This is a genomic window from Streptomyces sp. 3N207 (assembly GCF_052246355.1).
In the GTDB taxonomy this organism is placed as follows: domain Bacteria; phylum Actinomycetota; class Actinomycetes; order Streptomycetales; family Streptomycetaceae; genus Streptomyces.
The window spans coordinates 1-57406 of sequence record NZ_JBQQBV010000020.1 but is presented as its reverse complement, the minus strand read 5'-3'; the positions used below and the strand labels follow the sequence as shown (position 1 = coordinate 57406).

50 protein-coding genes (1 of these 50 cut by a window edge) are annotated in these 57406 nt (G+C 70.7%); 25 read left to right on the top strand and 25 right to left on the bottom strand.

Going from position 1 to position 57406, the window contains the following annotated elements:
• Window positions 1–226 carry the 5' portion of a GDP-mannose 4,6-dehydratase gene (gene gmd, locus ACTWP9_RS27125; protein ID WP_443248904.1) on the bottom strand. 791 nt of this gene lie to the left of the window's left edge, so the window shows 226 of its 1017 coding nt (coding positions 1–226); the start codon lies at window positions 224–226; its stop codon lies off the left edge, out of view.
• 134 nt (window positions 227–360) lie between these two features.
• Here gmd and ACTWP9_RS27120 point away from each other — a divergent pair, with 134 nt between their 5' ends.
• Entirely contained in the window at window positions 361–1347 is a 987-nt protein-coding gene (locus ACTWP9_RS27120) for a GDP-L-fucose synthase family protein (protein ID WP_443248903.1), read from the top strand.
• Window positions 1348–1445: 98 nt separating this feature from the next.
• On the opposite strand, the gene ACTWP9_RS27115 is transcribed toward ACTWP9_RS27120, so the two are convergent.
• On the bottom strand, window positions 1446–2978 hold the full coding sequence (locus ACTWP9_RS27115) for a sugar transferase (RefSeq protein WP_443248902.1): 1533 nt from the start codon (window positions 2976–2978) through the stop codon (window positions 1446–1448).
• Between the two features lie 305 nt (window positions 2979–3283).
• On the opposite strand from ACTWP9_RS27115, the gene ACTWP9_RS27110 reads away from it, so the two are divergent.
• Together ACTWP9_RS27110 and ACTWP9_RS27105 are read left to right on the top strand one after the other, a co-directional pair.
• Window positions 3284–4057 (top strand): SDR family NAD(P)-dependent oxidoreductase, encoded by a 774-nt coding sequence (locus ACTWP9_RS27110; RefSeq protein WP_443248901.1) that lies wholly within the window; start codon window positions 3284–3286, stop codon window positions 4055–4057.
• A 74-nt stretch (window positions 4058–4131) separates the two neighbouring features.
• Window positions 4132–4494, top strand: a complete 363-nt coding sequence (locus tag ACTWP9_RS27105) for a MerR family transcriptional regulator (RefSeq protein WP_443248900.1) — start codon at window positions 4132–4134, stop codon at window positions 4492–4494.
• Between the two features lie 155 nt (window positions 4495–4649).
• On the opposite strand, the gene ACTWP9_RS27100 is transcribed toward ACTWP9_RS27105, so the two are convergent.
• A complete protein-coding gene (locus ACTWP9_RS27100) occupies window positions 4650–5843 on the bottom strand; it encodes an RtcB family protein (protein WP_443248899.1) in 1194 nt (397 codons plus the stop codon).
• Window positions 5844–6057: 214 nt separating this feature from the next.
• On the opposite strand from ACTWP9_RS27100, the gene ACTWP9_RS27095 reads away from it, so the two are divergent.
• The 3 genes from ACTWP9_RS27095 to ACTWP9_RS27085 are packed head-to-tail and all read left to right on the top strand — an operon-like array spanning window position 6058 to window position 9224.
• Entirely contained in the window at window positions 6058–6507 is a 450-nt protein-coding gene (locus ACTWP9_RS27095) for a hypothetical protein (RefSeq protein WP_443248898.1), read from the top strand.
• A gap of 27 nt (window positions 6508–6534) precedes the next feature.
• Entirely contained in the window at window positions 6535–8685 is a 2151-nt protein-coding gene (locus ACTWP9_RS27090; RefSeq protein WP_443248897.1) for a hypothetical protein, read from the top strand.
• Entirely contained in the window at window positions 8682–9224 is a 543-nt protein-coding gene (locus ACTWP9_RS27085; RefSeq protein ID WP_443248896.1) for a hypothetical protein, read from the top strand. The genes ACTWP9_RS27090 and ACTWP9_RS27085 overlap by 4 nt, the downstream gene beginning before the upstream one ends.
• Before the next feature lie 35 nt (window positions 9225–9259).
• Here the strand turns inward: ACTWP9_RS27085 and ACTWP9_RS27080 are convergent, their stop codons facing one another.
• On the bottom strand, window positions 9260–9958 hold the full coding sequence (locus ACTWP9_RS27080) for a biliverdin-producing heme oxygenase (protein ID WP_443248895.1): 699 nt from the start codon (window positions 9956–9958) through the stop codon (window positions 9260–9262).
• 146 nt (window positions 9959–10104) lie between these two features.
• On the bottom strand, window positions 10105–10962 hold the full coding sequence (gene map / locus ACTWP9_RS27075; RefSeq protein ID WP_443248894.1) for a type I methionyl aminopeptidase: 858 nt from the start codon (window positions 10960–10962) through the stop codon (window positions 10105–10107).
• 107 nt (window positions 10963–11069) lie between these two features.
• Here map and ACTWP9_RS27070 point away from each other — a divergent pair, with 107 nt between their 5' ends.
• Window positions 11070–11315 carry a hypothetical protein gene (locus ACTWP9_RS27070; RefSeq protein WP_443248893.1) on the top strand — a complete coding sequence of 82 codons (246 nt, stop codon included), beginning with the start codon at window positions 11070–11072 and terminating at the stop codon, window positions 11313–11315.
• Between the two features lie 13 nt (window positions 11316–11328).
• Here the strand turns inward: ACTWP9_RS27070 and ACTWP9_RS27065 are convergent, their stop codons facing one another.
• The 11 genes from ACTWP9_RS27065 to ACTWP9_RS27015 all read right to left on the bottom strand — a co-directional run bounded on the left by ACTWP9_RS27065 (window position 11329) and on the right by ACTWP9_RS27015 (window position 26859).
• Window positions 11329–12621 (bottom strand): MFS transporter, encoded by a 1293-nt coding sequence (locus ACTWP9_RS27065; protein WP_443248892.1) that lies wholly within the window; start codon window positions 12619–12621, stop codon window positions 11329–11331.
• Between the two features lie 64 nt (window positions 12622–12685).
• Window positions 12686–14593, bottom strand: coding sequence for a DUF2264 domain-containing protein (locus ACTWP9_RS27060; RefSeq protein ID WP_443248975.1), 1908 nt, complete (start codon window positions 14591–14593; stop codon window positions 12686–12688).
• An 8-nt stretch (window positions 14594–14601) separates the two neighbouring features.
• On the bottom strand, window positions 14602–15612 hold the full coding sequence (locus ACTWP9_RS27055; RefSeq protein WP_443248891.1) for a hydroxyacid dehydrogenase: 1011 nt from the start codon (window positions 15610–15612) through the stop codon (window positions 14602–14604).
• Window positions 15613–15659: 47 nt separating this feature from the next.
• Complete coding sequence (locus ACTWP9_RS27050) at window positions 15660–16532, bottom strand: carbohydrate ABC transporter permease (RefSeq protein ID WP_443248890.1); 873 nt, start codon at window positions 16530–16532, stop codon at window positions 15660–15662.
• Window positions 16529–17575 (bottom strand): carbohydrate ABC transporter permease, encoded by a 1047-nt coding sequence (locus tag ACTWP9_RS27045; RefSeq protein WP_443248889.1) that lies wholly within the window; start codon window positions 17573–17575, stop codon window positions 16529–16531. The genes ACTWP9_RS27050 and ACTWP9_RS27045 overlap by 4 nt, the downstream gene beginning before the upstream one ends.
• A complete protein-coding gene (locus ACTWP9_RS27040) occupies window positions 17572–18921 on the bottom strand; it encodes an ABC transporter substrate-binding protein (protein ID WP_443248888.1) in 1350 nt (449 codons plus the stop codon). Before ACTWP9_RS27040 ends, ACTWP9_RS27045 begins: the two co-directional genes overlap by 4 nt.
• 190 nt (window positions 18922–19111) lie before the next feature.
• Window positions 19112–20194, bottom strand: a complete 1083-nt coding sequence (locus ACTWP9_RS27035) for a substrate-binding domain-containing protein (protein ID WP_443248887.1) — start codon at window positions 20192–20194, stop codon at window positions 19112–19114.
• A gap of 130 nt (window positions 20195–20324) precedes the next feature.
• On the bottom strand, window positions 20325–23312 hold the full coding sequence (locus ACTWP9_RS27030) for an NHLP bacteriocin export ABC transporter permease/ATPase subunit (protein ID WP_443248886.1): 2988 nt from the start codon (window positions 23310–23312) through the stop codon (window positions 20325–20327).
• Window positions 23313–23322: 10 nt separating this feature from the next.
• On the bottom strand, window positions 23323–25440 hold the full coding sequence (locus ACTWP9_RS27025; protein WP_443248974.1) for an NHLP family bacteriocin export ABC transporter peptidase/permease/ATPase subunit: 2118 nt from the start codon (window positions 25438–25440) through the stop codon (window positions 23323–23325).
• A gap of 182 nt (window positions 25441–25622) precedes the next feature.
• Window positions 25623–26429, bottom strand: a complete 807-nt coding sequence (locus tag ACTWP9_RS27020; RefSeq protein ID WP_443248885.1) for an HlyD family efflux transporter periplasmic adaptor subunit — start codon at window positions 26427–26429, stop codon at window positions 25623–25625.
• Between the two features lie 223 nt (window positions 26430–26652).
• Window positions 26653–26859, bottom strand: coding sequence for a type A2 lantipeptide (locus ACTWP9_RS27015; RefSeq protein ID WP_443248884.1), 207 nt, complete (start codon window positions 26857–26859; stop codon window positions 26653–26655).
• A 404-nt stretch (window positions 26860–27263) separates the two neighbouring features.
• Between ACTWP9_RS27015 and ACTWP9_RS27010 the strand changes: the two genes are divergently transcribed.
• The 9 genes from ACTWP9_RS27010 (at window position 27264) to ACTWP9_RS26970 (ending at window position 36202) form a co-directional block, all read left to right on the top strand.
• The gene (locus tag ACTWP9_RS27010; protein ID WP_443248883.1) at window positions 27264–28367 is read left to right on the top strand and encodes a sialidase family protein; all 1104 of its coding nucleotides are present in this window, start codon (window positions 27264–27266) and stop codon (window positions 28365–28367) included.
• A 20-nt stretch (window positions 28368–28387) separates the two neighbouring features.
• On the top strand, window positions 28388–29209 hold the full coding sequence (locus ACTWP9_RS27005) for a TrmH family RNA methyltransferase (protein ID WP_443248882.1): 822 nt from the start codon (window positions 28388–28390) through the stop codon (window positions 29207–29209).
• A gap of 182 nt (window positions 29210–29391) precedes the next feature.
• Entirely contained in the window at window positions 29392–29796 is a 405-nt protein-coding gene (locus ACTWP9_RS27000; protein WP_443248881.1) for a hypothetical protein, read from the top strand.
• Between the two features lie 13 nt (window positions 29797–29809).
• A complete protein-coding gene (locus ACTWP9_RS26995; RefSeq protein ID WP_443248880.1) occupies window positions 29810–32197 on the top strand; it encodes a hypothetical protein in 2388 nt (795 codons plus the stop codon).
• A gap of 45 nt (window positions 32198–32242) precedes the next feature.
• Window positions 32243–32806 carry a hypothetical protein gene (locus ACTWP9_RS26990; RefSeq protein WP_443248879.1) on the top strand — a complete coding sequence of 188 codons (564 nt, stop codon included), beginning with the start codon at window positions 32243–32245 and terminating at the stop codon, window positions 32804–32806.
• A 107-nt stretch (window positions 32807–32913) separates the two neighbouring features.
• Window positions 32914–33624 carry an NADPH-dependent F420 reductase gene (npdG, locus tag ACTWP9_RS26985; protein ID WP_443248878.1) on the top strand — a complete coding sequence of 237 codons (711 nt, stop codon included), beginning with the start codon at window positions 32914–32916 and terminating at the stop codon, window positions 33622–33624.
• A gap of 34 nt (window positions 33625–33658) precedes the next feature.
• On the top strand, window positions 33659–34339 hold the full coding sequence (locus ACTWP9_RS26980) for a hypothetical protein (RefSeq protein WP_443248877.1): 681 nt from the start codon (window positions 33659–33661) through the stop codon (window positions 34337–34339).
• 136 nt (window positions 34340–34475) lie between these two features.
• Window positions 34476–35954, top strand: a complete 1479-nt coding sequence (locus ACTWP9_RS26975; protein ID WP_443248876.1) for an MFS transporter — start codon at window positions 34476–34478, stop codon at window positions 35952–35954.
• Window positions 35955–36007: 53 nt separating this feature from the next.
• Window positions 36008–36202, top strand: coding sequence for a hypothetical protein (locus tag ACTWP9_RS26970; protein ID WP_443248875.1), 195 nt, complete (start codon window positions 36008–36010; stop codon window positions 36200–36202).
• A gap of 55 nt (window positions 36203–36257) precedes the next feature.
• On the opposite strand, the gene ACTWP9_RS26965 is transcribed toward ACTWP9_RS26970, so the two are convergent.
• Window positions 36258–37055, bottom strand: a complete 798-nt coding sequence (locus tag ACTWP9_RS26965) for a site-2 protease family protein (protein ID WP_443248874.1) — start codon at window positions 37053–37055, stop codon at window positions 36258–36260.
• A 122-nt stretch (window positions 37056–37177) separates the two neighbouring features.
• Window positions 37178–38113 (bottom strand): EamA family transporter, encoded by a 936-nt coding sequence (locus ACTWP9_RS26960; RefSeq protein ID WP_443248973.1) that lies wholly within the window; start codon window positions 38111–38113, stop codon window positions 37178–37180.
• 150 nt (window positions 38114–38263) lie between these two features.
• On the opposite strand from ACTWP9_RS26960, the gene ACTWP9_RS26955 reads away from it, so the two are divergent.
• Entirely contained in the window at window positions 38264–39172 is a 909-nt protein-coding gene (locus ACTWP9_RS26955; protein ID WP_443248873.1) for a LysR family transcriptional regulator, read from the top strand.
• A gap of 188 nt (window positions 39173–39360) precedes the next feature.
• A complete protein-coding gene (locus ACTWP9_RS26950; RefSeq protein WP_443248872.1) occupies window positions 39361–39741 on the top strand; it encodes a hypothetical protein in 381 nt (126 codons plus the stop codon).
• Between the two features lie 97 nt (window positions 39742–39838).
• Here ACTWP9_RS26950 and ACTWP9_RS26945 read toward each other — a convergent pair whose 3' ends face one another.
• Window positions 39839–40321 carry a hypothetical protein gene (locus tag ACTWP9_RS26945; protein ID WP_443248871.1) on the bottom strand — a complete coding sequence of 161 codons (483 nt, stop codon included), beginning with the start codon at window positions 40319–40321 and terminating at the stop codon, window positions 39839–39841.
• Here ACTWP9_RS26945 and ACTWP9_RS26940 point away from each other — a divergent pair.
• The gene (locus tag ACTWP9_RS26940; protein ID WP_443248870.1) at window positions 40320–43853 is read left to right on the top strand and encodes an AfsR/SARP family transcriptional regulator; all 3534 of its coding nucleotides are present in this window, start codon (window positions 40320–40322) and stop codon (window positions 43851–43853) included. The two genes, ACTWP9_RS26945 and ACTWP9_RS26940, sit on opposite strands and share 2 nt — an antisense overlap.
• Before the next feature lie 95 nt (window positions 43854–43948).
• On the opposite strand, the gene ACTWP9_RS26935 is transcribed toward ACTWP9_RS26940, so the two are convergent.
• The 3 genes from ACTWP9_RS26935 to panB form a co-directional block, all read right to left on the bottom strand.
• On the bottom strand, window positions 43949–44836 hold the full coding sequence (locus ACTWP9_RS26935; protein WP_443248869.1) for an ABC transporter permease: 888 nt from the start codon (window positions 44834–44836) through the stop codon (window positions 43949–43951).
• Window positions 44833–45834 (bottom strand): ATP-binding cassette domain-containing protein, encoded by a 1002-nt coding sequence (locus tag ACTWP9_RS26930; protein WP_443248868.1) that lies wholly within the window; start codon window positions 45832–45834, stop codon window positions 44833–44835. Before ACTWP9_RS26930 ends, ACTWP9_RS26935 begins: the two co-directional genes overlap by 4 nt.
• A gap of 133 nt (window positions 45835–45967) precedes the next feature.
• The gene (gene panB, locus ACTWP9_RS26925; RefSeq protein WP_443248867.1) at window positions 45968–46795 is read right to left on the bottom strand and encodes a 3-methyl-2-oxobutanoate hydroxymethyltransferase; all 828 of its coding nucleotides are present in this window, start codon (window positions 46793–46795) and stop codon (window positions 45968–45970) included.
• A gap of 176 nt (window positions 46796–46971) precedes the next feature.
• On the opposite strand from panB, the gene ACTWP9_RS26920 reads away from it, so the two are divergent.
• The 5 genes from ACTWP9_RS26920 (at window position 46972) to ACTWP9_RS26900 (ending at window position 52661) form a co-directional block, all read left to right on the top strand.
• Window positions 46972–48600, top strand: a complete 1629-nt coding sequence (locus ACTWP9_RS26920) for a DHA2 family efflux MFS transporter permease subunit (protein WP_443248866.1) — start codon at window positions 46972–46974, stop codon at window positions 48598–48600.
• Window positions 48601–48607: 7 nt separating this feature from the next.
• Window positions 48608–49279 carry a TetR/AcrR family transcriptional regulator gene (locus ACTWP9_RS26915; protein ID WP_443248865.1) on the top strand — a complete coding sequence of 224 codons (672 nt, stop codon included), beginning with the start codon at window positions 48608–48610 and terminating at the stop codon, window positions 49277–49279.
• Between the two features lie 444 nt (window positions 49280–49723).
• Complete coding sequence (locus ACTWP9_RS26910) at window positions 49724–50623, top strand: endonuclease/exonuclease/phosphatase family protein (RefSeq protein WP_443248972.1); 900 nt, start codon at window positions 49724–49726, stop codon at window positions 50621–50623.
• A gap of 279 nt (window positions 50624–50902) precedes the next feature.
• On the top strand, window positions 50903–52102 hold the full coding sequence (locus tag ACTWP9_RS26905) for an MFS transporter (RefSeq protein WP_443248864.1): 1200 nt from the start codon (window positions 50903–50905) through the stop codon (window positions 52100–52102).
• A 286-nt stretch (window positions 52103–52388) separates the two neighbouring features.
• Window positions 52389–52661 (top strand): hypothetical protein, encoded by a 273-nt coding sequence (locus ACTWP9_RS26900; protein WP_443248863.1) that lies wholly within the window; start codon window positions 52389–52391, stop codon window positions 52659–52661.
• 52 nt (window positions 52662–52713) lie between these two features.
• Here the strand turns inward: ACTWP9_RS26900 and ACTWP9_RS26895 are convergent, their stop codons facing one another.
• Both ACTWP9_RS26895 and ACTWP9_RS26890 read right to left on the bottom strand, forming a co-directional pair.
• Window positions 52714–53361, bottom strand: a complete 648-nt coding sequence (locus tag ACTWP9_RS26895; protein WP_443248862.1) for a response regulator — start codon at window positions 53359–53361, stop codon at window positions 52714–52716.
• Window positions 53358–54659 (bottom strand): sensor histidine kinase, encoded by a 1302-nt coding sequence (locus ACTWP9_RS26890; RefSeq protein ID WP_443248861.1) that lies wholly within the window; start codon window positions 54657–54659, stop codon window positions 53358–53360. The genes ACTWP9_RS26895 and ACTWP9_RS26890 overlap by 4 nt, the downstream gene beginning before the upstream one ends.
• Window positions 54660–54932: 273 nt before the next feature.
• Between ACTWP9_RS26890 and ACTWP9_RS26885 the strand changes: the two genes are divergently transcribed.
• Window positions 54933–55577 carry a class I SAM-dependent methyltransferase gene (locus ACTWP9_RS26885; protein WP_443248971.1) on the top strand — a complete coding sequence of 215 codons (645 nt, stop codon included), beginning with the start codon at window positions 54933–54935 and terminating at the stop codon, window positions 55575–55577.
• Here ACTWP9_RS26885 and ACTWP9_RS26880 read toward each other — a convergent pair.
• Window positions 55552–57303: an NAD+ synthase gene (locus tag ACTWP9_RS26880; protein ID WP_443248860.1), complete on the bottom strand. Its 1752-nt coding sequence runs from the start codon at window positions 57301–57303 to the stop codon at window positions 55552–55554. The genes ACTWP9_RS26885 and ACTWP9_RS26880 overlap by 26 nt on opposite strands.
• Window positions 57304–57406 lie beyond the last annotated feature (103 nt).

Sequence of the window (57406 nt, the reverse complement as noted above, 5' to 3'; positions counted from 1 at the left end):
GCAGCAGGTTGACGAGGGCGACGCCGTCCGCGAGATCGGCGTGGTGCAGCACGAGGGAGCGGCCCTCGTCGTGCGGGTCCTCGTACAGGTGGTCTATACGGCCGGTGTTGAAGGACGAGGAACGGCGTACCAGGCCGTGCACCGTATAGCCCTTCCCGAGCAGGAGTTCGGTCAGATACGACCCGTCCTGGCCGGTGATGCCGGTGATCAGTGCGCTCTTGGCCATGTGCCGCCGTCCTGGTGGAGGTTGAGGGTGGAGTGGTGGTCCGCCGCGGCCGAGCGGCGCGGCGGACCGTTCGTTACGTTCTTTTTGTCGGCTATCTCCCCGAACGGGGGTGGCTGCTGGCACAATCCGGCAGCATGACGCCGAAGCCGCACACCGAGCCCGCCATGGCCGCCTCGGACCGCGCCCTGCTGCCGCCCGATGCCCGGATCTTCGTCGCGGGCCACCGCGGGCTGGTGGGCTCGGCCGTGGTCCGCCGGCTGGCCGCGGAGGGGTATCAGGTGCTGACCCGCGACCGCACGGCGCTCGACCTGCGCGACGCGGACCGCACCGAGCGCTGGCTGCGCGAGGCGCGGCCGGACGCGGTGGTGCTGGCGGCGGCCAAGGTCGGCGGCATCATGGCGAACAAGACGCAGCCCGTGCCGTTCCTGGAGGACAATCTGCGCATCCAGCTCAGCGTCATAGCGGGCGCGCACGCGGCGGGCGTGCCCCGGCTGCTGTTTCTGGGCTCGTCCTGCATCTACCCCAAGCACGCGCCGCAGCCGATCACCGAAGACGCCCTGCTCACCGGTGCTTTGGAGCCGACGAACGAGCCGTACGCGCTGGCGAAGATCGCGGGCATCACCCAGATCAGCGCCTACCGCGAGCAGTACGGCGCCTCCTACATCTCGGCCATGCCCACCAATCTCTACGGCCCCGGCGACAACTTCGATCTGGAGACCTCGCACGTCCTCCCGGCCCTCGTCCGCCGCTTCCACGAGGCGAAGCGGGACGGTGCCGGAGAGGTGGTGCTGTGGGGGAGCGGTACGCCGCGCCGCGAGTTCCTGCACGTCGACGACCTGGCGCGAGCCTGTCTGCTGCTGCTGCGCGGATACGACGAGGGGACGCCGGTCAACGTGGGCTGCGGCGAGGATCTGACGATTGCTGCGCTCGCCGGGACGGTGCGGGACGTTGTCGGCTATGAGGGCCGCGTCGTGTGGGACGCCAGCCGTCCAGACGGTACGCCGCGCAAACTTCTTGATGTCTCCCGGCTGTTCAAGCTGGGCTTCCGCCCGGAGATTTCGCTGCGCGACGGCATCGCCGCGACGTACGAATGGTGGCTCCGCACGGCATTTGCTGCGTGAGGGGATGCCCCTGCCTGACGGGACGTCTCTTCCTGCGCTTGGGCAGTCTGCGCCAGGGGCGCAGGGTGGGCAAGCGCAGCCCCTATGCGGGGTAAGCATCAGTACGCCCCCCGTCCGTCGACCACAGCCCGCACGGTGCGGGCCAGCAGGTCCAGATCAGTGGTGAGCGACCAGTTGTCGGCGTACCGCAAATCCAGCGCCAAGCTCTCGTCCCAGGACAGGTCCGACCGCCCGCTGACCTGCCACGGGCCGGTCAGTCCTGGCTTGACCAGCAGCCGCCGCAACGCAGTTGCCCCGTAGGCGGCGACCTCCTCCGGGAGCGGGGGCCGCGGGCCCACCAATGACATCTCGCCGCGCACCACGTTCAGCAGCTGCGGCAGTTCGTCGAGGGAGGTGCGGCGCAGCACCCGGCCCACCCTGGTGATCCGGGGGTCGGCCCGCATCTTGAACAGCGGGCCGTCCACCTCGTTCGCGGCGAGGAGCTGGGGCCGCAGCCGGTCGGCGTCGACGGCCATGGAGCGGAACTTCCACATGGTGAAGGGCACCCCGCGGTGGCCGATCCGGGTCTGCCGGTAGAACGCGGGCCCGGCCGAGTCGAGCCGTACCACCAGCGCGATGAGCGCGAACAGCGGGGCGAGCAGCACCAGTCCCAGCGCGGCGCCCGTCCGGTCCAGTGCTGCCTTGAGGGCGAGCTGCGGGCCGCGCCGTACCGGCGGGTCCACATGCAGCAGATGCAGCCCGGCGGCGGTGGAGGGCCGTACCCGGCGCAGCGCCACATCGGCCAGCCCCGAGGCGATCACCAACGGCAGTCCCGCGTCCTGCACCGCCCAGGTCAGCGTGCGCAGCCGCTCGCCGCTCAGCAGCGAACCGGGAGTCACCAGCACGGTGTCGGCGGCGTGCAGCCGTGCCGCGGCCACCACCGCGGCCCCGTCCGCGCCGCCGCCCTCCGGCCCCTGCGGGTCGGCCTCCAGCTGCCCGGCCTCCGGGACGCCGCTGCGGTTGGCCGTGGGGCCGACCGGTACGGCGCCGATGACGACGTACGGATGGTCGGTCCGGCTCGCCAGCTGCTCCACCACCCGGTCCACGGCGTTGCCCTCGCCGACCACCAGCGCCCGCTGCACGGCGTGCGCTTCGCGGCGCTGGCCCGTCAGGTGACGATGTGTCAATGACCGGCAGACGGTGGTGAGCAGCAGCGCCGGCGCGAGCGCGAGGAGTGCGACGGCGGGTGGTGAGTGCTCGCCCGTCAGTACGCGGGCGACGGCGAGCAGCCCGAGGAGCGTCAGCCAGTCGCGCAGGGTGGTCAGCACTCCCCGCGTCTCCCCGAGCCAGCGCCGGCCGTACCGCCGGTGCGCTGTCAGCACCCCTAACCAGGTGAGCGTGGCCGTCGCGGTGGCCGCGGCGATGTGCGACTGCCCGGCCTGGTGGAAGAAGAACGCCACCGGAAGCGCGATGCCGACGGTGTCGACGGCGAGCGCCACAGGCCGGTACCAGCCGGACTTGTCCCTGATCTCGCGGGCACCGGACCGCTCCGGCCCCTTACCCCTGCTGCCCCTCCTGCCGCTGCCGCCTCTCCCCATCACCGGCCAGGCCGGTCTCCCCACCTCGGACACGAACGCAGAGTCGCGCCGCATGAACCCCCCCAGGTACACGGATCCCCCCACGGCGCACCTGACCCCGCCCCATTTAGTGGAGATGCGCCGACTGCCCAGACCTTAAGCCATATGAGCACTCTGCGTACCCAGGTGTTCACTTCCGCACAAGAAGTGCGGAGAGTGCGGTGGGGGTTGTCGGGCAGTGCGCGTAGATTCCGGGCGATTCACTGCGCAGAATCCCCGCCGGAGAACGCTGCGTGCTCCGGTCCTGGTCCCGGCCTCGCGCAAAGCGCCCGGCGCCCGGCTTGACCTTGACGCCGACGGCAGGGTTCGAGGATGCGGGCATGACCGAGAACACCCGCAGCCCGCAGCCCCGTACCGTCGTCGTCACCGGAGCCGGAACCGGCATCGGCCGGGCCACGGCGCGTGCCTTCGCCGCGCAGGGAGCGCATGTCGTGGCCGTCGGCCGCCGTACCGCACCGCTTCAGGAGACCGCCGCGGAGCCCGGCCCCGGCGCCATCACCCCGTTCGCCGCCGACCTCACCGACGAGGACGCGCCCGAGCGCATCGTGGTTGCCGCGCTGGAGGCGACCGGACGGCTCGACGTGCTCGTCAACAACGCCGGAATCGTCAGCGCAGAGAGCCTGGGCGACTACACCCGCGAGAGCATCGACACCCAGCTGGCCACCAATCTCACCGCGCCCGTCCTGCTGACGCAGGCCGCGCTCCCCGCGCTCGAGGCGGCCCCCGCGGGCGGCGTGGTCGTCAACGTCAGTACGTCCGTCGGCCAGCGCGCCTGGCCCGGCAACTCCCTTTATGCCGCCACCAAGACCGCACTCGAACTCCTCACCCGCAGCTGGGCCGTTGACCTGGCACCGCACGGGATCCGGGTGGCCGCCGTGGCGCCGGGCGCCGTCGACACCCCCATCGGCGAGCACCGCGGCCTCGGCCCCGAGCAGCGCCGGGCGATCCGCGAGTGGCAGATCGCCCACACCCCCCTGGGCCGCGTCGGCCGGCCCGAGGAAGTGGCCTGGGCCGTCGTCGGACTGGCCGCCCCCGAGGCGTCGTTCGTCACCGGCGCCGTACTGCCGGTGGACGGGGGAGCGGTGCTGGCATGACAGCTCCTGTAGGGACGGCCATACCTGCCACGCTGCCCGCCGTGATAACACTCCCTCCGGGAGGTGGTGGCAGCATGCGGATCGGAGAGCTGGCACGGCGGACGGGTACGACGGCGCGGGCGCTGAGGCACTACGAGCAGGCGGGCCTGCTCACCTCCCGGCGCGCACCGAACGGCTACCGCGTCTACGACGCCGCTGCCGAGGTCCGCGTCCGCAATATCCGCTACCTCCTGGATGCCGGGCTGACCCTGGAGGATGTCGGCTTCTTCGCCGCCTGTCTGGACGGCGACATGGCCACCGTCCCGCCCTCCCGGGAGGGCCTGCGCATCGCTCAGGAGCGGCTCGCCGTCCTGGAGGCCCGGATCGCCGCCCAGACCGAGGCCCGCGACCGGCTGCGCGACGCGCTGCGGAGTGCGACGGTACGGACGGTGGCCTGACCCGTCGGCTTGCCCGTTCGGGAAGGCGGGCACCCAGGTGCCGTCGGCCCGGGCGCGGTCCGGAGCAGGACCGGCGATGAGTCACCTCATCGCCGGTCACCCCCGATGAGACCCCCTCCCCCGAGAGGGCCCCTGCTCCGCCCGCCGGGCCTCGGTCAGCCCTTCACGCACACGACCTGCCGCAGCTTGGCGACGACCTCCACCAGATCCCGCTGCTGGTCGATGACGCGCTCGATCGGCTTGTAGGCGCCGGGAATCTCGTCCACCACGCCCGCGTCCTTGCGGCACTCCACCCCGCGCGTCTGCTCCGCGAGATCCTGCTCGGAGAACCTCCGCTTGGCGGCGTTCCGGCTCATGCGCCGACCCGCGCCGTGCGAGGCGGAGTTGAACGAGGCCGCATTGCCGAGGCCCTTGACGATGTACGAGCCGGTGCCCATCGAGCCCGGGATGATGCCGAACTCGCCGCCGCCCGCGCGGATCGCGCCCTTACGGGTGACGAGCAGGTCCATCCCCTCGTAACTCTCCTCCGCCACATAGTTGTGGTGGCAGGAGATGGTCTCCTCGAAGACCGGCTTCGCCTTCTTGAACTCCTTGCGGACCACGTCCTTGAGCAGACCCATCATCAGCGCCCGGTTGTACTTGGCGTACTCCTGGGCCCAGAACAGATCGTGCCGGTAGGCCGCCATCTGCGGGGTGTCCTTGACGAAGACGGCCAGATCGCGGTCGACCAGGCCCTGGTTGTGCGGGAGCTTCTGCGCCTCGCCGATGTGGAAGTCCGCGAGCTCCTTGCCGATGTTCCGCGAACCGGAGTGCAGCATCAGCCACACCTGGTCCGTGGTGTCCAGGCACACCTCGATGAAGTGGTTGCCCCCGCCCAGCGTCCCCATCTGCTTGGTGGCCCGCTCCTGCCGGAACCGTACGGACTCGGCGACGCCGCCGAAGCGCGCCCAGAAGTCGTCCCAGCCCGAGGTCGGCAGCCCGTGCACATCGCCGGGCTCCACCGGCTCGTCGTGCATGCCCCGCCCCACCGGAATGGCCTGCTCGATCTTCGAGCGCAGCCGCGAGAGGTCCCCCGGCAGATCGTTGGCCGTCAGCGACGTACGCACCGCCGACATCCCGCACCCGATGTCCACCCCCACGGCCGCCGGGCAGACCGCGCCGTGCATCGCGATGACCGAGCCGACGGTCGCGCCCTTTCCGTAGTGCACATCGGGCATCACCGCGAGCCCCTTGATCCACGGAAGCGTCGCCACGTTCTGGAGCTGCCGCAGCGCCGCGTCCTCCACCGTGCCGGGGTCCGTCCACATCCGGATCGGCACCCGGGCCCCGGGCATCTCCACGTACGACATGAGTGTCCAACTCCCCCGTCTTCGACCAAACGCAGCAAAACTGCATACAAGTTGGAAGCCCGCCCCCGTGACGGCCTTCCCGCGGCCTTCATTGTGCGCCGCTACGCACCTGCGTCGGCAAAGGGTTTTCACTGAGGGCCCTTTCCTGCCCGGTTGCTATGTATGCGTCAGGCAACTACGTTGAGTTTTTTGCTATGCGCAGAGCGTATGGGGGGTGTCAGTAGTGTCTTTCGCCGAGTGGGAAGAGGCGAAGGCGAACACCGCGCAGGAGACCGACGCGACCAGGATGCGGCTCAACGGTTATTCGGCCGCCGACCATCCCGGCCCGCACGACGGCAAGTCGGACCTGGTGGTGAACGACGACGAGCTGGGCAAGCTCGGGAACATGGCGTACGGCCTGCGCCATCAACTCACGGTCGACGGAAAGCACGCGCGCACGTCGTCGTACGAGGCGGCGGGGTCGCTGTCGCACGACGGCTGCGACATGGGTGAGGCATTGAGCGAGCTGTGTGACGCCTGGGACACCAAGCTCAAGACGCTCAAGGACGCCTGTGGCCGGATCTCCAACCACCTGGACTTCACCAAGGCAGCCCACGGCAGAGACGAGGACAAGATCACGACGGCCATGTCGTCCATCGCGGCGATCGACGACCGGATCAAGTAGGCGGCCGACGGGCGGGGGAGAGGCAACATGGCCAAGACGGAGAAAATGACCGTAGCTCAGCTTCGGGATCTACGCCTGGGCAAGCTGCACACCGCGATCACCGACTGGAAGGAAATGGTCGAGCGCCTGCGCGACCTGCACGACGGCAGTGGCAAGGGCGGCGCGAGCAAGGGCGGACCGACGACAGCCGTCCACTTCCAGTCGGCCGTGGCCAAGGCGGACTGGGCCGGGACGAACGCTCTTGTGACGCAGCAGTTCGTCGGCAAGACCGCCAGACAGTTCGGGCAACTGCTCGAAGAGGCACAGGATGTGCTGGGGCTGCTGAAGTCGGCCCACAAGGCGTTCGCCGGCCACAAGAGCGATCTGGAGAAGGTCGTCGACGACGTCGCAAAGGACAACATCTACATCAACGACAAGGGACTCGGTACCGCGTCCGTACCCCCGCAGGCGGTCGCCGGCGACGCCGAGATCAAGCCTCCCGACGACGGCCAGATCCGCGCCGCGGAGAAGCGCGTCGAGCGTGTGCTGTGGGACGCGGCGGAGACCGACCGCATCATCGCCCGCGAGCTGCGGGCCATCGCCAAGCGCAAGTACGACTTCTCCGGCGCAGCAGCCGACAGCGTCAAGGGTGCCGACAAGCGCCAGGGCAAGGCGGACGCGGAGCACTGGGCCAAGCGGTTCAAGGACGGCAAGGTCAAGGTCTGGGAACTGGACGACAAGGAACTGAGGCGCTTCAACTCCGCGCTGGAGAATCAGCGGGACAACCCCGCATTCACCGAGACGTTCGCAACGAGGATGGGCGGGGAGGACACCCTCCAGTTCTGGCGCGACCTCGCCGACCCCGGCCACGGCGACACCCCGGAGGGAGACCGGGCCAAGCTGCTCGACCACATCCAGGGCAACCTGAGCATGAGCCTGGCCAACGCCACCCGCCAGGACACCCCGGCCATGAACGCCTGGGAGAACGAGGTCATCAAGGCGGGCACCAAGCAGTTCGGCCACGAGGGCATCATGGCCAAGCCCTACGGCTTCCAGATCATGAGCAGCCTGATGGGCAAGGGCACGTTCGACCAGGGCTTCCTCGACCGGTACGGCGATGCCATGTACAAGTTCGAGCGGGGCAAGCGGGACGCGCCCTCCGCCTGGGGGCTCGTCGCCATGGGCACGGACCTCGACCCGGGTGACAAGTCCACCGGCGCGGACCCGATGACCGGCTACCTCAAGGCCCTCAGTCACAACCCCGACGCCGCCACGAAGGTCTTCGACGACCCCGACAGGGCCGACTATCTGCTCAGGGACCGCGTCTACTTCGACGAGGACCGGCCCAACAGCATGGGCCCCCGCGACGGCGTCAACCTCCCCTCCCGCGAAGCCCTGGGCGACGCCCTGTTCGCCGCCGGCAGCGGCATGAACCCGGACGACCCCACGGCCACCTACGTCAAGCACACCCCCGAGCACGACTCCGTCTTCCGGGGCGCGCTGGAACGGCTTGCCGACCAGAAGGACGACATGCCCGCCGAAGTCCGCGACGACATGGCCAAGCTGATGGGGAATCACGGGACCGACACGCATATGACGATGGGTGGGTCACCGGACGATGAGCAGGTCCTCGACCGCGGGGACCTGCTGGAGGTCTCCAAGCAGATCTCCCGTGACCCGCACAGCTACCAGGTCCTCAACGAGTCTATGAACGCCGCGATGGTCCACGACATCCATACCGAGAAGGAGGATCCGGAGGACAGTCTTAATCGGGTGGGCCGTACGGTGGGCTTCCTGGAGGACGCCCGCCACCAGGCGATCGGTGATCAGAAGGCCGAGGACATCAAGGAGGCCGGCTGGGGAGCCAAGGGCATGGGCGGCTACCTGGTGGTCGGGACGGCGGCCTCTCTCCTGCCGTGGGGCGGAGGCCATGTGGACCACGCGGCGTTCGCGGTCAGCAAGGCCCTGGTCGAGGATGAGAGCGCTCGGATCGAGGATGAGGCTCTCAACGAGAACCAGGAGCTCGCGAAGAGGCAGAAACTCCGAGTCGGTGCGCTGAAGGATGAGTGGTACAGCGTCAACTCCGAATGGGCGCGCAACGAAACTGGCTTTTCGGAAGATCACGGCGCCTGGGACAAGATCAGTGGAGCCGTGAACGACGGCTGGAACGAGGCCAAGAAGGATCGCGGCAAGACATGAACACCGAACGCACTCGCCGGGCCCTGACCTTGGCACTCCTGACGCCTCTTCTTCTCCTGCTCCCTGGCTGCTTCGGCGGTCGGGATTATGCCGTTCCGCGCAAGATCTGCGGCGTGAAAATGCCGAAGGACGCGGTCGAACCACTGCTGCCGGACGGGGACAAGCTGCATCAGAGCCTGCGGCCCATCGATGAGTCCCTCACCGACTGCACTGCGAGCGTTGCCGGCAACCTCTCCTTCGTGGACGTGGAAATCGTCACGCTGGACAAGCCGCTGACGGCCGATGACAAACGAGTGTCGCTCACGGCCCTGAAGCACGCACGAAGCGTGAACGTTCCCGGAACGCACTGGGCCGTGCAGGGAGACAGCGGCATCCATCTGTCCACGCCGTGCGGCGGCTCGTACACCGATTCACTGGCCTTCCGGTTCTCGTTCGGTCAGGACCGGAAGGGGGCCGAGGTCACCCGCCGCAACACTCTCCGTTTCGCGGAGGCATTCGTCGACGGTCAGAAAAAGGAGGAGGGCTGCACCGCAAACTGAGCGGGCAGCCCTCCCGGCCCGGTCGGCCCGCGGGGTTACGCGCTCAGCCGGAACTGGGTGCCCAACTCGCGGAAGACGGCGGTGTTCAGGGCGAAGGCGTGCTTGCACTCGTCCACGATGCGGCGCTTTTCCAGTTCGTCGCAGGGGAGGGCGTCCAGCAGGGCGCGGTATTCGCGTTTGAAGGCGGCGGGGTTGTCGATGGCGTCGAAGACGTAGAACCGGACCCCGTCGCCCTTGCGGGCGAAGCCCCAGGTCTTCTCGGCGGTGCCGCGGATGATCTGGCCGCCGGAGAGGTCGCCGAGGTAGCGGGTGTAGTGGTGGGCGACATAGCCGCCGGGCCACTCGCGGCCGAGCTCGGCGATGCGCGCGGCGTAGGCGGCGGTGGCGGGCAGCGGGGTGAGGCCCTCGCGCCAGTCGGCCCTGCCGGCGTGCAGATGGGTCAGGTCCCGCTCCAGCGCCGGCAGCCGGAAGAGTTCGCCGCGGACGAAGGGGCCCGCCACGGGGTCGTGGGTCAACTTGTCGGCGGCGCCTTCCAGCGCGCCGTAGATGAACCAGAGCTGCTCGGTGTAGCGGGTGTACGCCGCCACGCCGAGCCTGCCGCCGAGCATCTCGCTCATGAAAGAGGAGTTCTCGGCCTCGGTGTGCTGCTCATGGGATGCGGTACGGATGAGGGCGGAGAAGTCCGGCGGAGTGTCGTGCGAAGTGTCCTGCGAGTGCGATGCGGCGGACGGCAAGGCTGGCTCCCAAAAACGACAGCGAGGTGCGGGGCTCCGACACGGTGCGATCCTGCTACTTAGGCTTACCTAAGTCAAGCAGTTGCCGACACCTTGTCGGAAAACCTGTACCCCGCCCGCCCGCCGCGGAAGCGTCCGCCGGACCGCTACGGAAGCGTCAGAATCTCCGCGCCGCTCTCCGTCACCACCAGCGTGTGCTCGAACTGCGCCGTGCGCTTGCGGTCCTTGGTGACGACCGTCCAGCCGTCCTCCCACATGTCCCACTCGTACGTGCCCAGCGTCAGCATCGGCTCGATGGTGAAGGTCATGCCGGGCCGTATGACGGTGGTGGCACGCGGGTCGTCGTAGTGCGGGACGATCAGCCCGGAGTGGAACGAGCTGTTGATGCCGTGACCGGTGAAGTCGCGGACCACGCCGTAGCCGAACCGTTTCGCGTACGACTCGATGACCCGGCCGACGATGTTGAGCTGGCGGCCCGGCCTGACGGCCTTGATCGCGCGGTTCAGCGCCTCGCGGGTCCGCTCCACCAGCAGCCGCGACTCCTCGTCCACGTCCCCGCACAGGTAGGTGGCGTTGTTGTCGCCGTGCACACCGTCGAGGTACGCGGTCACGTCCAGGTTCACGATGTCGCCGTCGCGCAGCACCGTGGAATCGGGGATGCCATGGCAGATCACCTCGTTGACGGAGGTGCACAGCGACTTGGGGAACTGCCGGTAGCCCAGCGTGGAGGGGTAGGCACCGTGGTCGATCATGTACGCGTGCGCCACCTCGTCCAGCTTGTCCGTGGTGACGCCCGGGGCGATGTGCTTGGCCGCCTCTTCCATGGCGCGGGCGGCGATACGCCCGGCGACGCGCATCTTCTCCACCGTCTCGGCGTCCTGCACCTCGGGCCCGTCGTAGGGGGTGGGTGCGGGCTTGCCGACGTATTCGGGACGCGGGATCGAGGCGGGCACGGCGCGGGGCGGAGAGAGCGTGCCGGGGACGAGGAGTGACTGGCCAGACATGTCTGCGAGTCTAATCCGGGCCGCCGGCTCCGCTCCGGCCGCGGTCGCCTGCGGCCGGGGGCCTCCGCGGGGCTGCGCCCGGTGCGCAGTTGCGGGATCATGTCGGTATGGCTCTGTTCAAGCGCAAGACGGTCGGCAAGCCCGGAGAGTGGTTCTTCAACGTCGAGACCGGCACCGTCGAGGAGGGCCCGCAGTCGCCGGGCAAGGACCGGATGGGTCCCTACGCGAGCCGCGAGGAGGCGGCCCAGGCGCTGGAGACCGCACGGGAGCGCACCTCCGAGTGGGAGAACGACCCGCGCTGGCACGACCGCGACGGAGGACGCGACGGGGGAGACGACACGGGCCGCGGTTGACGGCGGCGCGGCCTCAGCCCTCGCCGGCTGCTGCCGCGCCCTCCCCGCCCGGTGCTGCCGCGCCCTCCCTGGCCGTCCGTACCGCCTGTGCGTGCTCGCTGGTGCGGGCGTCGTACGCCAGCAGCTTCGGCAGGGCCGCGGCCAGCAGTGCCACGCCTGCCACACACGCCAGCCCGCCCGACCACACGGACGTACGGACCGAGGTGAGCGAGGCCACCCCGCCCGAGCGGACCTGTCCCAGCTGCGGGCCCGCCGAGAAGGACAGCAGCTCGATTCCGGCGAGCCTGCCGCGCAGCCCGTCCGGGATGGTCTGGTTCCACATCGTCGAGCGGAAGATCCCGCTGATCATGTCGAAGGCGCCGGAGAGGACGAGGAAGAACAGCACCAGCCACACGTTGCGCACCACCCCCGCCACCGTCATCGCCGCGCCCCAGCCCGCGGCGGCCAGCAGCACGGCGAGCCCGTGCCGGTGCACCCGCGACGTCCAGCCGCTGGTCGCGCTCACCAGCATCGAGCCGAACGGCAGCGCCGCGTACATCAGGCCCAGCGACCACTGCGCGTCCAGCTGGTCGGCCAGGAACGGGAAGAGCGCGATCGGGAACGCGAACAGCATCGCGACGATGTCCACCGTGTACGTGCCCAGCAACTCCTTGCGGCCCCACGCGTACCGCGCGCCTTCCCGGATCCGGCGCAGCGACGGCTTCGCGGCGTCGTGCGCGGGCGGTGAGGCGGCCAGCCGCAGCGCCATCACAAGCGACAGCGCGTACGTCGCCAGGTCGATGGCGTACGCCGTCTCCAGGCCCGCGTAGGCGATCAGGATGCCCGCGAGAGCGGGTCCGGCGACGCCGCCCACCTGCCAGCGCAGCGAGTTGAGCGCCGCCGCAGCGCTGAGCTGCGCGTGTGCGACGATCCGCGGCAGGATCGCGTCCAGCGCGGGCCGCTGGACGCCGGTCAGCGCACTGCTGAGCGCCGCCGCGACGTACAGCGGCCACACCATCGGCTGCGGCAGCAGTGTGTTGAGCAGCAGCCCCAGCGCCACGGCGCCCAGCGCGGCCTCGCTGCCCAGGATCAGCGTGCGCCGGTCGAAGGCGTCGGCGAGCGCCCCGCCGTACAGCCCGAACACGATCAGCGGCACCAGTTCCACGGCCCCCAGCGCGCCGACGGCCGCGGCCGAGCCGGTCAGCTCCTTCAGCTGGAGGGGCAGCGCGACGAACGTGAGGAAGCTGCCGAAGGTGGTGATCAGGCCCGCGGTCCACAAGATGCGGAAGTCGCGTGACTCCCGCCAAGGGGAGAGATCCGGAAGCACGAGGGGGCATCCTTCCGGCCCCGGACAAGGGGGAGCAACCGGATTTCGCCCGCTTCGCAACCCCTCAGCCGGCGCCGGCCTCCTCGACAGCCGGCGGATCGAAGGTGACCCGCACCCGCCCGCCGCCGTCGCCCCAGGCGATCTCCAGGGCCGCCGTCCCTTCGGCCACCGACACCCGCGGCGCAGCGCTCCCGGTGCTGTCGCCGAGCACGGCCGCCGCCGCGCACACCCCGGTGCCGCTCACCTCTCCCTCCACTACCGGCACCCGCACCCACCGCGCGTACGCGGTCCCGTGCGGGGCCCGCAGCGGGTCGGCCGCCGCGAGGCCGTGGAGCGGCAGCAGATCCGTCCCCGGCGCTTCGCCGGCCGCCCAGCCCGTGAGCCGGATCCGGGTACCGGCGGGAGCGCCCACCACCCGGTGTGCCCGTACCTCCCAGCGTCCGCGTACCACCGTCACGCTCTCCACCCGCAGCGACGGCGGCGCCGGTACGTCGGCCGGGAAGACGGGCCGGTGCCAGGATGCCGCCCAGCCCCACTCCCCGTCCGCGGCCGATGCGGCGCCCAGCGGGTGGACACGCCGCCGTACGCTCCAGGTGCCGGGCCGCGCCGGGAGTTGGAGCGCCAGGTGGTTGTCGGGCGGGTTGTCGCGTGCTGTCGGCCCTGTGGCGGTGGAGTACGCGAAGCGCGCGTACAGCGGGTCCTCCTCCTCGAACAGCTCGCCCTGCCACGGCCGTACGGTGTCGCTGCCGTGGTTGTGCAGCCGGACCAGCCCGTCGCTGCCGGTCGACTGGAGAAGCAGCCCCGGTGCGGCCACCGCCAGCGCCCGGTCGGGACCCTCGCTCGGTGCGGCCTCCTCGGTCGCCGTCCACAGGGGATCGCCGGGCGGTACGAGCAGCGCCACGAAACCCTTCGACGCCCAGTACGGAGACGCCGGGCCCGAATACGTCTGCAGCGTCGCGGCGTGCGGGCCGTGCCAGCCCAGGGTCAGCAGACCGTCGTCGCCGACCGCGCCCCGGTCGAGGAAGTAGCGCAGTGCCCCGCTCAGCAGCCGCCGGGAGACACCGGGGGACAGCGGCGTATGCCCGGTCAGCGCGCCGAGGCCGACGGCGGCGCAGGCGGCGAAGCGGTAGGTGAGGGAGCGGCCGAAGTGCAGCGGGGCGCCGTCGCCGCCGAACATCGGTGCGTAGCTCGACAGATGGTCGCGCAGCCGGGGACCGTAGCGGGCCGACAGCGCCTCGTCGCCCGCGAGATGGGCGTGCAGCAGCGGGTAGAGGTGCAGCGCCCAGCCGTTGTAGTGGTCGAAGGCGCGGCCGTCACCGTCCGCATACCACCCCTCGCCGCGCCACCAGCCCTCCAGCAGCTCCAGCCCTCGTTCGATCGCGGCCCCCGTCTCCGCGTCGCCGCGCCCCACCGACTCCAGAAAGCCCGCGACGGAGAGCGGGAACAGATACCAGTTGTTCGGCGCCGGGGTGTGCCGCAGCGCACCCCGCAGCCACTCCTCGGCCCGGTCCCGGGTGGCGTCCTCCAGCCGGTCCCACAGCCACGGCCGGGTCAGCCGCAGCCCCAGCGCGACCGAGGCGGCCTCCACCATCGGCTGGCCCGCGATGGTGTAGTCGAGGACCGGCGGCCACGACTCGGCATCCTCGCGGCCCGGCGTACGGGTGCCCGCCTCCAGTCCCTCCGCGTAGCGCTCCAGCAGCCCCGCGGGGTCAGCACCGTTGCCGCCCGCCGTGCGGAAGGCCGCCGCCAGGAACGTCCGCGCATATCCTTCGAGCCCGTCCGAGCGGGTGCCGGAGCGGGAGGGCCGCCCCGGCAGATCCAGCAGCGCCCCGCGCGGGGTGGCCCACCGCCACGCGGCCCGCAACAGCCCGTCGGCCGCGGCCTCCCAGTGGGCGCGGGTGTAGCCGGTACGGGGGCTGAGGGAGTGGTCGAGCGGGGGTATGCCGAGCGCGCCGGGTCCGCCTGCTGCCATGGGCTCCGTCACGCAAGGAGCTCCTTCCGGTCGGGGTGTACGGCATGCGCGAAGCCCTCGCCCGCCGCCCAGCGGCGCACCTCCTGGAGGGTCAGCTCCGCCAGCCGGTCCAGCTCGTTGCCCTGCGAGCCCGCCAGATGCGGGGTGAGCAGCGTGTTCTCGCACTCCCACAGCGGATGGTCCACCGGCAGCGCCTCGGGCTCCGTGACATCCAGCACCGCGTGGATACGGCCGCTGAGCAGCTGTGTGGTGAGGGCTTCCTGGTCGACGACCGCGCCGCGTGCGGTGTTGATCAGCGTTGCGCCGTCCCGCAGCCGGGCGAGCAGCTCACCGCTGACCAGGCCGCGGGTCGCGGGGAGGAGCGGGGTGTGCACGCTGACCACGTCGGATGCGGCGAACAGTTCGGCCGGCTCCGCCTTGGCCGCACCGAGCGCCGCCGCCTCGGCTTCGCCGACGTACGGGTCGTGGAGGAGGACCCGCAGATCGTGGGCGCGGAGCAGTTCCATGACGCGGCGGCCGACGAGGGAGGCGCTCAGAATGCCCACGGTGCGGCGGTAGTTGCCGAGGGCCGGATCGGGGAAGAGCCAGTCCTCGCGGGCGCGCTGCTGCCGATAGGCACGGGCTGCGGGCAGTACCCGCTTGTTCGCCAGCAGGATCATGGCGAGCGTGTACTCGGCGACGGGCGCCGCGTTCGCCGCCGCCGCGGTGGACACCTCGATGCCGCGGGCCCAGCATTCCGGGGTGAGGTGGCCCCGTACGCTGCCCGCCGTGTGCGCGACGGCACACAACCGCGGGGCGTGCGCGAGCACTTCGGCGTCCAGCGGTGGGCAGCCCCAGCCGGTGACGAGGAGCTCCACCTCGTGCAGGACTTCGCGGGCCGTCCGGGTGGTGAAGTCCGTCAGCACCGGCTCGGCGAGGTCGACCACCTCGCCGAGCCGGCGCCGTACGGCGGGCTTCACGACTGCGTCCGCCGCCCGCTTGTCCATGGCGAGAGCGGCGACTGGCTTGGTGCGGGGCATGTGGCTCCTGGTTCGTTGTCTTGCGGGGCACCCGTCCAGCCCCTCGTTCACTTCACGCTGCCCGCGGTCAGGCCGGACTTCCAGTAGCGCTGGAGCAGCACGAAGGCGGCGATCAGGGGGAGGACGGCCAGCAGGGAGCCCGCTATGACGACGGGGTAGTAGTCCGGTGTCACCACAGCGGAACTGTTCCAGACGTAGAGCCCGAGGCTCACCGGGAAGAGCGAGTGGTCGGACAGCATCACCATGGGCAGGAAGAAGTTGTTCCAGATCGCGGTGAGCTGGAACAGGAACACCGTCACCACCCCGGGCCCCAGCATCCGCAACGCGACCCGGAAGTAGGACGCCAGCTCGCCCGCGCCGTCCACCCGGGCGGCCTCCAGCACCTCGTCGGGGACATATCCCTGGCTGAAGGCCCGCCCCAGATACACCCCGAAGGGATTGAACAGCACGGGGATGAACACCGACCAGAAGGTGTTCACCACCCCCACCTTCGACGCCATCAGATACAGCGGCAGCGCCAGCACGGTGGGCGGCACCATGACGCCCGCCAGCACCAGCCCGAACAGCTTCTCCTTGCCGCGGAAGCGGTACTTGTCGAAGGCGTACCCGCACGCGACGCTCACCATGGAGCCCAGCGCCGCGCCCAGCACCGCGTACAGCAGGCTGTTGACGTACCAGCGCCCGTAGATGCCGTCCTCCATGGCGAACAGCGTGGAGAGGTTGTCGGCGAGCGAGAAGTCGCCCAGCGAGAGCAGGTCGCTGCGGAAGAGCGCGTCCCGGTTCTTGGCGGCGGCCAGCAGCAGCCACAGCACCGGCAGCAGGGTGTAGAGGACGGACAGTCCCACGACGGCGTTGACGGCGGTCCGCCCCAGCAGCCGGGGCCGCACGGCACGCGGAGCCGCGGAAGCGGTGGCACTCATCGGGAATCCTCCTCTGCCGCGGCGTCCGCAAAGCCCCCGCCGCCCGCCCCCGTACGGTTGCTCCACCGGCTCAGCCCGTACGACAGCGCGACGGTGACGGCGAGTACGACCACCGAGGCGGCGGCTGCCAGGCCGTAGTTGTTCCGGGTGAAGGCGGCGTCGTAGATGTACATGTTCGGCGTGTAGCGGCTGCCGACCACCGGCGTGGTCTGGCTGATCAGCATCGGTTCGGTGAACAGCTGGAGCGACCAGATCAGCGTGAACATCGCCACCATCACGGCGGACGCACGCACCAGCGGCACCTTGATCTGCAGCGCGGTACGGACCGGTCCGGCGCCGTCCACCAGCGCGGCCTCCGTCAGCTCGCGCGGCACGGCCTGGAGAGCCGCGTAGAAGATGACGACGTTGTAGCCGAGGTTGCTCCACATCGCGATGTTCACGACGGACGGCAGGATGGTGTCCGCACCGAGGAAGTCGACGGTGATGTCGGCCTTGCCCAGCGCCTCGACGACCGGGCTCAGACCCGGCGTGTACAGATACAGCCAGATGACGGCGGCGATGATGCCGGGCACCGCGTGCGGCAGGAACAGCGCCAGCTGGGCCGTCCGCCGCAGCCGCGCCGCACCCGAGTCCAGCAGCAGCGCCAGCGCGAGCGCCAGCACCACCATCAGCGGGAGGTAGACCAGACAGTAGAGCGCGGTGGTGCCCAGGCCCGCGAGGAAGGTGGGGTCGGAGAGCACGGCCCGGTAGCTGCGCAGCCCGGCGAAGACGGTGTGCTCCGGGCCGAAGCCGAGCCCGGGCTGGTCGTCCTGGAAGAAGCTGAGCCACACCGCACCGCCCACCGGCACCAGGAAGACGACGACCAGCAGCACGAAGAACGGCGTCATCAGCGCGGCACAGGCGCCCAGTTGCCGCCGCCGTGCGGTGCGGCCCGCCCTGCTCTGCGGAACGGCGGCGGGGCGGGCGCCGGCGCCGGTGCCGGTGCCGGTGCCGGTATCTGTGCCCGCACCCGGTCCCGTCTCCGGAACGGCGGTCGTGCTCATCGGGACCCCTCCCGCGCGTTCAGCCCGAGGGATTTCAGGTCCGGCATCGTCGCGCGCTGGCCCGCGCGCAACGCGTCCAGCACGGTGCCCTCCCCCTCGCCGACGCGGGCCAGCCGGTCCTGGACGGTCTTGAGGGTGGCCGTCATCCGCGGGCCCCACTTCCACTGGCCGGAGATATGGCCGGCCTCGCGCCGGAAGAGGGAGTAGATGTCCTGGCCGGCGAAGAAGCTGGTGTCCATCGCCTTCCGGGCGACGGGCACCAGCCCGGTCGCGGCCGGATACTGGCTGCTGATCCCGCTGGAGAGCCGGGCCTTGAGCGCTTCGGGGCTGGAGACCTGCCACTCGATGAAGTCCATGGCCTCCTTCGGGTGCCGGCTGTCCTTGGTGATGGCGAACGTGGAGCCGCCGTGCGTGCCGACATGCGGATGAGCCGGGTCCCACTGGGGCATCGGGGCCACCCCCCATTTGCCCTTCTGGCCCGGCTGGGAGGACATCGTCCCGCCCGCGTCCCAGGCGCCGGACAGCTTGCCGAACACCTCGCCCCTGCCGACCTGTGCCGAACCCTCCTGGGTGTCCACCGAGTTGAGGAAGACCAGCTTCTGGTCGATCAGCCGCTGCCAGTACGCGGCCACCTTCCGGGTCGGCTTGTCCGTCATGGAGACGGTCCAGGTCCCGTCGCGGGTGTCGAACCAGCGCGCTCCCGCCTGCCAGGCCCAGCTCGCCAGTTGGGTGCCGCCGTCGGTGGGGCAGGTGGCGATACGCGAGCCGGGCGCAGCGCGTTTGATCTGCCGCGCCGCCTTCTCGAACTGGGCCCAGGTGCGCGGTACGGCGATGCCGTGCTTCTTGAACAGGTCGCGGCGGTAGAGGAAGACCATCGGCTCCACGTCCAGCGGCACGCTGAAGGTGCGGCCCTCGAACGTGGTCAGTGCCAGCGCCTGCGGCAGCAGTTTCTTCCGCAGCCGTTCACTGACCAGGGGCGTGATGTCGCGGGCGACTCCGTCGATGGCGAAGCCGGGGACCTGCGGGTATTCGAGGGTGGCGACGTCGGGCGCATTGCCGGCCCGGGCCGCGTTGCTCAGCTTGGCGTACCCGCCCTGGTTGCCGGCGGGGATCTGCTGGAAGTCGACGTGGACGCGGCGCTGGCTCTTGTTGTAGGCGTCCACCACCTCCTGACTGCCGCGCAGTGCGGACCAGAAGGTGAGGTGGACGGGACCCTTGCCCGCCGCCTCGGCGCGGGCTCCGGTGGCCGTGGCACCGCCGGTGCAGGCGGCGGTCAGCAGGAGAGGGAGCGCGGCGAGAGCGGTCAGCGCGGTGCGGATGAACCGTGGGATACGGCGGCCGTGCACGGTGGATGCCTCCTTCACGGGAGGGGGACATCCGCATCCTGATCGCTCGAACGAAGAGGGTCAATGGATCGATCAGGAGAAAATAAAACGGTCAAACGATCGTGCGAGGGCGGGAGTTGGCCTCCCGGGGAGAGGCAGCTCGCGGCCCCCGCAGGTCAGCTGTCGGTCCTCATCGGTCAGCCCGCATCCGTCACGGCGCGACCTCCGCCGTGGAGCCCCGCACCTTGAGCTCCGGCAACAGCTCGATCCGGCGTACCGCCTCCGGCGCCGCGCCCCGCGGATGGTGCAGCCGGCGCAGCAGCAGCTCGGCAGCCGCCCGGCCGATCTCCTCCTTCGGCGGCGCGACGGCCGTCAGCGGCGGACTGCCCAGCGCCGCCACCACATCGTCGTACGCCACCACCGAACAGTCCTCCGGCACCCGTACGCCCTGCTCACGCAACTGCTGCACCAGCATCAGCGCGTCCACGTCCGCGTGCAGTACGGCGGCCGTCGCCCCGTGCTCACGCAGCACCGCGGGCAGATCGACGACCGACTCCGGGCGCCGTTCCGCGCCCTCGCCCTGGCCCGCGCTGAGCACCACCGCCCATCGGGCCACCTCCTCCCGCCCGTTCGCGATCTGCGCGAACGCGGCCCGGAGCGTACGCGCCGTGGGGCTGTCGTCCCGGGCAGCGAGCACGATGCGGCGGTGACCCAGCGACACCAGGTGGTCCAGCGCGAGATGGGCGCCGTACCAGTGGTCGCTGCGAACCGAGTCATGGGCGTGCAGCGGCGAGCCACAGGGAGGGCGGCGCTCCATCAGGACGGCGGGGACGGCGAGTTCGGCCAGCCATTCCTCGTCCTGCACCGCGGAGTCGGCGGTGTGCCAGCGCGGCGAGACCAGCAGTCCGCGCACTCCCTGCTGCACCGCCTGCCGGGCCATCGCCTGTTCGGCGCCGGGCTGGTGCGGGGCGATGTGCAGGGCCATCCGGACACCGGCCGCCTCCAGTGCGGCCCGTGCGCCGTGCACCGCCTCGAACAGATAGGAGTGGTTCTCCGGAACGATCAGCCCCACGGCCGGCGCCGAGGCGTCGTGCTGCGCCGGCACCGGCGAGAGCGAGCGCGCCACCCCGTGCCCCCGCCGCAACTGCCCCAGCCGCGCCAGCTCTTCCACGTCGCGGCGCAGCGTCACCACCGACACATCCAGCTCGGCGGCCAGCTGTGTCACCCGCACCTCGCCCCGCGTACGGACCGCCTCCAGCACCCTCTCCCGCCTCACGGCAGCCCCCTCGCGCACGGCGGTATCCCTTTCGTTTGACCGTTTCTCCCTACGATAGTGCGGGTCGACCGAACGTCGTGGCCACGGTCGGCCCGGCCGGTTCCGGCGGAAAAGAGGCAAGCCGCAACCACAACGTGCGCCGCCACATCTACCGCTGGCGGCGGACCAGTTCGTGGAAGAGCCCTCCCGTGTCGGCCAGCAGCGTCGCAGGGGCGCCCTGCTGCACGACGCGGCCCTCGGACATGACGATGACCCGGTCCGCGTCCAGAACGGTGGACAGCCGGTGGGCGATGACGACCCGGGTGGCGCGGAGCTCCCGGGTGGACTCGGTGACCACCCGCTGCGTCTCGTTGTCCAGCGCGCTGGTCGCCTCGTCGAAGAAGAGCAGCCGGGGGCGGCGCACCAGCGCCTGGGCGATCATCAGGCGCTGCCGCTGGCCGCCGGAGACGGTGCCGCCGCCGTCGGAGAGCATGGTGTGCATGCCCATGGGCATGGCCTTGATGTCGTCGGCCACCCCCGCCATCCGCGCCGCCTCCCACACCTCCTCCAGCGGGAAGGTCTCCGCTCCGCAGATGCACTCCAGGATGGACCCGGCGTGCGGCTGGGCGTTCTGGAGCACGACGCCGCACTGGCGGCGCACCGACGCCTGGTCGAGGGCCGCGAGGTCCTGCCCGTCGTAGCGGACCTCGCCCGAGGTGGGCCGGTCGAAGCCGATCAGCAGCCGCAGCAGCGTCGACTTGCCGCAACCGCTCGCCCCCACGATCGCCACGAACTCCCCGGGCTCGATCCGGAAGGAGACGCCGTCCAGCACCAGCGGCCCGTCCTCGGAGTAGCGGAAGGTGACGTCCCGCGCCTCCAGGGCGCCCGAAAGTCTGCCCGGCTGCACGCTGCCGCCCCGCACCTCGGGCAGCTCGTGCAGCACCGGCTTGATCTGCTCGTACATCGGCAGCACGGCGGCGCACGAGATGAGCGCGTTGGTCAGCTGGGTGACGGACGTCAGCAGCATCGTCATGGCCGTGGTGAAGGTGAGGAACCCGCTCGGGGAGAGCGCGCCCCGTGCGGGACCGGCCAGCAGGACGAACAGCAGCAGCGTCGCCAGCGGCAGATAGACGGCGTTGACGACCGTGCTCAGATTGCGGATGCGCCCGGCGCGCCGCTGCAGCTCCCGGCTGCGGGCGAACTCCTTGGCCCAGTCCGCGTACGCGAAGGACTCGGCCGCCGCGACGCGTAGCTTCGGCAGCCCGCGCAGGGTTTGGAACGCCTGGTTGTTCAGCTTGTTGTTGAGCTTGACCAGACGCCGCTGCCAGCGCAGCTGCCACAGCCCGGTGGCGGCGAACACCGTTGCGACCACCGCCAGCACGCCGAGCGCCGCAAGGGCGAGGGGCACGCTGTAGGCGAGCAGCAGCACCAGGTTGACCGCGGCAACCGTGCCGGACTGTACGACGATCGAGCTGATCCCCGACAGCACCCGTCTGATGGCGCTGACTCCCATGGCGGCGCTGGCCAGCTCCCCGGTGGAGCGCTGGGCGAAGAACCGCGTCGGCAGCCGCAGCAGCCGGTCCCACACCGCCGGTTGCAGACTGGCCTCGATGCGTCCCTCCAGCCGCAGCAGCGCGGTGTTCTGCAGCAGCATGAACGCCGCCGCCATCACGGCCGTGCCCACGATCGCCGCGGCGGCCTGCACGATGAGGCCCGTCTCGGCGTTGGGCACGTACTCGCCGAGCACCTGCCCGGTGGCCACCGGCACCAGCGCGCCGAGGCCGACCGCGACGAGCCCGCTCAGCATGAGGGTGAGCAGGTCCCCGCGGGCACCGTGCAGTGCGAAGCGCAGCAGGCGCCGGGCGGACAGCGGCTGTTCGGGCAGCGGCCGGTAGAACATCACGGCGCGGGGGGCGAGAGTGCCGGCGTTGGCGTTGCCGAGCCGCCACCGGCTGCCGCTGCCGGGCTGTACCGCCTCGTACCGGCCGCGCCGCCACAGCAGCGCCACCGGCGCACCGCTTGCGGCGCGGTAGCCCACCAGGGGGCCGGTGTTCTCCTTCCACCAGTCGCCCGACAGCTTCACCGGACGGGTGCGCAGCCCTGAAGTGAGAGCGAGGCGTTCGACGGGGTCCATCCGGTCGTCGGAGGTGAACCCTTCCGGGGGCAGCCGCAGCGTGACTCCGGCCGCCTCGGCGACCGCGCGGCACACGGCGACCGTGCTGTCGTCCGAGCCCTGCCCTCCGGCGCCGCTGCGCGTGGACTTGTCGATCGCCGCGAGCAGCGCCTCGTCGGCCTCGGCACGGACGGTCTCGCCCGCCTCCATGCCCGCCGCCGTACGGTCCTCGTGGGCGCGCTCCAGCCGCTCGATCCAGCGGTCCAGGGTGAACAGCAGCCGGGCGAGCTGGTCGACCATGAGCTGCCAGGTCGTACCGTCGATCAGCAGCTCGACCGAGCTGCCGTACCGCACGCTGCCCGGCGCTATAGGCATCCACAGGATGTCGTCGTCGGTCGCGGGCGCCTCGTGGCCCCCGTGCCCCTCGTGTCCGGGCTGCCCGTCCAACGGCGCCTCGAACAGCACCCGCAGCCCGCGCCCTACGCCCCGCGCGAACGCGTCCTCCAGCGGCCCGACCGCGGCCCCCTGCCCCCAGGGGTCGGCCTGCCCGCCGTACGCGGGGTGCGAGCCGGTGTCGTACGCGGGGTACGAGCCGGTGTCGTACGCCGGGTGCGAGCCGGTGTCGTACGCCGGATAGGAGCCGGTGTCGTACACGGGATAGCCCCCCGTGTCGTACGCCCCCGCGTCGCCGTAGCCGCCTTGCGCGGGTTGCCGGAACAGCTCCCACAGCGGTATCCGGCGCAGCACTCCGCCCCGCACGGGGCGTCCGACCAGGGTGTGCCGGGGGCCCTGGACGGGGCCGAGCAGCAGGGTGCCCGCCTCCAGCCGGCCCAGGAAGTGCCAGTGGCCCTGCCCCGCGGCGTCCACCGCGAACACGTCCATCGCGCCCTCGGCGACCAGCCACAGCACCTGCGGCCCCTCCAGGGCCAGTCCGCTGCCCGGCGCGTGGGTCACCGCCTCGCCGAGCTGCCCGAAGTGGGCGACCACCACGTCGCGCGCGGGATGAGCGGGCTGCACGCCCTGGGGCGGATGCGCGTACGTCACCTGAAGTTCCTCAGTGCTCCTTGACCAGTCGGGCGTACGGGCCCTGCGCGGCGAGCAGTTGCTCGTGCCGCCCCCGCTCCACGACGGTGCCGCGGTCCAGTACCACGATCTCGTCGCTGTCCCGTACGGTGCTCAGCCGGTGCGCGATCACCACACAGGCGCAGCCGCGGCGCCGCAGATTGTCGATGATGACCGCCTCGGTCTCGGCGTCCAGCGCGCTGGTCACCTCGTCGAGCACCAGGATGCTGGGCCGCCGTACCAGCGCGCGGGCGATCTCCAGGCGCTGCCGCTGGCCGCCGGAGAAGTTGCGGCCGTCCTGCTCGACGCGGCTGTGCAGGCCACCGGGGCGCCGCGCGACATCCTCGTACAGCGCCGCGTCCCGCAGCGCCTCCTCCACCGCCTCGTCGGAGATGGACGGGTCCCACAGCGCCACGTTGTCCCGCACGGTGCCCTCGAAGAGGAACACGTCCTGGTCGACGAAGGAGACGGAGGCCGCCAGCGCGCCGCGCGGCAGGTCCTCCAGCCGCTGCCCGTCGATGCGGATGACCCCCTCCCAGGGCGTGTACAGGCCCGCGAGCAGCCGGGAGACGGTGGACTTGCCGCTGCCGGAGCCGCCGACCAGCGCGATCTGCTGCCCCGGCCCCACGGCCAGCGACAGCCCGGTGAGCAGCGGCTTGTCCAGCGGGTTGTAGCCGAAGGTGACGTTCTCCAGTGTCACGTGCCCGGCCAGCCGCCGGGTGCTGGCGGGCGGTTCGCGACGGGTGTAGAGCGGGTCGGCGGGGAAGGTCTCCACGTCCTTGAGCCGGGTGACGTCCGCGGCGAAGTCCTGGATGCGGCCCGCCACCGAGTTCAGCCGGGTCAGCGGCGCGGTGAAGCTGGTGACCAGCGCCTGGAAGGCGACCAGCAGCCCCGCCGTGATGGCGCCCTCCACCGCGCGCGTCCCGCCGATCAGCAGGATCATGGCGCTGTTGAGGGTGGCCAGCGTCGGCGCGACGACCGCCAGCGCGGCGCTCGGCACCCCGAGCCGCTGCTGTACGTCGAGGGTGGTGGCGTGCTGGCCCGCCCAGCGGCGGAAGTACCCGTTCTCGCCGCCCGTCGCCTTCATCGTCTCGATGAGCTGGAGGCCGCTGTAGGAGGTGTTGGTGAGCTTGGCCCGGTCGGCGCGCAGCTTCTGCGTCCCGGTGGCCCGCAGCCGGATCACCACCCGCATCGCCACCACGTTCAGCAGCGCGATCCCCACGCCCACCAGGGTGAGTTGCGGATCGTAGGTCCACAGCAGCACCGCATAGCCGATGACGACCACCGCGTCCACGCCCGCCGCCGCCAGGTCCCTGGCCAGCGTCTCGGCCACCGTGTCGTTGGACTGCAGGCGCTGTACGAGATCGGCCGGGTTGCGCTGTGAGAAGAAGGTGACCGGCAGCCGCAGCAGATGCCGCAGGAACCGGGCGCTGCTGAGCGTGGAGGAGATGAGCCGGGCGTGCAGCAGATTGCCCTGCTGGAGCGCGGTCAGTACCCCGGTGAGCAGCACGGCGGCGCCCATCGCCGCGAACAGCACGTCCAGCAGCGAGTCCTGCCCGCCGAAGACGAAGGTGTCGATGTAGGTGCGGCTCAGCGCGGGCACCGAGGCGCCGACGACCACCAGCAGGAAGCTGGCCACCAGCGCCGCCAGCATCGCGCCCGAGGTGCCGCGCAGCCGCGCGGGCAGCGCCCCGGTGACGCTCGGCCTGCTGCCGCCGCGCCGGAAGTCCTCGGACGGGGCGAAGGTCAGCACCACACCGGTGAAGGAGGTGTCGAACTCCTCCATGGGCACGAACCTGCGCCCCCGCGCCGGGTCGTTGATGTGTACGCCGCGGCGGCCGAAGCGGCGGCCGAGGCCGTCGAAGACGACGTAGTGGTTGAACTCCCAGAACAGGACGGCCGGTGCGCGTACCTCGGCCAGTGCCGCGGGCTCCATCTGCATGCCCTTGGCCGTCAGTCCGTAGCCGCGGGCCGCTTTCAGCAGGCTGCTGGCCCGTGAGCCGTCCCGGGAGACGCCGCAGGCGATACGCAGCTCCTCCAGCGGTACGTGCCGCCCGTAATGGGCCAGCACCATGGCGAGCGCGGCTGCACCGCACTCGACGGCCTCCATCTGGAGCACGGTGGGGGTACGCACGCTCTTGTAGCCGCGTTTGGGCGCCTTGGGCCCGGCCTTGGTTCCTGCTCTGGTTCCTGCTCTGGATCCGCCCTTCGGCCTGTGCGCGGTGGGGGTGGGGGCGGGGGCCGGGCGGGAGCGGTGCCGACGGCGGTGCTGCTGCTGTGGCTGCTGTGCGGTCACGGCAGCAGCCAGTCGACGGGCCGCTGTGCGGCGAGGTGGACGGCGCCGCTCACCGGCGTCGCGGACTCCGGCGCGGACGGCGGCCCTCCCTCGCGGGACCAGACGTACCCGGACTTGGTGGCCGACGAGCGCTTGAGCCGCACCTGGACCGCCAGCGGCCGGCCCTGGCGGGTGAACTGCTGTGCCAAGTCCTTGTCTCCCAGGAAGCCGCTGATCTGCTGCCGGGTCTGCGGGGCCTGCCCGACGCTCTGCACGGTGCCGCGCAGCAGCCCGTACCGGTCCGTGGACACGGAGCCGACGGTCAGGTCCACGGTCGCGCCCACCCGCAACGTCCCGCCCTTGTCCGCCGGGACGTAGACCATCGCCACCAGCGGATCGTCGTTGCTCTTGATGCGCTCCACGGTCGCCACATCCGCTCCGGTGGTGACCACCGAGCCGACCTCGGCCGCCAGGGAGCTGACCCGGCCGTGTGCCACCGCGCGCACCGCCCGCAGGCCCCGGTCGGTACGCACGCTCACCACGGGCGCGTCCTTCTCGACCTGCTGCCCCGGCTTGGCGTGCACGGCGGTCACCTGCCCCGCGACGGGGCTCTGGAGGAGGTAGCTGCCCCCCGTATGGGTGAGGACGCCGGGCGCGGTGAGCTTGGAGGACACCGTGCCGGTGACGGCCCAGACGCAGCCCGCCGCCATCACCACAAGTGTGACGACGAGTACGAGAAGGCCCTGCGGCCGTGCAAAACGTACCGGAACGTCGAGTTCTTCGGGCGATTGCAGCTTGGCAAGCGCCTTTTGCCGGAACTCCACGTCACCTTTCCTTACCTTTCCTTCACGCTTTGGCCTGCGGTCCGTCACCCATGTGGCGGCAACGGCGCATGACCGTAACACATAAGCCCCGGAACAAAGTTCCGGGGCTTATGCCTGGTCCCCGCGCCAGAGGAATTGCGAGCAGTTCCGGGATGGCGCGGAGAAAGTGTCAGTCAACGACGTGAACAGTCAGTCAATGACACCTGGAATCCTGGGCAGTTGCTCAGGACTGGGCGCCGGCGGAGACGCCGACGCTGGGGAGACCCTGGGTGCTGAGGCCGGGCACGACGCCGTCGGTAACGCCGCCGGCAACGCCCTCGACGCCGCCCACGGTGCCGGCGACGGTGTGGAGCTGCTCGCTGACAACGCCGCCGGAAACGGCGTCCAGCTCGGCGTCGGCAAGCTCAGCGGTCTCGATCTGGTGACGCATAAATGCGCTTCCCTTCATTGCTTTCGGGATTATGAGGGGGACTCGCCCCAGGCGGCGCGAAATGCCGATCGGGGCGCTCATCAGTCGGGCACGGGCACACCCGGAAAACCGGACGAATTCGGAACCGGTAGCGGTCGTTCCGCCCGACTGCCCGAAGAGCGAAACACGCCGGTGCAGCCATCCGCCACTTGAGGGCCCACTCGTCTCAAGATCTCCACATGGTGCACTGCCAGGTGAAGAATCAGCACACCCTCGACGCCTTTGTGCCGCGCGTTCCCGCCCCGTTGCGGGCCCTCGTTCCGCTCGCTCGTTCACGCCGCACCTTCTTGACGGCTCTCTGCGGGCTGCCTACCGTGCGCCCCAGGACAAGGGACGTTCTACCTCCGGCAGTTGGGAATCGCTCGATGCCGTACGAGAGTTCCGTACCGTTCCGTGCCGGGAGCGAGGGCTACGCCAGCTTCCGGATCCCCGCCGCCGTCCGCGCATCCGACGGCGCCCTGCTCGCCTTCGCCGAGGGCCGGGTCGACTCCGTCGAGGACAGCGGAGCCATCGACCTCGTCCTCAAACGCTCCACGGACGGGGGCCGCAACTGGGGCCCCCTGACCGTCGTGGCCCGCTACAGCGACGAGGACGGCGACGGCGCGGTCAAGGGCACGGCGGGCAACCCGGCCCCGGTCACCCTCGCCGACGGCCGCATCCTCCTCGTCTTCGTACGCAGCGCGGCCGACGCCACCGAGGAACGCATCCGCCGCGGCGAGGTCGACGAGGCCGAAGGACGCCGCGTCTGGGTGCAGTTCAGCGACGACCACGGCGCCTCGTGGAGCGCGCCCCGCGAGATCACCGCCACGGTCAAGCACGCCGACTGGCGCTGGTACGCCACCACGCCGGGGCACGCCCTCCAGCTGGCCTCCGGCCGGATCCTGGTCCCCGCCAACCACTCCACCCCGCCCACCGCGCCCGGCGACGACGGCACCGAGGGCCGCTACAACGGCGGCCACGACCTGCTCAGCGACGACGGCGGCGCCAACTGGCGCATCGGCTATGTGGACGACAACCCGGACGGCTGGATCAACGTCAACGAGACCACCGCCGCCGAACTCCCCGACGGCACCGTCTACTTCAACACCCGCAACGACTCCGACGCCCCCGCCCACCGCGCCGAAGCCCGCTCCACCGACGGCGGCGAAACCCTCACAGCCCCCTTCAGCCCCCAGGACGGCCTCACAGCGCCGGTCGTCCAAGCCTCCGTCCTCCAGCTCCGCGACCCCGACGTCCTCCTCTTCTCCGCACCCTCACGCCCCGACACCCGCTACCGCATGTCCGTACGGGCCAGCACGGACGGCGGCGCCACCTGGCGCGAGGCACACGCCGTGGACGAGCGGCGCGCCGCCTACTCCGATCTGGTACGCGTGGACGAGGACGCCGTGGGCCTCCTCTACGAGACGGGCGAGGGCAGCGCCTACGAGACGCTCACCTTCCGCCGTATCCCGGTGACGGAGCTCGCCTGACCCCCGCTACTCTCGACCGAATGCCCCAGGTTCCACAGACGCGGCGGACTCACCGCATCACCACCCGCAACGCCCGCTTCCAGCAGTGGCAGGCCCTGCTGACCAACCGCAGCAAGCGGCAGCGCGCGGGGGAGTTCCTGGTCCAGGGAGTACGCCCGATCACGCTCGCCGTCGAAGGCGGCTGGCCGATCAGCGCCCTGCTGTACGCCGAGGGCCGCCGGCTGTCGGACTGGGCCCGCGCACTGCTCGACTCGCCCGCGCCCGGCGAGCGCATCGCCATGGCGCCCGAACTCCTTGCCGAGCTGAGCGAGCGCACGGAGGGGGACACCGAACTGGTGGCGGTGGCCCGGCTGCCCGAGGACGATCTGTCCCGCATCCCCGTCGGCCCGGCCTTCCTCGGAGTCCTCTTCGACCGCCCGACCAGCCCCGGCAACATCGGCACCCTCATCCGCTCCGCCGACGCCTTCGGTGCCGACGGGCTGATCGTCACCGGGCACGCCGCCGACGTCTACGACCCCAAATCCGTACGTGCCAGCACCGGTTCCCTCTTCGCCCTCCCCGCCGTCCGCGTCCCCTCCCCACGCCAGGTCGACGACTGGCTGTCCGGCCACGGCATCACCGTCGTCGGCACCGACGAACACGGTGACATCGCCCTCTTCGACGCCGACCTGACCGGCCCCGTCCTCCTCCTCATCGGCAACGAGACCTCCGGCCTCAGCACCACCTGGCGCCAACGCTGCGACCACACCGTCCACATCCCCATGCACGGCACCGCCTCCTCCCTCAACGCCGCCAACGCCGCGACAGCGGTCCTGTACGAGGCGGCCAGGCAACGGCGCTGAGCCGCACGGAAGTTGACTTCGCAGAGCGTGCGGAAGGTAAAGTGTTCGCTTTGTTACAGTCCGCACACGCCGCACAGCGGGCTGTGGAGTGGGGACAACACCGGGGATCGAGTTCACCGAACGCAGGGGGGAAGGCATTGTCCTTCGAGGAAGAGCGGAGCCACGCGGGCACGTCCGCCCGTATGCAACTCGACGGAGCACCGCACAGTCCCGGGGGGAAGGGGAGGGGCGACGCGGACCTGTCGGTGACACCGGCGGACAAGCGAGCGGCTGCGCGCTACATCGAGACGGACCTCGGCCCGGACGCCGTACGCGAGGGCGGGCAAGCCGTGACGGCGTCGACGAGTGTCTTCGGCAGCAGCAACACCACGCCGGGCGAGCTGCGGGGCTGGGACACGCGGAAGGGGCTCGATTTCTGCCTGGAGCGGTGGGACGAGGCGTGGAAGAAAGTCACCGGCCGACTCAGAAGCGAGATGCACGCCCTCCACGCGACGAAGACCTCCTTCCAGAACCAGGAGCTCGACCGCGTCCGGGGCTTCAACAGCCTGACCTCTCCGTCCGGCAGCAGCCGCATCAACGAGCTGTGAGGGGCGGCTTGCCATGGAGCTGACCTACCACGACATCATGCGCGCCAATTTCTCCGCCCTCACGGAGACGGCCAAGAACTGGCGAGCGATGGCGAAGCGGTGCGGCACGCTGCGGGACAACTACCGCGACCACGTGCGCAAGAAGCTCACCGGCTGGGCGGGTGAGTCTGCGACCGCCTTCTGGACGTCGTCGGACATCACCCTCCACGAGCTCTCCGCAGCGAAAAGCCAGGCGACCAGGATCGCCGCACTGCTGGACGACACGCACCGTCGCCTTGTCGAGGCGCGGAACCACCTGAAAAAGGTTCGCGACCAAGCCATCCACGAAGGCGGCATGAAGGTGGATGAGTACGGCAAATGCAACCTCGACACCAGTGAGATGACGGACGAGGAAGCGAAAGGTGCCCTGCACGACCCCGGCCGCATGGACGCCGAAGCCAAATGGAACCGCCGTATCCAGGAGGCGGTCAAACACGTCGACGACGTCGACTACGACAACATGCTGGCACTCAAGGCCGCGGCAAAGGACACGGACGGCAAGGGCGAATCGGGTGGCTTCAACAGCAAGGCGGTTGGCGACGTCGAGAAGTACACCGCCAAGCGGTCAGCGGATTTGGCCGGCCGCCTTGACTCCCTGAAGGAAGGCGGTGGCCTGAGCGCCGGCGAACGCCACGAGCTCCAGGTGATACTCCGCGAGAACGCGGATGACAAATATTTCACCCGCATCATGCTCGACTCCCTCGGACCGCAGGGCCTGATCGACGCCACGAACCACTTGAACGCCCTGGCTTATCGCACCGACAAGGGGCATGAGTCGCAGTACCTGGGCATGGAAAAATCGCTCGCCAACTCCTTGGCGACAGCTACCAAGGTGCCGGTTTTCCGGGACGGCGACGGCAAGAAGATCGCATTGAGTTCCCCGGAATACGGTAACAAGTATGCTGCTTGGCTGAAAAGCAAGGACGGTGCCTTCTACGGCGAGTGGCGCAAGGGAATGCGTAAGGCTGGAGCCGAGGAGTGGTCGACCGAGTTGCGGGAGGCGAACGGGATCGGTAGCAGTTCGTCCTACGGCCGCGGCTATCAAAGCCTCGCCACACTGATGAAACACGGCGACGGCTATTCTCCGCAGATGCTCTATGACCTGGGCGATGACATCCGGTCGACCGAAGAAAAGGACCCAAATATTTGGGACCATGCTGGCTTCGGGAAGAGCGCTCCGAACGGTAGCGGTCTTCCCGAAATGGCGGGTGGACGTTTCGCGAACGATCCCTATGACGAGATTCTGAAAATCATCTCCAAGGACCCGGATATCGCGGCCGGATATTTGGATCCGGCCTCAGATGCAGACCCGGGCGATGACAAGGTTGAAAAGAATGACCGTCTCGAATACCTTGTCAAGGATCGGGACTGGAAGATCGTCGACACTGATGTCCATAACGAAAACGATGAGCTTGACGAGCACGCTCGGGAAGGCTTCGAGGCCGCGCTGAAGGCGGGGGCGACGGGGCGCCTCCCCGACTCGGTCGCCTCCGCGACGCCACCAGATCATTCCGCAGCCAACGCAGGGGTGATGGAGGAGGCTGTGCGGGTGTTCGGCTATATGCCTGGAAAGGACGAAGTATCACCGATCGCCAAGGGTGAGGATTTCGTTGGTTTCCGCCGCACGCTCGGAGAGATGATCGCGGATTATCCCGGTGACGTCCAACGGGAAACCTACGGCGACAAATCCCTGCCGGTCCGTGGGCATGCCGCCGATTTCGATTCGGGTTCTCTCCATGAGTATCTGAGTCAGGTTGGCCGGGACCCTTACGGCTACGGGGTCGTCAAGGCTTCGCAGCAGCTGTATACCGCTGACCATCTTCAGCAGGTGATCAATAACCTTCCGCCGGGGGCTGACGAGAGCGATGCTCGCGACTATGCAGGCGATGCGGTTGCCGGTGGCGCCTATGTATCAGGGATCCTCAGCGAAGCGAAGGCGGATGCGCTGTACGAAGACAAAGTTGCTGAGGCCGGCGACTACAACAAGAAGGCGGACGAGGCCAGCAAATGGGTAAACCGATTTGTGGGTCTGGGAGCCGGAGAATTTGGAGCAGTACAGGTCAGTCCTCCGGCGGGATGGGCTCGGGAGGACCTGAATGCAGCCGTCATGGAGCAGATCAAGAAGGATGTACCGGAGGAAGCCGCCAAGGCAGAGGGTAAGGGGAAATATAGCTTCACGGAGACTCAAAATCAGACTCGAGAGTTCTACCGGGAATTGGCGGAAAGCTCGAGTCGAGCGGCTGGATTGGATTCGGATATTCGTAAGGGGGTAGAAGCTGGCGTGCGAACTGAATCCATTGCCGGTTTTCAGGATGGTTCAGGTACTTCACGCTCCCATGGAAGCACAGGGCCCACGGGATAGGATGTGCGATTGAAAAGTGTGGCGCGTGGTGTGAGGCGTTCCGAGGTGCTCGTCTTCCTGGTCTGTTTTGCGATGATGCTTACGTCGTGCAGTAAGGCGCCAGAACGTAAGTACCGTGTCCCTCAGGGTTTGTGCGGGTTGTCGATCCCGGAGAAAAGTTATGCTCCGTTGTTCGGGCCGGGTGAGAAGATTCGTCGGGATGACGATCGCGAAAATCTGGGGAGTATGAGGGTGGCTGTGCAGGGCTGTGACTATTTCGTAGACGGGGATCATACGGTTTCCATTTCGGGGGGATGGGCAGAGGTGAACGACAAAGCTGCTCCCTCGACGCCCGCTGAGGCGATCAAATGGCACAACACTCGGGACAAGCCAAAGAAATACCCAGGCACCTATGACGTGTCCACGTGGCAGAACGGGGCAGTCGCCGCAATCGACTGCCCTCGTCCGCGCGGGGATGATGACGCGTCATTCACCAGATATCTCATCGACATCTACGCCGACGACACTCCGCTTAACGATGACCCTGAGCGAGGGCACAAAGTGTTCGGCGAACTTGCCCAGGTGGTCATGGCCAAGGTCGTGAAGAAGCTCAGATGCGAGACGAGTTGAGCTGCAGGCGACACTCGCCGACCAGCTGTACCTGACCGCCCGGTAGTGATCGCCTTCACGTCGGCCGACAGCGGCGACGGGGGCCGCCGGATGGCAGGATGCGGCGTATGACTTCTGCTGCCTCTTCCGCCAATGCCAGTGCGCCCAAGAAGGACCCCTGGGAGCTGCCGGATGTGTCCGGGATGCGGGTCGGGGTGCTCGGGGGGACCGGGGACCAGGGGCGGGGGCTGGCGTACCGGCTCGCGCGTGGGGGGATGGCCGTCACCATCGGGTCGCGGGCCGCCGAACGGGCGCAGCAGGCCGCCGAGGAGATCGGGCACGGGGTGCGGGGCGCGGACAACGCCGAGTGCGCCCGTGACTCCGACATCGTGATCGTCGCCGTCCCGTGGGAGGGGCACGCCAAGACGATCGAGTCGCTGCGCGAGGAGCTGGCGGGCAAGCTCGTCGTGGACTGCGTCAATCCGCTCGGCTTCGACAAGAAGGGCGCCTACGCGCTGGTGCCCGAGGAGGGCAGCGCCGCCGAGCAGGCCGCGGCCCTGCTGCCCGAGTCGCGGGTGACGGCCGCCTTCCACCATCTGTCCGCCGTACTGCTCTCCGACCCGGAGGTCGAGGAGATCGAGACGGATGTGATGGTGCTGGGCGAGGTACGCGCCGACTGCGAGATCGTGCAGGCGCTGGCGGCCCGTATCCCCGGTATGCGCGGTGTCTTCGCCGGACGGCTGCGCAACGCGCACCAGGTGGAGTCGCTGGTCGCCAACCTCATCTCCGTCAACCGGCGCTACAAGGCGCACGCGGGTATCCGCCTCACCGACATCTGAGACCGGCGGCCGAGGGACGGGGCGGCAGCACACGGTGGGGGAGCGGAAGATCCCCGGCGGCGGCTGGACGGTCGCCGTCGTGGTGGCGGCGGTGCTCGCCAGCTGCTCGCAGCACGCCGGGGACGACAGCGAGGGCAGCGGCCGGGGCAAGCAGCACCAGCCCGCGCCGCTGAGCGTGGCCGCCGTCAAGCGGATGGCCACCGTCAAGCGGATGGCGGCCGGGCCCGGTGCCGACTGCCCCGTGCCCTACGACCTGGCCGGTGCGGCGCGGGCCGCCGGTGTGCACGGCGCCGGTGCCGTGCACGCCGGCTCCGTCGAGGGCGAGCTGCCCGACGACGACGGCTCACCGCTGGCCCGGGTCGACGGCGCACTGGTCGACTGCGGCTACCGCCTCGGCAAGGAGCGGGTACGCCTGTTCACCGTCGCCGTCACCAAGGACACCGCCGTCGATGTGCTGCTGCCGCAGATCCAGCACGACGCCGCGATCTCCATGGACGAGCTGCGCACATACGCGGTCCGGGCGCAGCGGGCGAAGCCCGGCGAGCCGCTGCTCACCTCCAGCGGTAACGTCGCCGCGGTCCGGCTGCCGGTCACCGGCAAGGGCGATCTCGCCCTCGTCGTCAGCGTCGCCGAGCACCGAACGCGAGGGCTCTCCCGCAGCCAGGTCACCGCGCTGGCTCGGCGGCTGGCGGGCCAGGCCCGGAGCCGCGGTTAGCCGTGCCCGGCGTACTCTGCTCCGCTCCTCCTTTGTGCCGCCAGGTCCGCCCCTCCTTTTGTGCCGCGCCCCTTCCAGGGCCGATGCTGGGTGCGCAAGACATGCGGGCCACGCACGCCGCGGCCATCATGGGGTGATGGCACAGCAGCCCGCACCCGCCGGGCGGGCCGGGGCGACGTCGGACGAGGACGCGTACACGCCGGACCCACGGCGCTGGAAGGCCCTGTCGGTGTGTCTCCTCGTCGGCTTCATGTCCCTGCTGGACGTCTCCATCGTGAACGTCGCGCTGCCCGCCATCGAGAAAGGGCTGGGTGCCTCGGAGTCCGCGCTCTCCTGGGTGGTGTCCGGCTACGCCCTCACCTTCGGCCTCGTCCTCGTCCCCTCAGGGCGGATCGGCGACGCGTTGGGCAGGCGCACCGCGTTCCTCGGCGGCCTGGTCCTGTTCGTCGTCGCCTCCATGGCCTGCGGCTTCGCCCAGGGAGCCGGGTGGCTGGTGGGCGCCCGGCTGCTCCAGGGCGTGGGCGGTGGACTGGTGATGCCGCAGATCTCCGGCATGATCCAGCAGTTGTTCCGCGGTGCCGAACGCGGCAAGGCGTTCGGAATGCTCGGCTCCACCATCGGCCTGTCGACCGCGGTCGGCCCGCTGCTGGGCGGGCTGCTCATCCAGATCTTCGGCGCCGAGGAGGGCTGGCGCTGGGTCTTCTTCGTCAACCTGCCCATCGGCATCATCGCCTTTCTCCTCGCCCTGCGCCTGGTCCCCCGCGCGTGCGCCGAGCGCGACACCGAGCACCGGCGCACCCTCGATCCGGCCGGTGTGCTGCTGCTGGGCGCCGGGGTGTTCTCCGTGATGCTGCCGCTGGTGGAGGAACGGCAGTGGCCCGGCCAGGGCAAATGGCTGCTGGTGCTGCTGGGTGCGGTGCTGATCGGTGCCTTCGTGTGGTGGGAGCGGTGCTATCTGCGCCGCGGCAACGAACCCCTGGTCGACCTGCGGCTTTTCCGGGACCGTTCGTACTCGCTGGGAGCGCTGCTGGGGCTGGTCTACTTCGCCGGGTTCACCACGATCTTCTTCATCTTCACGCTCTTCCTGCAGAACGGGATGCGCTACAGCGCGCTGCAGGCCGGACTCACCCTGACCCCCTTCGCCCTCGGCTCGGCGGTCTCCTCCGCCGTGGGCGGCCGGTTCATCACCCGGGTGGGCCGCCCGCTGATCGCCGTCGGCCTGGTGCTCGTCCTGGTCGGCCTCGCGGGCGCGGCGCTGGCCGTGCACGAGGTGCAGAACAGCAGCGTGGGCTGGGCACTGATCGGACCCATGCTGTGCGCGGGCCTCGGCTCCGGGCTGGTCATCGCCCCCAACCAGACCCTCGCGCTGCGCTCCGTACCGGTCGCCCAGGGCGGCGCCGCCGGTGGTGTGATCCAGACCGCCCAGCGGATCGGCTCCGCCGCCGGGATCGCCGCCGTGGGCGCCGTGTTCTTCGCCTGGCTCGCCAGCAGCCACAACTGGGCGACCGCGCTGGACTACGGCCTGCTCACCGCCGTGTGCTTCGTCGCGGGCGCGCTGGTGGTGGCCGTCGTCGACGTGGTGTACGGGCGCCGCGCCGCACGCCGGGAGGCGTGAGGGAGAATGACCGGTGCACACAGCGCACCGCCCCTCTCGTTGGAGACCGAGCCATGTCAGCCGCCACCCGCCGCATCCCCAAGGGCCTCGCCCTCTACGCGACCGTCATCTGCGTCCTCGCCGTCGTCGCAGCCGTGGTCTCCTTCGCGAACGGCAGCTGGCTCGGCATCGTATGGGTACTGCTGGCGGGCCTGACCTCCAACATGGCCTGGTACTACCACCGCCGTACGGCCCGGACCGCCGAGTAACCGGACGTCGGGGCTCCGCCCCCGCAGCGCCCGGGACGCGCGCACGCGACGGCCCTCATGGGAGCAGGACGTTCTGGGGCTCGCCCTCCCAGAAGCGGAAGTATTCGAGGCCGAGGTAGGTCTCCAGCTCGGAGACGTTCATGCCGCGCAGCAGGGCATCGATGAAGTCCCAGAAGACCTCGTTGACCTGCGGGATCCACAGGCAGCCGAAAACGATCAGCAGGCCGAACGGAGCAAACGGCTCCGCCTGCTGCCGGGCCCGCGGTGACAGCCAGGGTTCGAGTATGCCGAAGCCGTCGAGCCCCGGCACCGGCAGCAGGTTCAGCAGCGCGGCCGTCACCTGGAGCAGCGCGAGGAAGGCGAGGGCGCTGCGGAAGGCGACGGGCACGTCGCGCATCGCGTCGAGCCAGAACGGCGCCGTGAGCACGGCCGCGAACAGCGCGTTCGTCAGCGGTCCCGCCGCCGAGATCACACTGTGCTTCCAGCGCCCCCTGATCCGGCCCCGTTCGATGTAGACCGCCCCGCCGGGCAGTCCGATGCCGCCGAGGACGACGAAGATCACCGGCAGCACGATGCTGAGCATCGCATGGGTGTAGTGCAGGGGGTTCAGCGTGAGATACCCCTTCGCCCCCACGGACACGTCCCCCGCGCCCAGCGCGGACCGTGCGTGCGCGTACTCGTGCAGGCACAGCGAGACGATCCATCCGGAGACGACGAAGAAGAAGACGGCCACGCCCGTCACCTCGGCCCAGCCGGACCATACGGCCCAGCCGGAGACGGCCATGATCGCGACGAGTCCGAGGAAGACCGGGCTGATCCGGTGATGGTCCGGGTGGGTGGCTGCGCTGGTCATGGAGCCAGACCGTACCCGCAGCGCCCCGCACCCCGCGAACCGCGCGCACGATACGGGACGTTGGTACGCCGGCGCGCCATTGGCCCGTAGTGGCCTGCCTTGCTCGTATCGGCACCACGCCGTCAGCCCCGCGAGCCCGCCCCCTCAGCCACCGGCGCCGCCCCCTCCACCGCCGGGGCCGGCACCGGCCCCCTCCCGGCCCGGCGCCCGCCCGCCAGGGAGACCAGCGTGACGCCCCCGATCAGCAGCGCGGCGGCGAGGGCGTCCAGCGCGGTGATGCCCTCGCCGAGCAGCAGCGCTGCGGAGGTCATACCGAACACCGGCACCAGCAGCGTGAAGGGAGCGACCGACGAGGCGTCGTACTGCCGCAGCAGGAAGCCCCAGGCACCGAAGCCGAACAGCGTGGCGACCCAGGCGATGAAGCAGATGGCACTCAGACCGCCCAGATCGAGGGAGCGCAGCGCGGCCAGATCGGCGGAGGGCCCCTCGAACAGCAGGGAGAGGACGAACAGCGGCAGCGGCGGGACGAGACAGACCCACACCATCCACGACAGTGCGTCCGGCGGCGCGGCCTTGCGGGTCAGCACATTGGAGACGCCCCAGGCCGCCGCGGCGGCGATGACGAGGAGGAAAGCCCCCAGCGGCCCTGAGGCGCCCTGGCCGACGGCGGCCACCGCTATCCCGGCCAGCGCCACGGTCATCCCGGTCAGCTGTACGCGGCCGAGCCGTTCGCCCAGCGTCACCGCGGCGAACACCGCCGTGAAGACCGCCTGCACCTGGAGGACGAGCGAGGAGAGCCCGGCGGGCATCCCCTGGTGCATGCCGAGGAACAGCAGCCCGAACTTCGCCACGCCCAGCATCAGTCCGACCCCCACGACCCAGCGCAGCGCCACCCGGGGGCGGCGGACGAAGAAGACGGCGGGCAGCGCGGCGACGAGGAAGCGCAGGGCGGAGAACAGCAGCGGCGGGAAGTGCCGCAGCCCGAGCTCGATGACGACGAAGTTGAAGCCCCAGATGGCGGTGACGAGCACCGCGAGGGCGACATGAAGGGGACGCAGACGCATGCCTTTGATCGTCGTCGGCCGAACCGTTCAGCACCAGCACGGATTCCTGCATGGTTGGATTCAGCAATACTGAAGTGTCCTGGCTGAGAACTGTCCGGCGGGAGCGACCGCGGGCTGGGGAGAACGAGGAGCGAGGAACGAAGCATGCTCGACCTGTCCAGGCTGCGCGCCCTGCACGCAGTCCAGCTGCACGGTTCGGTGGGCGGCGCCGCGCAGGCGCTCGGCTACACCCCTTCCGCCGTCTCCCAGCAGATCGCCAAGCTGGAGCGGGAGACCGGCACCACCCTGCTGGAGCGGCAGGGGCGCGGCATCGCGCTGACGGACGACGCGCTGATGCTCGTCCGTACGGCGGAGGAGATGCTCAGCCTCGCCGAGCGGGCGGAGGTCGCGCTGGAGGAGCGCAAGGGCCGTCCGGAGGGCCGGCTGCGGCTCGCCGCGTTCCCCAGCGGGGCCCGCGGTCTGATGCCCCGCGTGCTGGCCGGACTCGCCGCCGACCACCCGCAACTGGACCTGCGGATGTCGGAGGTCGACCCGCATCTGTCGGTGGGGCTGGTGGCCAGGGGAGAGATCGACCTGGCCCTCGCCCACGACTGGGACATCACGCCGATGCCGGCCCCGGAGGGAGTGCGCAGCATCCCGCTGGGCGAGGACACCTGCGAGGTGCTGGTGCCCGCCGGACATCCGCTCGCCGCACGCGACAAGCTCGTCACGGCGGACCTGGCCGGCCAACGATGGGTGTGCCAGCCGCCCGGCACGGTCTGCCACGACTGGCTGCACACGACGCTGCGGACCGCGGGCCAGGAACCGGACGTCGCCTACTACGTGGCCGAGTTCCAGACCCAGGTGGCCCTCGTGGCGGAGGGCCTGGGCATCGCCCTGCTGCCCCACCTGGGGCGGGGTCCGCTGCCCGCGGGGGCGGTGCTGCGCCCGCTGGTGCCCGTCCCCACCCGCCGCCTGTTCGCCGTCACCCGCGACTGTCTCCTGAACCGTCCGGCGGTCAGGGCGGCGGTGCGCGCCATGCGCGAAGCCGCGGGGGCCGGGCCGCTCCCGTAGCGGGCAGCGCTGCCGCCTCGCGCGTATGCGACCGAGAGGGTGGTCCGGACTCGCTCAACGGGTGACTTGGCGTCATGTATCGGCGCCGCAGCCCGACTCGCCTGCTCTGCTGAATGTGTGCGACTGCACATCCCCCGAACTTCCGCCGGTGGAGGCGGAGCAGACTGGGAAAGCGAAAGGACCACAGTATGAGGAAGTCCGAAACGACCCGCCGCGTACGGGCCCTGTCCGTGGTGGCGGCGATGGCGACCGCTCTGGTGGGCATGGCGCCGGTGTCGGCGGTCGCCGGTGACGGGCCGAGCGGCGGCCACCACCACAAGCGCGGTTACATCTGCGACAAGCTGGTGAAGCACCACAAGGCCGCGGTCGGCATCGGCCACTGCAAGGCCATCAACGCGCCGCGCAAGGGCCTCATCCGCGGAACGTTCACCATCGAGACCCGCAAGGGCCACCACGGCAAGCACCACAAGAAGGTCGTGTGCGTGCCCAAGCACGGCGTCTCCGGCTGGGCGAACACCCCCAAGTGGGTCCGCGGCAAGCACTGCCACCCCCACTACCACCACGGCTGACCTGCGGTAGAAACGCCCGGGCCGGGGACACGGAAAGCCGTGACCCCGGCCCGTTCCGTTGCCCGGCCGGCGCCGGCTCGGTGCCGCGCGGCGAGGCTCAGTCGAACACCGGCCGGTCCATTCCCAGCAGCGGCTTGGAGAGCGCCAGGGAGAGGGCGAAGCAGCCCGGGAACTGAAGCGTGAACAGCGCCGTGATCAGCTCGGCGAAGCCCAGGTCCACGGGCTGCCCGTAGCCCTGCACGGCCGCTCCCGTCACCGCCGTCACGCCGAGCACCACTGCGTACGCCGTGGTGTCCGCAGCGGCGGCGAGCGGCCGGGAGGAGGTGGGCCGGGCCCGGCGCAGTACGAGCACCGTCACAAGACAGGCTGCCGGGAACGCGGTGGCCCAGGGGAACAACAGCCCGCCGGGAAAGACCGGGGCGGCCGTGCCGGCTCCGCCCACCAGGGTCCCCCAGGACTGCAGGGCCTCCGGGGAGGAGAACTGCGAGTTCACCAACGCCCCCAGCGTCCAAGGCAGCAGGGCGAGTGATCCCGCGTAGCCAACGGCCCCCACCAGCGACGTGCTCCGTGTCGCAGTCATGCCGGTCACCCTGGCATGGGGCGCCGCCCGCTGTTCCGGCGGGGAGTGGCCGACTGCCGACGGGGCGGCCCGGGACCGGTGGCAGTATGTGGGGGTGCGCTACCTCTACCGCGTTCTGGGCACCACCCAGGCCCTCCGCGAAGACGGCACCACCGTGCCGATCGGCGGAGCAAGGCTGCGTGCCCTGCTGACCGCGCTCGCCCTCGCGGGAGGCCGCGCCGTACACACCGGCGAGCTCGCCGCGACCGTGTGGTCGGAGCACGAGGACCCGCCCGCCGACGAGACGGCAGCGCTCCAGGCGCTCGTCGGGCGGCTGCGCAGGTCGCTGGGGCGGGAGGCGGTCGGCTCCGTCGAGGGCGGCTACCGGCTGGTGGCGACCCGCGACGACATCGACCTGTACCGCTTCGAGCGGCTGGCCTCCGAGGGCGCGGCAGCCCTCGCGGACGGCGATCCGGTCAAGGCCGCCGACCTGCTCGACGCCGCCCTCGGCCTCTGGCGCAGCCCCGCGCTGGCCGACCTGCCCGACGGGGGAGGGGCCGCCGCTGTCCGCGCCGCCGACCGCGCACTGGCCGCACGCCGCCACCGGGCCGAGGCAGCGCTCGCGCTGGGCCAGGCCGAATCCGTACTGCCCACGGTGCGTCAGCTCGCCGCGGAGCACCCGCTGAACGAGCCGCTCCAGGCGCTGCTGCTGCGCGCCCTGCGCGACGCGGGGCGTACCGCCGAGGCACTGGCGGCGTACGAAACGGTCAGAACCCGGCTCACCGACCAGCTCGGCACCGACCCGAGCACCGAGCTGCGCGCCCTGCACGCGGAGTTGCTGGCCGACGAGACGGTCGCCCCCGCTGCCACACGGCCCGCGACGCACTCCACGGCGACGTCCGCCGCAACGCGTCCCGTACCGCATGCCGCCGCCCACGTGGCCGTTCCCCGTGAGCCGCGGCCGTTCCGGCGGGCTCCCGGCAACCTCCGTGCCTGTGTGACCTCGTTCGTGGGGCGGGAGGCGGAGATCGACGCGCTGTGCCGGGAGCTCGGCACGGCGCGGCTGGTGACGCTCACCGGGCCCGGAGGGGCGGGCAAGACGCGGCTGTCGGTGGAGACGGCGGCCCGGGCGCGCGCCGAGCGGGGCACGGAGTGGGCGGACGGCGTATGGGTGGCCGAGCTCGCCGCCGTACGCGACCCGCACGACCAGGGCGCGACGGCCGAGGCCGTGCTCACCGCGCTCGGCGGTCGCGAGACGGTACTGACCGGCACCACCGCCGAGGGGCTGCGCGCGGCGACCGATCCCATCGCGGGCAATCCACTCGCCCAGCTCGCCGAGCGCTGTGCGGCCCGCCGGATGCTGCTGGTGCTGGACAACTGCGAGCACCTCATCGACGCGGCGGCCCGGGTGGTGGAGACGCTGCTGGTGGAGTGCCCGGGCGTCACCGTGCTCGCGACCAGCCGCGAACCGCTCGGGGTTCCCGGGGAGTTCGTGCGTCCCGTCGAACCGCTGCCCGACCCGGTGGCGCTACGGCTCCTTGCCGAGCGGGGCGCCTCGGCGCGGCCCGGTTTCCGGATCGAGGACGACCCGGAGGCATGCGCGGAGATCTGCCGTCGGCTCGACGGGCTGCCGCTGGCGATCGAGCTGGCGGCGGCCCGGCTGCGCTCGCTGACGCCCGGCCAGCTCGCGCGCCGCCTCGACCACCGGTTCCGGCTGCTGACCAGCGGGAACCGTACCGTCCTGCCCCGTCAGCAGACGCTGCGCGCGGTGGTGGACTGGTCGTGGGAGCTGCTGGATGCGGCGGAGCGTGCGGTGCTGCGGCGACTGGCGGTCTTCACGGGCGGCTGCGAGCTGGAGCAGGCCGAGGAGGTGTGCGCGGATCTCGTCGAGGAGACGGATGGAGACGCCGAGGATGTTGCGGCGCTGCTGAGTTCCCTTGTCGACAAGTCGCTGGTGGTGGCCGTACCCGGGGAGGGCGCGGCCGGGATGCGCTACCGGCTGCTGGAGACCGTCGCCGAGTACGCGGCCGAGAAGCTGGACGCGGTGCCCGGTGAACGGGAGCACGCCGAGCGCCGCCATCTGACCGTCTACCGCGAACTGGCCCGGAACGCCGACCCGTTGCTGCGCGGACCCCAGCAGGTGACATGGCTGGACCGGCTGGAGCGCGAACACGACAACATCCGCACCGCGCTGCGCCGGGCGATCGCCGCGCGCGACGAGCACGAGGCGCTGTGTCTGACCCTGTCGATGACCTGGTTCTGGCAGCTGCGCGGGCACCGTGCCGACTCGCGCAACTGGAGCGAGGCCGCGCTCGCCCTGGGTCCCGACCCCTTCGCGACACCGCTCCGCCCTGCACCCCCGCTGTACGAGCCGTGCACGGCCACGCCGCCGCCGATGAGCGAGGAGCAGCTGTGGGAGGCCCGGCGCGGGGTGCGGCTGATGGTGCTGGCCGATGCCGAGGAGGGCGTCGAGAGTCTGGAGAGCCCGGAGCGGCAGGCCGAACTGCGCAACGTCACCCAGGTCTACTCCCCGGGGATGCCGCAGGTGTGCCGCCTCCCCGGCTGTATGTGGTTCTTCGCGTGGCTGATGACCGGCGACTTCGGGAAACTCGCCGAGCTGTCCGACGCGTTCGTGGCCGGCTGCCGTGAGCTGGGCTACGAGTGGGAGCTGGCCTTCGCCCTCCAGCTGCGCGCCAAGCTGACCAGCGACCACCCCGCCAGCTGGGACAGATCGGCGGCGGACGCGGCGGAGAGCCTGGAGATCTTCCGCAGGCTGGGGGACGCCTGGGGCGAGGCCGAGGCGCTTTCCGGCCGCGCCGAGGCGCTCACGGCACGCGGAGAGTTCGCCCGTGCTGCCGAAGCGTGCAGGCTGGCCATCACGCGGGCCGAGCAACTGGGCGCCCACAGCCAGGTGCCGCAGCTCAAGTCCCGGCTCGGCTCGGTGCTGGTGGAGCTGGACGACCCGGAACTCGCCCTGGAGGGCGTGCGGTTGATGCGGGAGGCGATCGAGGAGTCCGAGCACGTACATGGCGACGGCCCCAACTTCGCGGCCGTCCAGTACGCCGTGTACCTCATCCGGCAGGGGGAGCCCGTGCGGGCCAGGGAGCTGCTGTGCCCGCTGGAGGAGGAGTTCGCCGACCGGGTGCCGCAGCTGTTCGCGGGGATGATCGAGGGGATCCTGGCCTGGTCGTACGTCGTCGAGGGCAAGCCCGACGAGGCGCTGGCCAAGCTGCGCAGGTCCATCGTCAAGACCCGCGATCTGATGGCGGAGGCGGTCACCCCCCACCTGACGCTGAGTCAGTTGCTGAGCGCCGCCCAGGCGTTGGCCGCGCTCGGCCGTGGCGAGGAGGCCGGGTCGCTGGTGGGTGCCTACGACGGTCTGTCGCAGCTTCCGGAGGGGCACTTCCCGCACCCCGTCGAGCGCGAGTCGCGGGTGGCCGCGGAGGCGGCTGTGCGGGAAGTGCTGTCTTCCGAGGAGGCGTACGCGAGGGCGTACGCCTCCGGCCGCGACCTCTCCCTCCAAGAGGCCGTCAACCTGGTCCGCGACGCCTGACGGGGTCCACTGCCGCAATTGGGCGCCCCTCCCGGACGGAGTCCGGGGGAGCAGGCTGCCCAAGCGCGGCAGCAGGGTGGGCGGCGAAGAGACCGTCAGGTCTTCTTGCGGAACTTGGAGATGGCGATCGGCGCGGTCACCAGCGTCAGGCCGACGGCCCAGATGACCGTCCACATCACCGGGTCGGCGACCTCGCCCTTGCCGAGCATCAGTCCGCGGGCCGCGTTGGCGACATGGGTGAGCGGATTGACGTCGGTGAACGTCTCCAGCCAGCCGGGCATGGTGTCCGTCGGCACGAAGACCGAGGAACCGAACTGCAGCGGCATCAGCACCAGGAAGGAGACGCCCTGCACGGCCTGCGCCGTGTTCATCGTCAGACCCAGCAGGATGAAGATCCACAGCAGTGAGGCGCCGAACAGCGCGGTCAGCCCGATGGCGGCCAGCATGCCCAGCCAGTGCCCGTTGATGTCGAAGCCGACCAGGAAGCCCACGGTCAGCAGCACGGTGACGGCGACCAGCATCCGGCCGATCTCCACCACCGACTTGGCTATCAGCACCGAGGAACGGGCAATCGGCATGGACCGGAAGCGGTCCATCACGCCCTTGCGGAAGTCCTCGTTGATGCCCGTGCCGACGGCCATCGCGATGGACATGCCCATCATGCCCATCATGCCGGGGATCAGATACTGGATGTACTGCTCCCGGTCGCCGGAGCCGCCGCCGCCTCCGATGGCGCCACCGAAGACATAGACGAACAGCAGCGTGAAGATGATGGGCATCAGCAGTGCGTCCATCATCGACTCGGGGTCCTGCTTGATCTGCAGCGCGTTGCGGCGGACGAGCGCGCCGATATGCCGCAGGTTGGCCCGCAGTCCGATGCGGCCCTCTACCGTGCGGGGCTTGCCGGGTGCGCGGTCCGTCCCGGACCCGGAGCCGGTCGGGGCCTGCTCGGGCCCGGGTGCTTTGACGGTGGCGGTACTCACGCCGCGACCTCCTCGAGCTTGTTCTCGTCGTCCTGGTGGGTGGCCTTCTGGCCGGTGAGGGCCAGGAACACCTCGTCCAGGCTGGGCAGATGGGTGGCGATGTCGGCTATCGCGAAGCCGCGTTCGCCCAGCAGCGCGACGACGGCCGTCAGCTGTTCGTCGCTGACGATCGGGACGCTGACGACGCCCGACTCCTCGTCCGCGGTGGCACCGGCCACCCCGTCCAGACCTGCCTGGGCGACGGCTCCGACCATCCGCGTCAGCTCGCCCGGGTCCGACGGGCGGATCTCCAGCGTGCGGCCGCCGACCTTCGCCTTCAGCTCGGGCACCCGGCCCTCGGCGATGATCCGGCCGCGGTCGACGACCGTCAGCTCGCCGGCCAGCTGCTCGGCCTCCTCCATGTACTGCGTGGTGAGCAGCACGGTGTTGCCGTCGGCCACGATGTTCTTGACCTCGTCCCACACCTCGTTGCGGGTGCGCGGGTCGAGACCCGTGGTGGGCTCGTCCAGATACAGCACCTTGGGGCGGCCGATCATGGAAGCCGCCAGGTCGAGCCGGCGCCGCATACCGCCGCTGTACTTCATCACGGGGCGCCGGGCCGCCTCGGTGAGGGAGAACCGCTCCAGCAGTTCGTCGGCGCGCTTGCGTGCTTCCGTACGGGGCAGGTCGAGCAGCCGCCCGATCATGTAGAGGTTCTCCCAGCCCGCCAGCTTCTCGTCCACCGAGGCGTACTGGCCGGTCAGACCTATCGTGCGGCGCAACTCGCGGGGCTGGCGCACCACGTCGAACCCGGCGACCTTCGCCGTGCCCGCGTCGGGTTGCAGGAGCGTGGAGAGCATCCGGACGAGCGTCGTCTTGCCCGCGCCGTTGGGGCCCAGCACACCCATCACGGTGCCTTCGCGCACATCGAGGTCGATGCCGTCGACGGCCTTCGTCTCCCCGAAGTGTTTGACCAGTCCGCGGACCTCGACCGCGTTCGTCGTCTTCTCTCGCGTCATGTCGCCACTGTGCCAGCCCGCACTGACAAACGACCGACAAACGACCGACAGCCCACCGACACCCGAGCCGGGCCTGTCGGTGGGCCGTCGCGCCGCTCACGGGAAGGAACTGCGGCAGGAGCTGTCCGAAGGGCTACTCGAAGGAGTGCTCCGCCGCCGGGAACGCGCCCTCGACGACGTCCTCGGCGAAGGCACGCGCCGCGTCGCCCAGCGTCGTACGCAGCGCGGCGTACTGCTTCACGAAGCGCGGCAGCTTGCCCGGAGTGAGGCCCGCCATATCGGTCCACACCAGCACCTGGGCGTCGCAGTCGTTCCCCGCGCCGATACCGACGGTGGGCACGTGCAGCGCCCGGGTGACCTCGGCGGCGACCGGTGCGGGCACCATCTCCAGGACGACGGCGAAGGCCCCGGCGTCCTGGACGGCCTTGGCGTCCCGCATCAACTGGTGCGCGGCCTCCTCGCCGCGCCCCTGCACCCGGTAGCCCATGGCGTGCACGGACTGCGGGGTCAGTCCGATGTGCGCCATCACCGGGATACCCGACCGCACCAGCAGCCCGATCTGGTCGGCGGAGCGCTCGCCGCCCTCCAGCTTGACGGCCTGGGCACCGGCTTCCTTGACGAGCCTGGTGGCGCTGCGCAGCGCCTGGACCTCGCCTTCCTGGTACGAGCCGAACGGCAGGTCGGCGACGACCAGGGCGAGGTCGGTGCCCCGTACGACGGCGGCGGTCAGCAGGGTGACCTCGTCCATGGTGACCGGCACGGTCGTCTCGTAGCCGAGATGGCAGTTGCCCATCGAGTCGCCGACGAGCAGCACAGGGATGCCGGCCTCGTCGAAGACGGAGGCGGTCATCGCGTCGTAGGCGGTGAGCATGGGCCACTTCTCGCCCCGCTCCTTGGCGAGTGCGAGGTCGCGCACGGTCACCCGGCGATTACGGGTTCCCCCGTAGAGAGTCTGTGGCATGGCTGATGACTCCTGTTGTCGTCTCGAAGCGCCCTTACGGCGTCTCCGGATCTGCGTCCCATGCTGGCACGCCCCTCTGTCACCCGGTAGAGGGCCGGGAGGCGGGGCCGGCGCATGACGAAGTTTTTACGAAACGGAACGGCTCCGTTTCGTAACACAGGACTACGCTGCCTGCCATGAGTAGCCCCAGTTCTTCTGCCGCGCCCGAGGCGTCCGGGAAAGCCGAGGCGCTCGATCGGCGCCGGTGGACGGTCCTCGGTGTACTGATGCTCAGTCTGCTGGTCGTCGTCCTGGACAACAGCATCCTCAACGTGGCGATGAAGACCCTCGCCAGGCCCACGCCCGTCGGACTGGGCGCCACCCAGAGCGAGTTGGAGTGGGCCATCAACGCCTACACGCTCGTCTTCGCCGGTCTCCTGTTCACCGCGGGCCTGCTCGGTGACCGGCTCGGCCGCAAGAAGGTGCTGCTGGCCGGGCTGCTGGTGTTCGGCCTGGGCTCCGTGCTCGCGGCCTTCTCCACCGGACCCGGCGAACTGATCGTCTACCGCGCCCTGATGGGGTTCGGGGCGGCCTTCGTACTGCCGGCCACCCTGGCCATCCTGATGAACATCTTCCCGCGTGAGGAGCAGCCCAAGGCCATCGGCATCTGGGCGGGCGGCGTCGGGCTCGGGGTCGCCATCGGCCCCATCACCGGCGGGGTGCTGCTCGAGCACTTCTGGTGGGGCTCGGTCTTCCTCGTCAACGCACCCGTCGTGCTCGTCGCGCTGGTGGCCATCCTGGCGCTGGTGCCCGACTCCCGCGACCCGGCACCGGGCCGGGTCGACCCGCTGGGCGTGCTGCTCTCGGTCGCCGGGCTGGTGCTGCTGGTCTACGGGATCATCGAGGGCGGCCAACTGGCCGACTTCACCGACCCGAAGGTGCTCGCCGCCACGGGCGGCGGCATCCTCGTCCTGACGCTGTTCCTGCTGCACGAGCGGCGCAGCAGCCATCCCGCCCTCGATGTGCGCTACTTCCGCAACCCTGCGTTCTCCGCCGCCGTCGCCGCGATCGCCCTGGTCTTCTTCGCGCTCATGGGGGTGATGTTCTTCGGCGTCTTCTACATCCAGAGCGTGCGCGGCTTCAGCCCGTTGGAGGCCGGACTGCTGATGCTCCCGCTGGCCGCCGCCCAGATGATCTTCTCCCCGCGTGCCGCCAAGGCCGTCACCCGGTTCGGTGCCAAGGCCGTGTGCACGGTGGGCATGGTGCTGGTCGCCCTCGGCATGTTCGCCTTCACCACGCTCGACGAGACGACGCCGCTGTGGCAGTTGGAGGTCATCTACTTCGTGCTCGGCAGCGCGATGGCGTACATCATGCCGCCCGCCACCGTCTCGATCATGCAGTCGATGCCCCGTGAGAAGGCGGGTTCCGGCTCGGCCGTCAACAACACCTTCCGCCAGGTCGGCGGGGCGCTCGGGGTGGCCGTCCTCGGCTCGCTGCTCTCCACCCGCTACCGGGACAGCGTCGACGGCACCCTCGCCGCCGTACCGCACCTGTCCGGCGACGCACAGCACTCGGCCGGCGAGTCCATCGAGGCCACCCTCGCGCTCGCCGACCGGCTGGGGCCCACGGGGCGGGCGCTGGTGGACCCGGCCAAGTCGGCGTTCGTGGACGCCATGCACACCACCGTGCTCGCCTCCGGGGCCGTCGCGCTGCTGGGCGCACTGGTCGTCGCCGGTTGGCTGCCCGGCAAGCCCGCGGCGGAGGCGGCGGGGGAAGATGAGACCGGCGGCGAAGAGGAGAAGCAGCCAGTGGGGACGGAGCGGTGAGTCGGCTGTGAAGCGTGCGGATGGCAGGGGTACGGCGGGAGAGCTCCCGGATGCCGGCGAGAACCCGCCCCTCCCGTCCGGTAAGCCCTCCGGCAAGGCGCGCGGGCGTCCGCGCAGCGAGGCTGTCGAGCGCGCCATCCTGGACGCGGTCACCCGGCTCCTGGAGGAGGGCGTCTCCTACGACGCCCTCTCCGTCGAGCAGATCGCCCGCACCGCGGGCGTCGGCAAAGCCGCGGTCTACCGGCGCTGGTCCGGCAAGGACGAGCTGTTCCTGTATGTCGTCAAGGAGATGGAGGAGCCGACGTACGAGGGCCCCGGGGACGGGCCACTGCGCGAGGTCCTCATCGGGGCCCTGGGTTGGCTGCGCCAGATCGGTCTCGCCAAGCGGCGCTCCACGCTGCTGCGGGTGCTGGCCGGCCATGTGCACAGCCGCCCCGAGCTGTGGAAGCGCTACCACGAGACCGTCATCAGCGCCCGCCGCGAGCGGCTGGCCTTCGTACTGCGGCGCGGGATCGAGCGCGGGGAGCTGCGCGGCGACATCGACATCGACGTCCTCGTCGACATGCTGACGGCGCCGATCCTCGCCCGCATCCTGCTGCGCGACTGGGAAGAGCTGCCCGAGGAGATGCCCCGGCAGATCGTCGACGCCTTTCTGGACGGCCTCCGCCCTCGGGAGTGACGTCTCGTCACCGGAAGGCGGCCGGTGCGTGGGTCTGCCGTACGGCCGGTGCGTGGGTCTGCCCCTGCGGTCGGTCCGGGGGTGCCGTACGGGCTGCGTGCGGTTTGTGTCACAGTGGCGAACCAGCCCCGACCTGCCGGAACCCGAGGGCTGTCGGCTCTCGTCCTCCTTTCAGATTCCACACCGGACTTCAGGGCGAAAGCGGCAGTCGAACCGAAGGGTTCAACTGCATGAAAACGGGCATCGCCTATCGTTCATCGGGCACCAACACAGGCAAGTGAGGACGGACGGCGGATGGCGCGCGTGTACACGTCGGAGGCCACCTTCAGCGAGGACGGCGGCGGACGGCAGGGACCCTGGTCCCGGTTCACCGGCAGCCGCGCCGACGGTGCTTCCCGGGGCTGGTCAGGGCCAGGGAAATGGCGGCGCGGCTGGATCGTCGCGATGGCCGCCGTGCTTCTGGGGCTCGCCTTCTGGCTGCACGCAGAGGTCCCCAACGCCATCGGCAACCTCGGCTCGCTGTGGGAGACGTTCCTGCCGTGGGGCGGGCTGCTGATCGTTGTGCTGCTGGTCGCCGCCGTGCTGCGCCGGTCGGCCACCGCGCTGATCGCGCTGCTGCTGCCGGTGTTGATGTGGGCGAACCTGTTCGGCGGGCTGTTCGACGACAAGACCGGCAGCGGTGCCGGTGACCTCACCGTCGTCACCCACAACGTCAACGCGGGCAACCCCGACCCCCGGGGTACAGCCAAGGTGCTGGTCGACTCCGGGGCCGATGTGATCGCGCTGGAGGAGGTCTCCCCGGCGAAGGCCGGCTCCTATCAGGCCGCGCTCGACAAGACGCACCGCTACCACAAGCTCACCGGCACGGTCGGGCTGTGGAGCAAGTACCCGCTGAAGGACATCAGGACGGTCGACATCAAGATGGGCTGGCCGCGTGCCATGCGTGCCACGGTGCAGACGCCGAAGGGCGAGGTCGCCGTCTACGCCGCCCATCTGCCGTCGGTCCGGGTGCAGTTCCGCTCCGGCTTCACGGCCGGGCAGCGCGACGGCAGCGCCGACGCGCTCGGTGAGGCGATCGCCAACGACCCGGCAGGTCAGGTCCTCCTCCTCGGCGACCTCAACGGCACCATGAACGACCGCGCGCTGGCGCCGATCACCTCCCAGATGCGCTCCGCGCAGGGCGCGGCGGGGGACGGCTTCGGCTTCACCTGGCCCTCCTCGTTCCCGATGGCGCGGATCGACCAGATCATGGTCAAGGGCGCCGACCCCGTCTCCGCGTGGACGCTCCCGGCGACCGACAGCGACCACCTGCCGATCGCGGCGAAGATCGACCTGACGGGCTAGGGCTCGCCGCTTGCCCTCTCGACGCCGAGGGGTTGTGCGCCCCGAAGGGGCGCGGGGAACTGCGCGACAAGCCACAGCGCAGGCGCGGCCGCGGACGGCGGGTAAGGGGCACCCCGTATCGCCCGGGTCCGCGGAGATTCCACCCCTCGTAACGTCGCGTTTTGCACCGTGGAACATCCGGCTGCGAGACTTTGTTACACCGCCAAACATAGACCCGCACCGCCGGGTGCCCGGCAATGTAATCGGTTACACCCCCTTCCGCATAAGAAAGGTCTCCGCATGCCTCTGGCTCTGCTCGCACTCGCCGTGGGCGCCTTCGGAATCGGCACCACCGAGTTCGTGATGATGGGCCTGCTGCCGAACGTCGCCGACGATCTCGGCACGTCCGTACCGACCGCGGGGTATCTGGTCTCCGCCTACGCCCTCGGTGTCGTACTCGGTGCCCCGCTGCTGACCGCCGTCGGCGCCCGTGTCCCGCGCAAGCTGATGCTGCTGCTGTTGATGGGGCTGTTCACTCTCGGCAACCTCGCCTCGGCGCTCGCCCCCGGATTCGGCACGCTGCTGGCCGGCCGGGTGCTGGCGGGGCTGCCGCACGGTGCGTTCTTCGGCGTCGGTGCCGTGGTCGCGGCCCGGCTCGTGAAGGAGGGCCGCGCGGCCCGCGCCGTGGCCACGATGTTCCTCGGGCTGACCGTCGCCAACATCGTCGGCGTGCCCGGCGGCACCGCGCTGGGTCAGCAACTCGGCTGGCGCGCCACCTTCGTGGTCGTCACCCTCATCGGCCTGGTCGCCATGTCGGCACTCGCGCTCCTCGTGCCCCGTATACCGCTGGAGCACCAGGGTGGCGTACGTCACGAACTGCGCGCCCTGGGCAACCGCCAGGTGGTCCTCGGGCTGCTGACCGCCGTCTTCGGCTTCGGTGGCGTGTTCGCCGTCTACAGCTACCTGGCCTCGATGATGACCGAGGTCACAGGGCTTGCCGACACCTCGGTCACCTGGGTGCTCGCCCTCTTCGGCATCGGCATGACGCTGGGCACTCTGATCGCAGGCCCGCTGACCGACCGCGCCCCGCGCCGCACCCTGTATGTGGCGCTGGGTCTGATGGCAGCGCTGATGGTCACCCTCCACTTCGCGGCTCCCGTGAAGTGGGCCGCGCTGGCGCTGGTGGGGCTGCTGGGGGCCGTCGGCTTCCTGATCACCACGCCGGTCCAGATGCTGGTGATGCGGGCCGCCTCGCACGCACCCACCATCGCCTCGGCCTCCAACCACTCCGCGTTCAACCTCGCCAACGCGGGCGGCGCGTGGCTCGGCGGTGTCGTCATCGCCGCCGGCTGGGGCTGGACGTCCCCCACCCTGGTCGGCGCGGCCCTCGCCCTGGCCGGGCTCGCCATAGCCGTCACGGCGGGCGCACTGGACCGCGGCGACTCGCGCGTGGTCGCTCGCGCGGGCGAGGTCCCGGTGGAGGCTCACTCGCACGTGTAACCCGTGCCGCCCGGCGGTCAGCTCCCGGGGGGAGAGGAGGGGAGGCGGTGGCGGGCGCGTGTGGGGTGCGAAGAGCACGCGGGGGACGCGTGTGATCTGAGTCACCGCGTGTGCCGCTGGCGGTTGCCCCGGTGCCTGCATACTCTCTTCGCGACACCACGGGGACTTGCCAACTGCCATGAAATGGCGGCCAGTTGAGGACATCGGGCGCGCGTGCCACGCTCCTCGGCACGCGCTGCGCGCCCTCCCGTGAGGTCGGTTCGTGTCCCACAGGGAGGAAACCCGCATGAGATCCCGTTCGGCCCGTCTCGCCGCCACCGCCGCAGCTGTGGCGATGCTCGGCACCCTGGCCGCCGCCGCACCGGCCGTTGCCGCCCCCGGCGACAACGTGCCGCCCCGCGCCGCGTCCGAACAGCACGCCGCCGGCTACAGCTTCAAGGCCTGGTACCGCACCAAGGCCGCCTGCGATGACGCCGGTGCTTACTACGTCCGCCACGGCTACAGCGACCACTACTGTGAGCTGTTTAATCAGGGCTGGGCGCTGATGCTCAAGGACTGACGCCTGAGGGCCGGACCGGGGCGCCGGAACCAGCACCCGGTCCGGCTCCGCCTCACACCAGCCCCGCATCGCGGGCCGCAAGCGCAGCCCGTACCCGGTTGTCGACGCCGAGACCGGACAGTATCCGGCTCACATGCGCCTTGACCGTGCTCTCCCGCATGGTCAGGGCGGCAGCGATCTCGGCGTTGCCCGCGCCCTCCGCCAGCAGGGCCAGCACCTCGCGCTCCCGCGGGGTGAGCCGGTCCACGGCGGCCCGGGCCGCGGCCACGCGGGCGCCGCCGCGCCGGTGGTGCTGGTCGATCAGCCGGCGCGCCGCCGCGGGGTGCAGCATGGCGGAGCCCGCGGCCACCAGATGCACGGCGCGCAGGATCTCCGCGGGGTCGGTGTCCTTGAGCAGGAAGCCGTCCGCGCCTGCGGCGAGCGTGTCGTAGACGTACGCGTCCAGGTCGAAGGTCGTCAGCGTGATCACCCGCGGGGGCCGGGGCAGGGCGCGCAGCCGCGCGGTGGCGGTGATGCCGTCCGTACCCGGCATCCGGACGTCCACCAGTGCGACATCCACCTGGTGCGCGGTGGCCGCCGCGACGGCCTCGGCGCCGTCCCGTGCCGCGGCGACCAGTTCGAGGGTGCCGTCGCTCTCGATCAGGTCGGTGAGGCCCAGCCGGACCAGCGCGTCGTCATCGACGATCATGACGCGGATCACTCGCTCCGCCCCCTCTCCCCGTGCCCGCCGCGCGGCGCCGGAACAGACGGGAGCACGTGCGGGACACGGGCAGCAAGCCGCCAGCACTCCTCCCCGCCGGGCCCCTCGTGCGGACCCGCCGACAGCTCGCCGCCCAGCGCTTCGACCCGCTCCCGCAGCCCGACCAGACCGTAGCCGGACGGCGGCAGCCGGAGCGGCCCGAACGAGGGCCCCGTCCCGTTGACGGCCTCGACCAGGGTGACCGGCGGGCCGTAGCCGACGGCGATCCGCACGGCCGACTCCGGCGCGTGCTTGCGGGCGTTGGTCAGCGCCTCCTGCACGATCCGGAGCACCGCGAGCCGGTGCGCGGCGGGGGCGCGCTCCGGAGCCTCGTCGAGCGCCGCCGTGATCCGCTGTCCCGCGGCCTGCGCCTCGGCGACCACGTCCGCCGGATCCCGGAGCGCCGGTCCCTCGGCTCCGCCCGCACGCGCCCCGTCCCCGCACGCCGGGCCGCTGTCCGGCCCGCACGCCGGGCCGCTGTCCGGCCCGCAGCGCGGATCGCCGTCCTGGCTGCCTTCCTGGCCGCTGTCCGGGTCGCGCAGTGCGCCGAGGACGTCCCGCAGATCGGTCAAGGCGTCCGTGGCTGCCGTGCGCAGCAGCCCGACCCGGTCCGCCACCCGTTCCGGCAGGGCCTCTTTACGGGTGGCCAGTACGCCCGTGTGCAGCGCGATCAGGCTGAGCCGGTGCGCCAGTACGTCGTGCATCTCCGCCGCGATGGCCGCCCGTTCCGCGAGCCGCGCCGAGCGCTCCCGCAGCATGCGCTCCGTACGCAGGTGCTCGACACGGGCGTCGAGGGCTTCCACCAGTCGCCGCTTGCCGCCTGTCCACAGCCCCAGTACCACCGCGAGGACCGGCAGCAGCACCGGCCCGTAGGAGCGGGTTTCCCACAGATGCGGGGCCGGCCCCAAGTGCAGGGCGAGCGCAGCCGCGTTGACCGTCACCGCGAGGAGAACGGCGCAGCCCGCCGCGCGTGGTCGCCCGCGGGAAGCGAGGTGGAAGAGCGCCACCAGCAGAGGCAGGACGAGCCCGGCCAGCCCGGCCACGGCGGCGGTCAGCACGGCGACCGCCGACGGCCACCGGTGCCGTACGGCGAGCGACAGACCGGCCGTCACGGCGAGGGCGACCCAGACGGAGCCGTACCGGGCCCCGTTGCCGAGGGCGGCCTCCTGTACGGAAAGTGCTGTCGCGAGCGCCACGACGGCGCCATCGGCCCACCGCATCGCCCGCGGGCCCGGTCGGCCCCGTATCTGCGCGTTCACCGGGCCGAGCCTAGGACCGGATCGCGCTCACTTGCTCCGACCTGGGAACGCCGTCACCCCCGACTTTCGTAGGGGGTTGCCGTCGCACGACGGCGGATTCTCTCCCCGGGTGCCGCTCCTAGCGTCGCCGCCATGAACGACTCGCACGTCACAACCACCGCCCTGAACACGGCTTTTCCGCCCGGCGCCGGTCCGGCGGCGGCCCCTCACGAGCACCCTTGGACCGCCACTGACGAGAGCGCCCGGCCGCGCCGCCCCGGCAGCCCGGGGCTGATGTTCCTCGCCGAGGCCCTCACCGACATACGTACCACCGGGGCCCTCGCCCCCAGCGGTCGCCGCCTCTCCGGGCTGCTGGCCGAGCCCGTATGCCGCCGGGCCGGGCGCGGGCCCCTCACGGTGCTGGAAGTGGGCGCGGGCACCGGTCCGGTGACCCGGCTGCTGCTGGACGCGCTCGGCGAGGGCAGCAGTCTGGATGTCGTCGAGAGCAACCCCCGTTTCGCCGCCCGGCTGCGGGCGCTGGCCGGAGCGCACCCCGGTGAGGCGTACGTGAACGTGCAGGAGACGCGGATCGAGCGCTGGCATCCCGGCCACCGCTACGACGTGATCGTCTCCGGGCTGCCCTTCACCAACTTCCGCCCGGCTCAGGTCGAGACCGTCATGGAGCGCCTGCTGACGCTGCTGAAGCCGGGCGGCACCCTCACCTACTTCGCGTATCTGGGCACCGCCAGGGCGCGCCGGCTGTTCGCGTCGGCGGCCGAGGCGAACAGGCACCGCGCGGTGGAGGCCGTCCTCGCGGGCTACCGCGACCGCTGCCGCGCCGGCTCCCGCACCGCCTGGGCCAACCTCCCGCCGGCGCGCGCCTGGTGGCTGCAAAAGCCTCCGACAGCGACCGTCAGCCCTCCCGCCACCGATTGGTGATCGGCAGCCGGCGGTCCTTGCCGAAGCCCTTGGGGGAGATCTTCGTGCCCGGCGGGTACTGGCGGCGCTTGTACTCGGCGCGGTCCGTCATCCGCAGCACCCGGCGCACGGTCTCCGCGTCGAAGCCCGCCTCGACGATGGCCGCCGCGCCCTGGTCGCCGTCGACGTACCGCTTCAGTATGCGGTCGAGGACGTCGTAGTCGGGCAGCGAGTCGGTGTCCACCTGGCCGGGCGCCAGCTCGGCGCTGGGCGGCTTGGTGATGGAGCGCTCGGGGATCGGCAGGGTCTGGCCGCGCTCCAGGGCCGCACGGTTGCGCCACTTCGCGAGGCGGAAAATGTTCGTCTTGTAGACGTCCTTGATCGGGCCGTAGGCGCCCACCGCGTCGCCGTACAGCGTCGAATAGCCCACCGCCAGTTCGGACTTGTTGCCTGGGGCCAGCACGATGTGGCCCTCCTGGTTGGAGACGGCCATCAGCAGCGTGCCGCGCAGCCGGGCCTGCAAATTCTCCTCGGCGAGCCCGGTGAGGCCGAGCGAGCCCATGTACGCGGCGAACATCGGCTCGATCTCGACGGTGCGGAAGTTGAGCCCGGTGCGTTCCGCCAGCTCGGCGGCATCCTCCTTCGAATGCTCCGAGGAGTACCGCGACGGCATCGAGATGCCGTACACGTTCTCCGCGCCGATCGCATCGCAGGCGAGGGCGGCCGTCAGCGCCGAGTCGATGCCGCCGGACACCCCGATCAGCACCGAGCGGAAGCCGTTCTTGACCACATACGCGCGCAAGCCCACCACCAGCGCTGTGTAGATCTCCTCGGCGTCCTCCCTACGCGGCGCCTCGCCACCGGTGGCCTCCGGCTCGTAGGCGGGCAGCGGTTCGGCGGAGAGGACGTGGTGCTCGACGCGCAGCCCGTCGTCCACCTCGCCCGACGGCGGCGTCACGGCGGCAGCCGGCAGCTCCAGATCGAGGACGAGACACTGCTCCTCGAACTGCGGCGCACGCGCCAGCACCTGCCCGTCGCTGTCGACGACGATCGAGTCGCCGTCGAAGACCAGCTCGTCCTGGCCGCCGATCATGGCCAGATACGCGGTCGTGCACCCCGCCTCCTGCGCACGCTTGCGCACCAGGTCCAGCCGGGTGTCGTCCTTGTCCCGCTCGTACGGCGAGGCGTTGACCGACAGCAGCAGCCCGGCACCCACGGTGCGTGCCGCCGGGACCCGGCCGCCCTCCTGCCACAGGTCCTCGCAGATGGCGAGCGCCACGTCCACGCCGTGCACCCGCAGGACGGGCATGGAGTCGCCGGGCACGAAGTAGCGGAACTCGTCGAAGACGCCGTAGTTCGGCAGATGGTGCTTGGCGAAGGTCAGCACGATCTCGCCGCGGTGCAGCACGGCCGCCGCGTTCTGCGGGGCACCGGCGGGCTGGCCGTAGCGGGGCTGGGCCTGCTCGCAGCGGTCGAGATAGCCGACGACGACGGGCACCTCGCCCAGCCCTTCGTCGGCCAGCCGCCGCGCGAGCTCCCGCACGGCTGTGCGGCTCGCCTGGACGAACGACCGGCGCAGCGCCAGGTCCTCGACCGGATACCCGGTCAGCATCATCTCCGGGAACGCGACCAGATGGGCGCCCTGTTCGACGGAGTGCCGGGTCCACCGGAGGACAGCTGCGGCATTGCCCTCCAGGTCACCGACGGTGGAGTCGATCTGATTCAGCGCGAGACGTAGTTGAGCCACAGAGCCGAGTGTAATCGTCGGGCTGACGTTATGGGCTGGGGGCGAGGACCCCCATCCCCCCAGGGACCCTCCCCGACAACTCCTTCCGGTAGCCAAGCCCCAT

Coding starts and splice junctions, on each gene's coding strand:
- ACTWP9_RS26905 (WP_443248864.1), top strand. CDS start 50,903: ATGCCTCTGGCTCTGCTCGCACTCGCCGTGGGCGCCTTCGGAATCGGC.
- ACTWP9_RS26975 (WP_443248876.1), top strand. CDS start 34,476: ATGGCACAGCAGCCCGCACCCGCCGGGCGGGCCGGGGCGACGTCGGAC.
- ACTWP9_RS27100 (WP_443248899.1), bottom strand. CDS start 5,843: ATGTCGTACGTGGAGATGCCCGGGGCCCGGGTGCCGATCCGGATGTGG.
- map (WP_443248894.1), bottom strand. CDS start 10,962: ATGTCTGGCCAGTCACTCCTCGTCCCCGGCACGCTCTCTCCGCCCCGC.
- ACTWP9_RS27050 (WP_443248890.1), bottom strand. CDS start 16,532: ATGAGTGCCACCGCTTCCGCGGCTCCGCGTGCCGTGCGGCCCCGGCTG.
- ACTWP9_RS27010 (WP_443248883.1), top strand. CDS start 27,264: ATGCCGTACGAGAGTTCCGTACCGTTCCGTGCCGGGAGCGAGGGCTAC.
- ACTWP9_RS27105 (WP_443248900.1), top strand. CDS start 4,132: ATGCGGATCGGAGAGCTGGCACGGCGGACGGGTACGACGGCGCGGGCG.
- ACTWP9_RS26920 (WP_443248866.1), top strand. CDS start 46,972: ATGAGTAGCCCCAGTTCTTCTGCCGCGCCCGAGGCGTCCGGGAAAGCC.
- ACTWP9_RS27070 (WP_443248893.1), top strand. CDS start 11,070: ATGGCTCTGTTCAAGCGCAAGACGGTCGGCAAGCCCGGAGAGTGGTTC.
- ACTWP9_RS27060 (WP_443248975.1), bottom strand. CDS start 14,593: ATGGCAGCAGGCGGACCCGGCGCGCTCGGCATACCCCCGCTCGACCAC.
- ACTWP9_RS26965 (WP_443248874.1), bottom strand. CDS start 37,055: ATGACCAGCGCAGCCACCCACCCGGACCATCACCGGATCAGCCCGGTC.
- npdG (WP_443248878.1), top strand. CDS start 32,914: ATGACTTCTGCTGCCTCTTCCGCCAATGCCAGTGCGCCCAAGAAGGAC.
- ACTWP9_RS26900 (WP_443248863.1), top strand. CDS start 52,389: ATGAGATCCCGTTCGGCCCGTCTCGCCGCCACCGCCGCAGCTGTGGCG.
- ACTWP9_RS26910 (WP_443248972.1), top strand. CDS start 49,724: ATGGCCGCCGTGCTTCTGGGGCTCGCCTTCTGGCTGCACGCAGAGGTC.
- ACTWP9_RS26945 (WP_443248871.1), bottom strand. CDS start 40,321: ATGACTGCGACACGGAGCACGTCGCTGGTGGGGGCCGTTGGCTACGCG.
- ACTWP9_RS27005 (WP_443248882.1), top strand. CDS start 28,388: ATGCCCCAGGTTCCACAGACGCGGCGGACTCACCGCATCACCACCCGC.
- ACTWP9_RS26970 (WP_443248875.1), top strand. CDS start 36,008: ATGTCAGCCGCCACCCGCCGCATCCCCAAGGGCCTCGCCCTCTACGCG.
- ACTWP9_RS27115 (WP_443248902.1), bottom strand. CDS start 2,978: ATGCGGCGCGACTCTGCGTTCGTGTCCGAGGTGGGGAGACCGGCCTGG.
- panB (WP_443248867.1), bottom strand. CDS start 46,795: ATGCCACAGACTCTCTACGGGGGAACCCGTAATCGCCGGGTGACCGTG.
- ACTWP9_RS26955 (WP_443248873.1), top strand. CDS start 38,264: ATGCTCGACCTGTCCAGGCTGCGCGCCCTGCACGCAGTCCAGCTGCAC.
- ACTWP9_RS26950 (WP_443248872.1), top strand. CDS start 39,361: ATGAGGAAGTCCGAAACGACCCGCCGCGTACGGGCCCTGTCCGTGGTG.
- ACTWP9_RS26940 (WP_443248870.1), top strand. CDS start 40,320: ATGCCGGTCACCCTGGCATGGGGCGCCGCCCGCTGTTCCGGCGGGGAG.
- ACTWP9_RS26930 (WP_443248868.1), bottom strand. CDS start 45,834: ATGACGCGAGAGAAGACGACGAACGCGGTCGAGGTCCGCGGACTGGTC.
- ACTWP9_RS27045 (WP_443248889.1), bottom strand. CDS start 17,575: ATGAGCACGACCGCCGTTCCGGAGACGGGACCGGGTGCGGGCACAGAT.
- ACTWP9_RS27025 (WP_443248974.1), bottom strand. CDS start 25,440: ATGGAGGCCGTCGAGTGCGGTGCAGCCGCGCTCGCCATGGTGCTGGCC.
- ACTWP9_RS26995 (WP_443248880.1), top strand. CDS start 29,810: ATGGAGCTGACCTACCACGACATCATGCGCGCCAATTTCTCCGCCCTC.
- ACTWP9_RS27085 (WP_443248896.1), top strand. CDS start 8,682: ATGAACACCGAACGCACTCGCCGGGCCCTGACCTTGGCACTCCTGACG.
- ACTWP9_RS27120 (WP_443248903.1), top strand. CDS start 361: ATGACGCCGAAGCCGCACACCGAGCCCGCCATGGCCGCCTCGGACCGC.
- ACTWP9_RS27055 (WP_443248891.1), bottom strand. CDS start 15,612: ATGCCCCGCACCAAGCCAGTCGCCGCTCTCGCCATGGACAAGCGGGCG.
- ACTWP9_RS27015 (WP_443248884.1), bottom strand. CDS start 26,859: ATGCGTCACCAGATCGAGACCGCTGAGCTTGCCGACGCCGAGCTGGAC.
- ACTWP9_RS26885 (WP_443248971.1), top strand. CDS start 54,933: ATGTTCCTCGCCGAGGCCCTCACCGACATACGTACCACCGGGGCCCTC.
- ACTWP9_RS27090 (WP_443248897.1), top strand. CDS start 6,535: ATGGCCAAGACGGAGAAAATGACCGTAGCTCAGCTTCGGGATCTACGC.
- ACTWP9_RS27110 (WP_443248901.1), top strand. CDS start 3,284: ATGACCGAGAACACCCGCAGCCCGCAGCCCCGTACCGTCGTCGTCACC.
- ACTWP9_RS27000 (WP_443248881.1), top strand. CDS start 29,392: ATGCAACTCGACGGAGCACCGCACAGTCCCGGGGGGAAGGGGAGGGGC.